This window comes from Paenibacillus maysiensis (genome assembly GCF_000520815.1).
Classification (GTDB): domain Bacteria; phylum Bacillota; class Bacilli; order Paenibacillales; family Paenibacillaceae; genus Paenibacillus; species Paenibacillus maysiensis.
The window spans coordinates 1-42,292 of sequence record NZ_ASRY01000013.1; the positions used below are offsets into that span (position 1 = coordinate 1).

The following is a 42,292-nucleotide window of genomic DNA, read 5'->3' on the forward strand; positions in this document are numbered from 1 at the left end:
GTGCGGGTATACGTCACGTCCACCGGCCGCACGGAGACGCTGCCGCTGGAGCAATACATTGTCGGCGTAGTAGCCGCCGAAATGCCGCCCAGCTTTGAGGGCGAGGCGTTGAAGGCGCAGGCCATTGCCGCGCGTACCTTCATTGCCCGGCGTTTGGTGGCTGATGACACCAGCGGCGCTCCGGCGGGAGCAGATGTGACCGATACGGTTAAGCACCAAGCTTACATTTCCAAAGCCAAACTTAATAGAGAGTGGGGGCATTCTGGAAAATCCGCAGAACTGGCCAAAATCCGGCAGGCTGTACGCGACACCAAGGATACGATCATGGTATATGAGGGCAAACCGATTACCGCTTCCTTTTTTTCTACCAGTAATGGTTATACTGAAAATTCAGAGGATGTATGGGCCAAGGCTGTGCCCTATTTACGGAGCGTATCAAGTCCATGGGACAAGCAGTTGGCCCCCCGTTATACAGAGACCGTCACACTGAGCCGTCAGAATGTGTTTGATAGATTGGGATTGAGCCGTACGGCGATAGCCGCTTCTACTGGAGGAGGGAGTATGCCGGAAATTCGGGTACTTTCCAAGACAAAAGGGCATCGGATCAAGCAGATCGAAGTAGGAGGCACTGTTTTTATAGGACCGGAAATCCGAAAAAAGCTGGGGCTACGTTCTGCTGAATTTACGTGGAGGGCGGAAGGGGATCAGATCGCCATTACAACCTACGGCTACGGACATGGAGTTGGTATGAGCCAATGGGGAGCTAACGGAATGGCCAAGGAAGGACATACCGCCACTCAAATTCTCCTTCACTATTATACGGGCGTTTCCTTTGCCCAAGCCTCTCGTATTCTAAGTTAGTAAATTTTTCAAAACTTTGAAGTATAAAAGAGTTGCACCCGGTAACACTGGTTACTGAGGTGATGAGCAAATGAGTGAACAAAATAAAAACCAGAACCAAAATCATGAAGAAACACCCAAAACCTTTCAGGGTGGAAGGGCTTCACGGCCGTCTTCGTGGAAAAAGCTGTTGTCCAAAAGGTGGGCATACCCGGCAGCCTACATTGCCGCAGCTGCCATTATACTAACTTTAGTGTGGGTCTATCAGGATGCCAGCCAGAAGTCTTTCAAACCTGACCCAACTAATTCATCGGTACAGAATACAACAACGATCAATACCGATGTTACAGGGCAACAGCCTGAAAGCATGGAAGTCGTTGCCCAGTCGGAAAATCTCGCATGGCCGGTGGTGGATGCTGCCGCAGTACAGGTCGTAAAGCCATTCTTTGACGAAAACGCGACAGCTGACGAACAGGCGGCTGCGATGGTAGAGTACGATAAAACCTTTACCGCCAACACCGGGATTGATATTTCTCGGGCCGACGATCAGGCGTTTGAAGTGAGAGCCGCCCTGAGTGGCAAAGTATCTCGTGTGGAACAACATCCGCTGGTAGGTAATGTCGTAGAAATCACGCATGATAATAATCTCAAAACTGTGTATCAAAGCTTGAGTGATCTGAAAGTAAAAGAAGGCGATCAAGTGAAACAAAACGATGTGATTGCTTCAGCGGGTCGTAACGAGCTTGAAAAGGATTTGAAAACACATCTGCATTTTGAAGTGTACCAGGATGACAAGCCGGTGAATCCAGCAGGTCTGCTTCCTAAGAAATAAATTTGGTCATGGCTTTGCATACAAAGCGGGGAATCCATATTCCCTGCTTTTTTCTTGTGTAGTTTTTGTGCATAAGGTAAACATAAGTTGCTTTTGCCAAATAAATAGGCCTTCCGAAGCATGTCTTCCCGCCAAACCGCGAATATATAGGCACGCTCCTCATATAATGTACCAAACTATCCACAGTAGGGAGGCGGGAGCGTGCACGATTACATCAAGGAACGGACCATCAAAATCGGTCGCTGTATCGTGGAAACAAGGAATACGGTCCGTACGATTGCCAAGGAATTTGGTGTCTCCAAGAGCACGGTGCATAAAGATCTGACCGAACGGCTGCCTGAAATCAACCCGGACCTTGCAGATCAGGTGAAGCACATTCTCGAATACCATAAATCCATCCGCCATTTGCGGGGAGGGGAAGCAACGAAAATCAAGTACAAAAAAACGAGCGGCAAAAGAAGGGAGATCCTCGTTTCAGGCAAGTCTTAAAAATATATAGTGAATTGGCTGGCAAAGCCATTGAATCAACCCCCTGAAGTATGATATGTTAAAAGATGGTACAAGATCGAAAAATGACATGTAACCGTAGGTTTATACATATATTTGCCGCTTCTTGTCGAATCTCAGCTTTTTAAAATATCACTTTGGGGGCCTTTTTAATATGTTCAGTAATGATATCGGTATCGACCTCGGTACGGCCAACGTGCTTATCCACGTCAAAGGGAAGGGGGTTGTTCTTGACGAACCTTCCGTTGTTGCAATAGAAAGCGATACAAAAAGAGTTCTGGCTGTCGGAGAGGAAGCGCGCCGTATGGTTGGACGTACTCCCGGTAATATCATAGCCATCCGTCCACTACGCGACGGTGTCATCGCCGATTTTGAAGTGACCGAAGCGATGCTAAAATATTTTATCAATCGGGTAGGGGGAAAAAGCTGGTACAGCCACCCTCGTATTCTGATTTGTGCGCCGACGAACATCACCTCAGTGGAACAAAAAGCGATTCGTGAAGCGGCGGAGCGTAGCGGGGCCAGAGAAGTATTTTTGGAGGAAGAGCCAAAAGCAGCTGCCATCGGGGCAGGAATGGATATTTTTGAGCCTAGTGGCAATATGGTGGTGGATATTGGTGGTGGAACAACAGACGTTGCGGTCCTCTCTATGGGGGATGTAGTAACGGCTTCTTCCATTAAAATGGCAGGAGACAAGTTTGATTCCGCCATCATGAAATATGTGAAAACAAAGTACAAGCTTTTGATCGGGGAACGTACGGCGGAAGATATTAAAATCGCCATCGGTACCGTGCATCCGAGCGGACGACAGGCAGAAATGGACATCCGGGGGCGGGATATGGTATCCGGATTGCCTAAAACGTTAAGTATTTCTGCGGCTGAAGTGCAGGATGCGCTCAGAGATCCTGTATCAGCGATTGTGGCTGCGGCCAAGTTTGTGTTGGAGCAGACCCCACCGGAACTGTCCGCAGACATCATTGATCGTGGTGTTATTTTGACTGGCGGCGGCGCGTTGCTAAGCGGTTTGGACGAGCTGCTTGCCGAGGAACTGCGTGTTCCGGTACTGGTTGCTGAAGATCCGATGCATTGTGTCGTCAAGGGCACAGGAATTATGCTGGATAATTTAGATCATGTCGTTAAGAAAAAGTTCTAATCTGCCGATAGTGATTATAAGAGACTCGTGTGCGGTCAGGCAGGCTATCTAGGTTTTGGCTTCCATGCCTCCGTACGAGCAGATGTTTGACCAGGAGAGTACAGGATTGGGGTGCACGATACATGTTGAGAGGTTTATATACTGCGGCCGCCGGAATGACAACGCAACAACGACGCCATGACACCGTGACGCAAAATATTGCCAATATGAACACACCGGGATACAAGCAGGAAAATAGTGTTCAGCGTTCTTTTCCCGAAATGCTTATTTCGATGACCGGGGGCAATCCGAATAATCCGGACCGTACGGTCGGCAAGCTCAATACTGGCGTTTTTGCTGAGGAAAGCCTCTCCCCTTACATTCAGGGGGCATTGAAGGATAGCGGACAAGCTACGGATTTCGCAATACAGTCCAATATTAACGTGAACGACCCGGCAACCGGTCAGCCTATGGCTTTTGATCAGGCGGGGAAATTCATCAATGCTAACGGTGAAGTCACCTATCGTCCGGAAGCGTTTTTTACGGTTCGGGACAATAACGGTAATGTACGCTATACACGTGATGGGCATTTTCAGGTAAATGGAACGGGTGCGTTGCTCTCGTCGACTGGTTCAGCAGTGCTGGATACGAATGGCAGGCCGATTCGATTGACGGGGGCTGTTTCAGCGCTTAAAGTAAATGAGCGAGGCGAATTGGTGGACAAAAACTCCAATCAGACATTGGGAACGACGCTCGGAATCAGTGTCATTGACCGTCCATACCAGCTCGTTCGTGAAGGGAACGGGAATTTTCGTCTGAATGATACGGACGGAGCCACAGCCAGAACGATGACTGCGAATGATGTGGTATCTGTCCGTCAGGGCTATCTGGAAGTATCCAATGTAGACGCTTCGCAGTCGATGGTGGATATGATGGCTGCGTTAAGAGCGTACGAAGCGAATCAGAAGGTCATTCAATTTTATGATAAAAGCTTGGACAAGGCCGTTAATGAAGTAGGCCGTGTATAACAGGGGGTAAGTGATGAACAACTCCATGATCGGCGCAATGGTGTCTATGGCCAGTGTGCAGCAGCGCTTGGATTTGATTGCCGATAATATCGCCAATGTCAATACGGTTGGTTATAAGAGTAAACAGGGTTCTTTTGAAGATGTGCTGGCCAATGTGCAGCAGCAGCCTTCAACGTATCTCCAAAATGGACGAGCTATGCCGCTTGGCTATAATCTGGGCTACGGTGTGAAAGTAGCCTCGGCTATGAAAAATATGGAGCAGGGACCGCTTAAAGAGACGGGCCTTCCTACCGATCTTGCGATCCAGGGCAATGCTTTGTTCGAAGTTCAGGGGAATGGCCAGAAGGCTTGGACGCGTGACGGCAGCTTTCAGTTTGTTCCAGATCCGAATGACGGCGCAACGATGATCTTGACAACTTCCGAAGGCTATCAAGTACTGGATAACAATGATGTTCCTGTGACCGCTCCGGCTGGCTCCAAGGTAGCGATTAACCCGGACGGTGAATTGCTCATTCGCCGAAATGGAACGGGAGACCCGACAGTTGGTCAGCGGATCAAGCTGATGGATGTGCAGCGTCCAGAAGGATTGGAACAGCGGGCTGATAACCTGTTCGTGTTAGCGAATGGTGTGACAGAAGCGAATGTATTTGGTGCAGCAGGTGTGGCGGGCGCTGTTCCAACTGACGTATCTGTACGTTCCGGTTATCTAGAAGAGTCCAATGTGGATTTAGCGGGTGAAATGACGGACATGATGCAAGTTCAGCGGATGTATCAATTGGCGGCACGGGCGCTAACCTCTAGCGACACGATGATGAACCTGGCCAACAATCTGAGGGCATAGGGATTTGGTGATGAAAGAAGAACAACCCAATTCCCGTCCGGTGCCTGAGAAGGCGAAGTCCCGCTGGCGTACCGCCCGTTATTTCGTAATCCCGTTGCTGCTCCTTTTCTCGCTGTTGGGTGGTTTGATTGCAGGATATGTGATCGTAGGCAAGCAAGGACTGGCAGACGTATTTGAATGGAAGACCTGGCAGCATGTCATTGATCTTATATTTGCGCCTTAAGTTTACTTTAAAAGAGTGGGTGGTGGGGGAGAGGGTCGCTCCGCGAATGATTTGATCTTACGATCGCTGTTGCAACGGGATTTTCTTATTTTATAAGTTATTCAGATGTAAAAATCCCGTTGCAAAGGCGACCGCTTACGCTTCTTCAGATTCAAATCCTTCGCTCCGCTGGCTACCCGCCATCGAGCCCACTCTTGTTAAGGTAAACCACTCGCAATTTGTGTTGGGTAGCATATAAAAACAACAAAACCCTGTGCCAAGCGGCGCAGGGTTTTGTTATGCCCAAACGTAACTGGCCCAACGCAGCACGGCGTTGGAGGGCCAATGAAGGCCATCGCAGGGGCCTTCGGTGTTGTTTCGCCCTTCACGCCAAGCGAGTATTAATGAAGCGAGGCTTTATTTTTGAGCCAAAAGTAACTTGGCGGAGGGGATGGAATCGTTCTGAAGAAGCGTCAGCGTTCGCCTTTAACCCCGGATTTTACCCTTTAAATCTCCTGTACAATGAAAAAATCCGGGGTTAACAGCGATCGGAAGAATGATCCATCCCCGTAGCCCTCTCCCCCTTGACTCAAATTGAAGCTCCGCTTCACCCCATAATAGGAGCACCCAATATGGTACTTCCGCGTAATTTTCTTTTTACATCTGATAACTGTATAATGATGGGGAAGTTTAAACACTGCGGGGTAAGACCAAGCACGGGCAAAAGGGCCTCTTCGCGCCTCTGGTTGCATAACCGGCGGAAAAAGCCCCTTATCTCAACCTTCACTTCTGCAGTAAGTGAAGGATATCTAACATTGTTACCGCTTTGAGCTGTTTTTATGCAGCGCAGGCGGGGTAATATTATGCTTGCAGTGGCTCTATTTTGTGATAGGGCCTAAACCGTGCAAGCGGGAGGAGTTATTAAATTAAATGGACAAATTGCAATTGGATGTTAATCAAATTCAGGAGATTATTCCGCATCGACCGCCATTTTTGTTGGTGGACCGTATTATTGAACTGGAGGAAGGGAAAAGAGCAGTAGGTATTAAGAATGTCACGATGAGTGAGCCTCATTTCATTGGACATTTTCCGGGTTATCCCGTGATGCCGGGTGTGCTGATTACCGAAGCTTTGGCTCAGGTAGGGGCATTCGCACTGCTGCATCTGGAAAGCAATCGCGGCAAAATTGGTTTCTTGGCAGGGCTGGATGGCTTCCGTTTCCGTGGACAGGTGGTTCCTGGGGATACGCTGACGCTTGAAGTGGAAATTACCCGTTCCAAAGGCTCATTTGGCAAAGGGAAAGCTACGGCTAAAGTAGGCGAGACGGTAGTAGCTGAGGGCGAAATTATGTTTGCTTTATCAGACCCTCCCCAATAAATAAGCTCTACCGACATAAGCACGACGTCTGAACCGAGTGCATGTGTACATAGAAATCCTGTTTTGACAACCCAAAAAATGGAGAGGGGAAATTCCGTATGACGCAGTTGAGTAAAAAAGCAATAGAAGGCATTGAGAGCTGGCTGCAAGACCCTTATATTGATGAAGAAACCAAACAGGAGTTGCGCGCATTGGAAGGCAACGAGCAGGAGCTGGAGGATCGCTTTTATAAAGAGCTGGAATTCGGCACAGGTGGTCTGCGTGGAGTGATCGGAGCAGGTAGTAACCGGATGAACCGTTACGTCATTGGACGTGCGACTCAGGGACTGGCTCGTTATATTTTAGAGCAGCATGCGGGAAAAGAAGGGAAGCCTTCGGTTGTAATCGCGCATGACTCGCGTCATTTCTCCCCAGAGTTTGCTTTGGATGCGGCTTTGGTGCTGGCAGGCAACGGCATCGTTGCCAAGCTGTTCCCTTCCTTGCGCCCAACGCCACAGCTTTCTTTTAGCGTGCGTCATTTGGGAGCCAGCGGTGGTATTGTCGTAACAGCAAGCCATAACCCTCCTGAATATAATGGATACAAGGTATACAACGATGAAGGCGGTCAGCTTGTTCCTGATCAGGCCGAGCAGGTGATTGGTTATATCCATGAGGTTCCTTCTTTTGCTGATATTCACCGTCTGACACGTGAAGAAGCAGAGGCACAGGGCCTGCTGGTTTGGCTCGGAGAGCAAGAAGATGAAGCGTTTGTGGACACGGTAGCCAGTGTGAGTGTTAATCGTGAGCTGATTGCAGCCGGACCGGGCAAAAACTTCAAAGTTGTGTTTACACCTCTTCATGGCTCAGGCAACGTACCGGTTCGTCGCGTGTTGGAGAAAATCGGTTTTGAGCAGGTACATATTGTGCCTGAGCAAGAACAGCCAGATGCCGAATTTTCTACTGTCAAATCACCCAACCCGGAAGAACGCGATGCCTTCAAGCTGGCGATTGCGCTGGGTGGAAAAATTGGTGCGGACCTGTTGATCGGTACAGACCCCGACGCGGATCGCATGGGAGCAGTTGTGAAAAACCGTGACGGCGAGTATGTGGTATTGTCTGGTAATCAGTCTGGCGCGATCATGGTCTACTACTTGTTGAACCAGCTAAAAGAAACGGGTAAGCTTCCAAATAACGGAGCTGTCATTAAAACCATCGTAACGAGTGAAATGGGCGCAGTGATTGCTGAGCATTTTGGAGCAACGGTATTCAACACGCTTACGGGCTTTAAGTACATTGGTGAGAAAATGAATCAGTTCGACCAAACGGGTGATTATACCTACCTGTTTGGCTATGAGGAAAGCTACGGCTACCTGGCAGGCAATTATGCCCGTGACAAGGATGCGGTCTTGGGGGCTATGCTGATCGCTGAAGCAGCTGCTTATTACAGTACCCAAGGCAAGACGCTGTATGATGTTTTACAGGAGCTGTACAAGCAGTTTGGCTACTTCCTGGAGAAGCTGGAGTCCCGCACGCTCAAGGGCAAGGATGGAGTGGCGCAGATTCAGGGCAAAATGACGGATTGGCGCACTACTCCGCCTCTGGAAATTGCAGGTGTGAAGGTGGAAAAAGTGCTGGATTACTCACAGGGTTTGGACGGACTTCCACAAGAGAATGTGCTTAAATTCTTACTGGAAGACGGCTCGTGGTTCTGCTTGCGTCCTTCCGGTACTGAGCCTAAAATTAAAGTGTACTTTGCGGTACGCGGTTCCTCACTGGCAGATGCCGAGCAAAGAATCAGCCGTCTGGTGGAAGCTGTTATGGCACGCGTAGACGCTTGAGACAAATCCATTTATAATAGAATAGGATTAGGGCAATTAGATACGAATTAAGAAATCGGTGACCTCTCACGGCAAAGGGCAGTACGCCGTGGGGGTCATTTCTGTGTTGCAGAATAATCTGGAAGAGGCTTTGGGAAAATAAGCTTATTCCGGCAACGGAGGATTTTGCAAAATCCAATGAGTGGCCTACCAAGGACTGAGCAAGGGCAAGGTGGGCAGCATTGAATTTTGCAAAATCCCGAATATTAAGGAGGTTCTTTGGTGTATCAGAAATGGCAGTATTGGAATACGGCTTCTCGAAAATGGTTATGGATTCTGGTTGCACTTGGCTTGCTGGCTTCCATTCCTGTAATTGCCGATCGTGTGAAGACAGAATCATCAAGTAAAAAAGTAGAGCTCGTATTCGACTATCGGGATTTGACAGAGGCAGCTTCGTATCAGGCTCACCCGCAGGATTACCTGAATGAGCAGCTTGACCGCTTAAAGCAGGCCGGTGTGAACAGTATGGCAATGTATGAAAGCACACTGGATGATTTCCGCAAAGCAGGCCATGTTGTAACCTATACGACTCAGAATATTGCTGATATGGAAAAACGGGTATCACCCGTAAACGAGAACTTTACGTACGTTGTTTTCACTGATCAGGAAAACGCTGCGGCTTTGAAGCCGTTAATTGAACGTACTTTTACCAGTCTAGACATTAACGTCAAACCATGGACTTATCAGGGCCATGAAGGGCTCGTTGTAGAAACTTCTCCAGAGGATGCGTATCTCAAGCCCATGCAGCCTGATCCAATTGCTATGAAACAGCTTCGGAATAAAGGGTTTTTTATCGTTCCGCGGATGAGCGACAGCCTTCCTTACAATCAGGAATTGACAGAAGAGACGTTGGCTTCCTTTCAGGAGAATGGCGTAAAACGTATTTTGTTTGAAGGAGATTCTGTCAAAGGGTTTACAGATAATGAGAAAAAGCATAGCTTGGCAGCATTTGCTGAATTGCTGAACAAATACAATATTGGCCTGGCCGCTATTGAAAATTTGAAAAAACCGCAGGCAGGCTTCAACAAGCTGGCTTACGATATAAAATATAACGTTGTGCGCTTGTACTCACTGAGCGACAAAGATTCAACGCTTGATGTGGAGACGCTGGCTGATCGTTTTGCATTGGCGACCAAGGACCGCAACATTCGCATGTTGTATCTTAATACTGCTCCAACCCGCAGTGTGGCTGAGGCCAAAGTGAAGGATTCTGTAGACAACTTGATCCACAGTTTGGACAAACCGGGCAATGCTGTTCAACGGATGGAGAAAAAGGGATTTGAGCTTGGACAGGCTGAACCATTTCAAGTGGTTGATTCATCCTACCAACGTTACCTGAAATTGGTGGTTGTACTGGGTGCACTGGCTTTATTCTCCATTATGGTGTCGTATTTTGTCCCAGCGTTGACCTTGTTAGCGTTTGGATTGGGATTGGTTGGCTCAGCAGGTCTTTACGTTCTGAACACCAGCTTGATGGAGCAAGGCTTGGCACTGCTCGCAGCGATTAGCGGACCCACGGTTGCAATGGTCATTGCTGTGCGTACGATTAGAATCAAACGTGAACAGGAGCCTGAGCTTTCAATAGGTCGTCGTCTCGTTCAAACACTTGTATTGTACGTTCAGACAGCAGTTTTGTCGCTGGCTGCTGTACCGTTTGTTATTGCGCTGTTGAACAGTATTGCGTACAGTCTAGTGCTGAACCAATTTAGAGGCGTAAGCTTGCTTCACATTCTGCCGATTTTTTTGGCGGCGATATATATTTTCTTTTATCGGGGCGTTTCTATACGCGAAGAAATTTCAAAGCTGTTGCGCACCCCGATTACTGTACTCTGGGTCATCGTACTGGCTGTGATCGGAGCCGCAGGAGTGTACTATTTGAGCCGTACCGGGAATGCGGGTACCGTGTCGAACACAGAGCTGGTTTTCCGAAATTTCCTTGAGAATGCATTTGGTGTACGTCCGCGTAATAAGGAATTCTTGATGGCACACCCACTGTTTATTGCAGGTGCGTTCCTTGCGTTGAAATATCGCAAAGCGATCTATTTGCTGATTATCGCTGCTATTGGTCAGGCCTCTATGGTCGATACCTTTGCTCATATTCATTCTCCAGCGGCACTCTCGCTTAGTCGTGGGCTGTTAGGATTGGGATTGGGTCTGATTCTGGGAATTATCGCAATTGTCGTGTGGCAAGTGCTGGAAGGATGTTGGAAGAAATGGTCACCACAGCTCAAACGATAATAATCTCGGGTTATTACGGCTTTCGCAATAGTGGAGACGAGGCAGTGCTCAAGTCGATTTTGACAGCATTAGAGGTGGAAAGCCGTCAGGCGGGTATTACGGTTAAACCTGTTGTGCTGTCTTCAGACCCCGCTTGGACACAGAAGATGTACGGGGTAGAAGCCGTACCACGTATGAGTCTGAGAGAAATTCGGAGAGCGATTAAAAACAGCGACGGGTTAATCAGCGGCGGCGGAAGTTTGCTTCAGGACGCAACAAGTCTCAAAAGCATTCCTTATTATCTAGCGATTCTCAAACTGGCTCAGTGGGCCGGAAAGCCGACGTTTGTGTATGCTCAGGGCATTGGTCCGGTGCAACGGAAGATATTTTACCCTATGATCCGGTCTGTGTTCCAGCGCTGCGAATATGTATCTGTAAGAGATGAACAGTCTGCGGCGCTACTGGGCACCATGAAATTAAAACACCCTGTTGTTGAGGTCGTTCCCGATCCAGTAATGGGGCTTCCATTGCCCTCCAATTCCGAAGGTTTGCAAGGAGCGGCTGTCGAAGGGGAAAATGAACTTCCGATTGTTGGTGTGTCGGTACGTTACTGGGACAAGGAGCGTCGTGAATTAACGGCGATCGCTGACGGTTTGAAAAAATTAGCTGCTGGGCGCCGTGTACATTTACGCTTTTTTCCTTTCCATCTGCCAGACGATGAGCAGGCTTCAAGGATGGTAATGGATTTGTTAGGGGATATTAGGGAAACGGGCAGCCGTGTTAGTATATGTGAGCAGGTTACCGATCCTCAGCAGATGTTGCTGGAAGTTAGTCGTTGTAGTTTGATGATCGGGATGAGATTGCACAGTCTGATTTATGCAGCATCCCATCAGGTGCCCCCGTTGGGGATATCCTATGATCCGAAAATTGACCATTTCCTCGGCCGCGTCGGTAGCCAGCCTGTAGGCACCACAGAAGCGCTGAATGGTCAAAAGCTAGCTGATGAGGCTATACGATTGCTGGATCAGCGGAGCCAATGGATCGAGAGCCAGGGAGCGGCAATTGCTTTGTTGAAGAGCGAGGCCCGTTTGCCGGCACGGCATATCATTAATTACTTGTGTCGCAAAGGATGATGGATACAGTGACAGTCGATAAGGTTACGAATGTGCCTACCGTCCCGATTTTCGGTGTTCCGGTATCAAGGCTTAATATGAAAGATACATTAAATGTATTAATTCAAGCAGTGGAGTCTCGCCGACCCCATCAAGTGATCACTGCCAATCCGATTATGGTTATGGCAGCGTTGGAAGACCCTATGTACATGTCAGTGATGAAGCAGGCGGAGCTCATCGTCCCGGATGGGACTGGCGTGGTTTGGGCCGCAAATTATGTAGGACATCCAGTACCAGAACGTGTGGCGGGTTTTGACTTGTTACATGAATTACTTGCAGCTGGAGAAAACTATCATTGGAAAGTTTATTTGCTCGGATCGACATCTGAGGTGATTCAAGCGACGGCCCAGCGGGTACATGAGCTTTATCCCGGAATTACGGTTTGCGGCAAGCATGACGGATTTTTCGGACCGGTAGAGGATGAAGCGGTGATTGCAGCTATTCGTGAAGCAAAGCCTGACTTGCTGTTTGTAGCACGTGGAGCTGACACGCAGGAGCCCTGGATTGGTAAATATAAAGAACAATTGGGTGTTCCCGTGATGATGGGGGTGGGCGGCAGCTTCGATATTATATCCGGTAAAGCCAAACGTGCGCCTAAATTGTTTCAGAAGCTCAGAGCTGAGTGGCTGTATAGGCTATTGAAAGAGCCGAGTCGGTACAAAAGAATGCTTGCGCTGCCGAAATTCGCCGTGAAAGTGATGCGTGAAAAAGAAAACGTCACAAAAGTGTGATAAATAGCTTGAATCTGCCTTCAAAACCCGCTAATTTGCCAGAATATGAGGCTTGGTATTTATTTTCGATCAGAGTATAATTCAATGCGGTTACATCTGAAAAGGGATTGCTTTAAAATTGGGGGTCGAATGATCAAATGTTATTGATCTATATTATTGGTTTCATCATGGCACTGGGACTTGCGCTCTTATTGACACCGCTCGTCAAGAAATTTGCTGTGAAGGTTGGAGCCGTTGATGTGCCGAATGCCCGAAAGGTACATACCCGAATTATGCCGCGTCTTGGCGGTCTGGGGATTTTCCTGGCATTTCTTTTGTCCTTATTGGCGATTTTACCTTTTGTGCCTGAAGGAATGCTGTCCTCACGGGATATTAATTTTATCGCAGCCTTTCTGATTGGTGGAACGCTGATTACACTGATTGGTGCTCTTGATGATCGTTTTGATCTTAATGCAAAATTGAAATTTTTGGCTCAAATTGCCGTTGCGTGTATGGTTGTATTTGCTTTTGATATTCGTGTTGATTTTGTGAATGTGCCTTTTCAGGATGCATACTCTTCTTTGGAAAGCTGGATCTCCATCCCGCTTACGATTTTCTGGATTGTAGGTGTAACGAATGCCATCAATTTGATTGACGGTTTGGATGGACTAGCTGCTGGTGTTTCGGGAATCGCAATCGGAACAATTTTTGTAATGTCTCTTCTGATGGGCAACTATATGGTTGCTATGCTTTGCCTGGTGCTGCTCGGTAGCATTATCGGATTTCTGTTTTTTAACTTTCATCCTGCAAAAATATTTATGGGTGATACAGGATCTCTATTTTTGGGCTTCTGTCTGGCGATGCTGTCGATGCTTGGTTTCAAGCAAATTGCTATCGTATCGTTTATTACGCCATTGATCATTATCGGCGTGCCTTTGTCAGATACATTCTTTGCGATCATTCGTCGCAAGTTGCAGAAAAAACCGATTTTCTCACCAGACAAAGGTCATTTACATCATTGCCTGCGTGAATTGGGCTTTAGCCACAGACAGACCGTATTGATTATTTACTGTATAGCCGCATTCTTTGGCATATTAGCCGTTATCCAATCATCTGCTGCGCTTTATGAAGCGAACTGGGTTACCTTTGTCGTGATATGTATTATGATGTTCTTCTTACAGATCGGCGCCGAGGTTATTGGTCTTGTCGGCAAAACCAAACGTCCGGTGATTAACACCCTGATTCGGTTGCTGGCTAAGCCAGACTCCCAGACTCGGTCGAAATTATAATTTTTTATTTTAAAAGTAAGCCTTCAAGCTTGGCGGTATACCGCGGGTTTGAGGGCTTTTTTGTTCTTCGCTATGAAAAATTCCCCTCCTTTTTTGCGTATTTACTAATTTTTTGTATGTTCGCTACCGATAAAAAAGGTATCGAATGATTACGTGCCCCAAGGTGCGACAGAATCAAAGGAGGACAATGATTTGAAACGATTGCTATCCATGTTGCTGACGGTTGGTCTCATCATTGGCTTGGTGCCGACGGCCCTGGTAGGTACGGCTCATGCTGCGACGGGAACTTATTTTATTTTTCCAAATGAAAAATATGATGCGGATTCGGCCAGAGTGGTGAACACCGACCGTGTTACAGTTAATGGTACGATTAATGGAGTGAACGGAAGCACTATTTCCTATAGTGTATTCCAGCTCTCTAAAAATGGAACGACCTACACCGAGGTTAATAAAAATGAAAGCCAAAAGGGCGGAATTACGGTCGCCGGCTCCACGCTTAAAATTACAGACATTAAACTCTTTCCTGGTTTGAACCGAATTACGTTCCAAAGCAGCCAAAATTCGGCTGATATGAAGGATTCTATTTATATTGAGTATCAGGACGGACCCAAGCTCTACGATTTGTCTGCAACGTTAAATGGCGAAACAGAGCAATTGATTGAGAACCAAACAACTGTTTTGACTGATGCAAAGAATAGTGGTACGGATGACGTTAAAGTAGTTATTCAAGGTACAGCGCCCAATGCTGACAATGTAACGCTGACGTCTGCAAAAAGTAGTAACACATATACTGTTAATAGCTACACAGGCTATAAATTAACAGGTAGTGTCGTACTCAGCCCTGGTAAAAACGTAGTGACTATCAAAGTAGGTAATGGCACTCAGGCCCTTACGGTTACACGTGAAATCACAATTTATACAGGAAAACCTGAATTTTCTGATTTGAATTTAAATAAGGATGGCAACGTGTCTACGGATCTGACCACTTCACCAGACTTTACGGTGGCAGACACCAGCGGAATTGTTTTAAAAGGTAAAGTGTTAGTCCCAGGGGGGGCTTCCGATCCGAAAGTGGCTACCATTAATGCACGGTTTATTGATGTAAGCAACAACGGTAGCGCTGTTGGTAGTACCAGCGGTGTAGATGCTACGATTGATACGGCTAATGTGACAACTTCAAATGGCTATAGAGTGTATCCATTTCAGGTGAATGTACCTACAGATGCTGTCATTGATCATGTAACTGGAGCGTTTCTGGGGTTAACTTTTGATGATAGTAGTACACCTCCAGCGGCATATCCTGTGCAATTTACATTGCGCAGCAGCACACAACCTTACATTGATGATGTTAACTACCTTTCCGATTTTAATGTTCAATTGTTGAACAGAATCAATGGGTCTGGATCAGATCAAACTGCAGCTATAGCAGAAGCCCAAAAGTTGTCCGGTAATTCTATGAAGAATAAAACCACAGATGCGCCGTCTGTTCCAGTAGGTTTGGAATTTATCGTGGTTAACGGGGCTCCAACTTCGATTAGTGAGCTTTCCGGCGTAACTGTACACACGGTAGGTTCACCACAAGATGTGGTTAGGACGATTAATGGTAAGTCAACACAGGTGAAGAAAATTGTTGCTTACATTGACTCCCTGCCAAAAGAGGGCACAAACGCACTGAATTTTTACCTGAATGGAGACTCGACCAAATTGATCAAAGCAACAGTGAATCTGTTGCAGGGTCCATTCATGAAATACGATACGATTTATGACGGACAACAAATTCCGTTGAATACATCTAGCGCAAACTTGAATACCTATAAATTAACCCAATTGGGCAACTTTAAAGGTAAACTGCTCGACGTAAGTAATGCATCAGATATTCATTACACAGGCAGTAACCGAAATGTATTCCTGTATGTAAATAATGTATTGGTTGATCTGGATGGCACAGGAGTGGACTTTAAACTCGCTTCATCCTCCGAGGATGCGGCAGCTAATGCACTGGCGAATGGGAATAATGAAATCAAGTTTGTATACAAACCGGGTATTGAGTACGCCAATACAGTAAAAGTAAACTTTACACAAACGAATATACCGGTAATTCCTGTTGCAAACACGCAAGGTATTATTCCGTTTACTCCAGTTAGCGGACTAAGCAGTGCGCCGAAATACAGCGAAATTGCACCAAAATCCAAAGATGCTAATTTCAAAAAAGTGGATGACACGAATTACACTACATCCCTGAAAAACATCAATGTGTTTGGTACCTTTAGCATTGCTGATTTGGGAACTGCAAACCAGGTACCGAGTGCGTTAAGTGATATCACCAATAAAGACCAATATATTCTGGAGATTAAAGGATCTGACGGCAGTGAGGTCAACTGGACTCTGAATAATCAGTTCTACTCAGCCGAAGATGCCAAGACAGTGTATAATTCCGGTTCTACTACGGATAAATTCAACAGCAAAGATTTAAAGGATCTGCTGGTTTATTATCATCCAGATAAGAAGTATTTCAGCTTTGTACTGAAAAACCAAACGATTCCACAAGATGGAACAGCAGTAGCCTACAATATTACCTTGTACAACAGTGGTAAAAGCGGACCATTTGCAACGTTCCGATTGCAAGTATCCGGCCAATCCACATCTTTTGATATTTTGCGTCCACTCCCTGAAAAGAGAATCGTGAATCAAAACTTTGTGCAAGTTGTAGTGAACGCAGGTAATGCAGATAGTGTTATGGTGGGTAAGGAAACAGCCGTTCAAGAGGGGTTTGACTCTGACTATGATGGCACCATTGATTATCCTTCAACATACAAAGCCATCGTTACAGGGCTGAAACCTAATAAAGACAATAAAATTGATGTAGTGGTTACGGTAGGTAAGGACAAACAAAAACAAACCATTACCGTAAAATATGTGCCTACTAATATTCCTGGCGAGCAGTTTATGGAAGCCATGAAGACATCACATAAAGTGTTTGATGGTAATCTTACACTTGCTTTTGCCAAGGGAACGAGCCTGATTCGTCGGGACTATGACCAGCCTCAGCAATTCAAAAATCAGGTCTTCTCCGGACACACTTTGTATTTTGCGATAGCGAACAGCGAAGATGGTGTCGTGGACCGACATGAGTTTGAAACTGAAAAGGCATTATCGGACATGCAGAGCTTGATCGCAGATGGAAGTAAATATTTTAATAGAGATTTTCCAGATCGTTATACCAAATCAAGTCCTGTATTTTGGATTGACTCAGGTGTAGCGGATGATATCAAAACAGATGCGTATGATCCTGTTACTTACGGTGCTGATCCATACCAACTGGCCAATAAGTCACAAAACGACAGTAGCAAGATCAAAAACTTCTACTGGCGTGACCCAGCCAATGAACTGGTACCTTCCAAGCGTGCTACATTAACGCTGACGTATGATAGCAGTATCGCTCAGGATGCAGGGAAACAAATGACGGTGTTCTATTTTGATTCTGATCTCAAAGACTGGCAGAACATTGGCGGTGTTGTAGATCCGAAGAAACATACCATTAAAGTACCGTTTGATCGTTTCGGCTACTATGTAGCTGCCAAGGTTGGAGAAACGTATAGTGATGTTATTAAACACAAATACGCGAGAGACTATATCGAGGCCATTTTGGCTAAGGGTGTCATGAATCCGATGGATCCAATTAACAGCTTTGGACCTGACAGCTACATTAAAAGAGGCGAATTTACTACGATGATGGTAAAAGGCTTGCAAATTCCACTTAACTACAGTGGTGCGAAGCATTTTGATGACGTGTCAGTTTCAAATGCGATATCAGCAGATGCCCTTTATGATTATCGCTATATCGAAACGGCTGCACGCGCCGGTATTGTAAAAGGTTCGCAACCGAGAATCTTTATGCCGGAAGATGTCATCACACGTCAAGATGCTGCGGTCATCATTGCCAAAGCATTGAATTTGAAGCTGGAAACAGATCATGACAAGATCATGAAGAATCTGTCTAAAACCTTTAAAGATGCGGACAAGATTGATTACTATGCGCAAGCATCTGTGTTGGCTATTGCCAAGAAGGGCTTTATCACAGGTTCACCTGTTGATGCCAGCGATCCCAAAAAAGGATATATGTTTAATCCTACATCCTTGACCTTGCGTGGTGATGCAGCCATTATTGTAGCTAAAGTTATGGCTGATAAAAAGCTACTTCCTAAGATCTAGGTCCTTAAAAAACTGAATTTATCGAACATCCCTCCATGTGAAATTGGAATTCCCTTTCATATACATGAGAGGGATGTTTTTTAGAAATCAGCTATTTGACTGGAATTAAGGGCCTATGCCATAATAACAATGAGCAACTAACTAATGGGTAAGTTTACAGCGTTTTGTTCTTGAACTACCATAAATGTGTTTAAATTAACTACTTTTTTTGAGTATTTATCTCAAAATGTGTTTATTATTTTTTAATATGTTTTTTTTGTGCACTTATCTGAAACTTTACGCTTATTTCGTCGTAGTAGAGGATTAGTGTGCTTAAATATTACATAGAGAAATGAGTGGGGAGTGATGAGATGTCTCAGTTTTCAATACGCCGTCCTGTAACAGTATTTATGTTAATTATTGCTTTGCTAATCGGGGGCGGTATTTTTGCGTTAAGGCTTCCTGTCGAGCAGATGCCGGATATGAAGCTGCCATACGCTGCGGTGGTGACCAGTATTCCAAATGCAACGCCTACAGAGGTTGAGGAATTGGTTACCAAACCTATTGAAAAAAGTTTAGCTTCTATTGAGAACGTGGATACGATTACGTCCGAGTCCTCAGAAGGATCATCTATGGTCATGATTCAATTTAACTGGGGCGTAGATATGAACCAGGCGACCCTCGACATGCGGGATAAAGTTGATGGGGTTAGGGGTTCTCTTCCGGATGCAGCAAATTCGCCACGTGTCCTTAAAGTCGATCTCAACGCAACGCCAGTTATTACTCTCTCTCTTACAGGTGACCAGGATATTAACAAACTGAAGCCTATTGCTGAAGATATTATTGAGCCGCGGCTTGAAAGAATTTCCGGAGTAGCTGCAGCCAACATGTCAGGTGGGCAAGCTCGGCTTGTGAAGATTACTGTAGATCAGGCCAAACTTCAAAGCTATGGCATTACGCTAGATCAAATCAGCCAAGCGCTATCGGCTAATAATGTAGCTGGCTCTGCTGGTTCTGTATATCGTGGTAGTACACAAATCCAGCTTCGGGTTCAAGGTGAATATAAAGCTGTTTCAGAAATGGGTGAAACGCCAATCCCTGTAGGAAAGGGAAGCGTAAAATTAAAGGACATCGCGACAGTTGAAGATTCCTTGGATGATGTTACAACCATTTCTACCTATAACGGAAAGCCAAGTATCAATATTTCTGTTACTAAAGCTACAGGGGGAAATACCCTTTCAATCGCCGATTCTGTAAAGGATAGTTTGGATTCGATACGGAAGGAATTGCCTCCGGGAACTCAATTGGAGATGGTAACAGATGCATCCAAACCCATTAGCGACTCCGTACACTCATTAGTAGAGCATGCTATATTGGGACTTATTATTGCAGCCATTGTGTTGCTGTTATTTTTGAATAGTATACGTTCTACCATTATTGCTACTATCGTTATTCCAATTTCTTTCGTAGCAACGTTTATGATGATGTATTTCACCGGACAAACCATTAATATTATTTCACTCAGCGGTTTGCTTCTGGGGTTAGGATCCTTTGTCGACTTTGCCGTTGTTATTATTGAGAATATTTTTAGGCAGAGACATGAAGGGAAAAGTATGCTACAAGGGGCTATTGATGGTTCCAAGCAAGTGGGCAATGCGGTTATGGCATCTGCACTTGCACAGATTGTAGTATTTTTACCAGTTGTTTTTGTTGACGGAATTGCGGGAGTTCTATTTAAACCGTTGGCGTTAACTGTTATTTTTTCTCATATTGCAGCCTTGGTCGTATCTCTTCTGATTGTGCCGATGCTCGGCTCGCGTTGGTTACCTACTGTACCAGATGAATCCATATACTCATCAGGTACTTATAAGGGTGTTAACCCTATTGTGTGGTTTAATATTGGCTTCGAGAAATTTAAGGGTGGGTATCGCCGTGTATTGAAGTGGGGAATTAACCATAGAAAATCTGTTTTAATCATTACTTTATTAATGTTTGTGGCAGCTGGGGCTCTAATTCCTTTCGTTAAGGCCGAATTTATCCCAGCATCGGATACTGGGGAATTCACAGTTAACGTGAAACTTCCTAATGGAACAGTCTTGGAAGAAACGGAAAAGGTTGTTCAAGATATAGAAAAAGAAATTTTGAAAGTTCCGGATCTAGATAAAATGACAGTGACTGTTGGTTCTGGCGGTCTTTCCAGCTATACAGGGGTAGCTCCAACCAACTCAGCAGATCTAAGCGTAACACTGAAGGATGGGCATCAGGCAACAGATGTTATAGTTGATGGCCTTCGTAAAAAATTTGATAGTATTCCTGATGCAGAGATTACACTGGTGTCTGCAACAGGCCTTTCGAGTGGAGCAGCTGTTAACATTAATCTAAAAGGTGACGATATTGACGTCCTGAGAGAACTCTCGGACAATCTCGTTGCGGACGTGAAAAAAATACCGGGTACGGTCAATGTGAAAAGTAGCTTGAGTGCGGTTCGCGAAGAATATGAGATTACCGTTAATCGGGAGCTTGCTAGTCGGTATGGCTTATCAGCGACCCAAATCTTGTCTGCAGTGAATACTTCTTTTAATGGATCAGTCGCCACAAGCTATCGCACAGGTGAAGATCAGATTGATGTGAAGATATCGTTGCCAGAGCAAAACCGCCATGATTTATCCTATTTGAATGCCTTACGCATTACCACTCCACAAGGAATTGATGTACCTTTGTCCTCAGTAGCAAGTATAGATAAGCGTGCCGTTCCCGACACTGTTAGTCGTCAAGATCAGACGCGTCAAGTGCAAATTACTGCTGACATAGACGGAACAGGGGACATCGTTACCATTAACCAAAAAATAGATGCTCTTTTGAAGAGTACTCACTTCCCTGAAGGCTACAGTGCAGATACGAGTGGTGGACAAAATGAACAAATGCTGGAGTCTTTTATGAACTTAGCGATAGCTATTTTGCTATCTGTCGTGCTCATTTATATGGTTATGGCAGGACAGTTCGAATCGATGCTTACACCGTTTGTTATTATGTTTTCCGTTCCACCTACGGTAATTGGTGTGCTTATCGGTTTAGCTGTAACCGGGGCGAGTCTCAGTGTTTCAGCTTTGACAGGTTACATCATGCTCGTCGGTTTGGTCGTCAACAATGCTATTGTTATGATTGATTTCATTATTCAGCTTCGAAAAGAAGGCGAAGATCGAGATGAAGCTATTATTCATGGAGCGTCTGAGCGGTTGCGTCCGATTTTGATGACAACGCTGGCTACTGTACTAGCTTTGCTCCCAATGGCATTTGCTACAGGCAGTGGTAACGAGACACAAGCACCGATGGCAGTTGTTGTTGTATTCGGGTTATCCTTCGCAGCTGTTATTACATTGATTCTTATTCCGGTAGTCTACGTCATCATGGATAATATGATACAAAAACGTAAGAATCGGAAATTAAAAAGACAAGCGAAAAGAGAATTGAAAAAAGAAGCGAAACTACAAAAAAGTATTCATATATAAGGTGAGGTGGAGAAACATAATGAATAAAAAAAGTGCTCTGATTGCTACAACTTTGCTTTTATCAGTTGCATTAGCGGGTTGCGGTGGGGGGGAGGCCCCTGCCGCACCAACTGCGGCGCAGCAAGCCATTCCGGTCCAAGTGGCAAAGGTGGCCAAAGGCAGCATTAACGATTCAACAGGTATTATTGGAAGCTTTGCTCCCAAAGAGACGGCTCAGGTGTCTCCTAAAATTAGTGGTAAGATTCAAAGTATTAATCTTACAGTGGGGCAAAAAGTAAGCAAAGGCGACACACTATTTACTATAGACCAAAAGGATTTGCAGGACGCGATTAAGCAATCTCAGGAATCGTACCAAGTTGCCTTGGCCAATTTAAAGCAGGCTGAGTCTGGCGCAGCGCAATCTGTACAACAGGCAGAGTCTAGTGTGGATCAAGCCAAAAGCGCGCTTGTTCAGCAAGACAATACCATTACCCAAGCTCAGACCGCTCTGGTAGATGCTCAAAGTTCCGTGCGTGATGCTCAAAATACGCTTAATCGCAACCAACAGTTGTTTAGTGCGGGCGCTCTTTCTCAATCTGATTTAGAGCAGTCTCAAATAGCGCATAGAAGGGCTTTAACTGCGGTGGAGAATGCACAGATCACACTTCACAATGCCCAAACGTCCAAGGAAAGTGCACAAACAACATATAATAATGCTCTAAAATCATTGCGTCTTGCACAACAGAAAACGGGCATTGACGTAGCGCGTGCTTCTGTCAATCAAGCTAAGTCCAGTTTAGACACAGCACGTAGTCAACTGGTGGATGCTGTAGTCAAAGCTCCGATTTCCGGCACGATATCGGTAGTAACAGGAACCCAGGGGCAAATGGTTAGTGCACAATCAGCGGTTGCTACAATAGCGAATACCGATCCTATTATTGCTAAAGTTAACGTTTCTGAATCTGAGCTTCTTAAGCTACAGGTGGGTTCATCTGTGACTGTAGGTGTGGACTCGTTAGATAAGCGAATTGAAGCCAGAGTATCGGCCGTCAATCCGGTAATGGATAATGATCTCAAGGCATATCCTGTCGAGGTTTCGGTTCCTAATGGTTCAGGTGAATTAAAATCAGGGATGGTTGTAACTGTATACATGAAATCAGAAGCTCCTAAAAACATTTTGGTATCGCAGGATGCCATTACGGAGCAGGCAGGGAAAAAGTATGCCTATGTAGTGGAAGGAACTGTGGCTAAGCGGGTAGAAGTGCAAACAGGTCAGGAAAGTGCCAAACAGGTTGAAGTAACCAAGGGGCTTGCTGAGGGGCAAAATGTCGTCGTTAAGGGAGTAAGTCTCCTTACGGATGGTGCGAAGATTAATGTAGTCAAGTAATTTGTCTCGGCTATATGTACAGTAAATCACTGTTACTCCGTCATTCCTACTACTTAAAGTGTATTAGAGTATTAGATTTCAAGGGAATCTATAGACTTTATGTGCTTTATATATTCTATGGGTAATTCTTAACGAATATACTCCATTAAAGACCGACTTAAATGTACGAAAATAATCCTTGTACATTTAAGGTTGATAAGGTAAAAGTTGTAGGATGACGGAGGAACAGGTTCAATAGTATAATTATGACTGTGGAAAGCGGAATACATATTCAAAAAAAATAAATTTTTTTTTTGAAACGGACGCAACTTTTTGAACCCATGCTACGTCTAATTGGGTGAGTATGAAACAAAGGGGTACAAAAGCGTAAAGACATAATTCGCTAAAAAAATTCTTTACTGCATTGTTATCACATTGTATAATACTGGAGTACGTCATAAATGGACGCTTTCTTTCAACTAGATTCCAAGCTTCTGTGATATTGTCACAGATATCATTTTATAAGGGTTCTCATAAAGCTCGGAAAGGAGGTGTAACGACTGATGAGTGACAAGATCCGACAAAAAGACAAAAATAATATTTCTGGTTATATTCAAGGAGGAGAAAAAAAGGTTATGACAAAGTTTAATAAAAAAATGATCAACGTGCTGGCAACAGCAACATTGGTTGCTGGTGTTGCAGCTCCAATCGCAGCACTGACTGCACCAACTGCAGTTCATGCAGCTTCTAGCTATTCTGCTGTTAATACTCCTAGCATTGGTTCAAGTCAAACTACAAACACTACTTTGGGTAGAGTAAAAGTTAACGTAAGCCAAGCTTCTGTTGGTAAAGGTGAATCCTTCACTGTTACATTGCCTAAAGGCTTTGAATTTGCTACTGACCCTAAAGTTGTTCCTACTGCTATTGATTCTACTTATGGTTTGGGCGTTTACGTTGATCCAGGCGATAACAATGATGATGCTGCAGCTCGTGCAGAAACTGGATACGTTCCGGGTGAAGGTTTGACTGTAGAGAAGCTCACTGATAACTCTGCAAGAGTGACTTTCAACTTTACTAACTCTAAAGATAGCGTTGATCTTTATCTGAACTTTGGTAAAATTAATGTTAACGGACCTAGCAACGGACCTGTAAAAGCTACTTTTGATGCAGCTTCCGCAAGTGGTTTTACTAGCGGCGAAGCGACAATTGCAAACGTAGTTTCTTCCGGTCAAGTATCTTTGTCTGCTGCTGATACTGTTTCCAGTGAAGAAAACTTTACTGCAACTTTGAAAGTTAAAGAAGAAACTGCTGGTTCTTTGGGTACCAACAACATTAAATTGAAATTGCCTAGCGGTTTCAAATGGGACTCCGCTCCTAAGAAGCCAGCCACTATTTTGTATACTTCTAAGACAGACAAAGCAATTAAGCCAGAAGATGTGAATTATTCTACTGATGGCGATACGCTTACTTTGTCTTTGAAAAAAGTAAGTGATGACCAAACTTCTTTCCAATTGCCTGTAGGATTCTATGTGGATGATGAAAACAGTGCTAAAGAGGGCGATGTTACTGTTAGTATCACTGGTAATGCAACGACTGACGTTAGCTCCCTTGTAGTTGGTAGCTATGGTCAAATCGGTGGTGGCGTTTCCGTTGCTACTCCATCAACAATTCTTGCTGGTCATGATGAGCAAAAAATTGGTGATGTTACAATTAAAGAGACTGTTGCTGGTTCCTTTGTAAAAGGACGTACTGTAACTTTGCGTCTGCCTGAAGGTGCTCGTTGGCAGTCAACTTTTGAAAGTAATAACCCTGGAAGTAACTTCTCCGGTTCTATGGAGAACACTAACGGTTTGGGTGGAGCAGAGGTTTCCTATACTGACTCTGACAAACGTACTTTGAAATTGACTTTCAACAACGCTAACAGCACTAAAGATCCAGGTACTTTGAAACTGAAAAACGTTGAAGTTGCTACACAACCAGGTTTCTCTGGCGACCTGAACGTTGATGTTGCTGGTAGCCAAGGTCTGAGCGGTACTGTTAAGGTTGCAACTGTGAAGCAAGCTGTTACTTTGGCTGCTGCATCCAAACCAACCCTGACAATCGGTCTGGGCGAACAACAAATTGGCGACATCACAATTACTGAAGCAGCTAAAGAAGCTTTCGTTAAGAAAGACGGTAGCCGTGAAGTAATCTTGGAATTGCCAACAGGCGTACGCTTTGCTTCTACTCCAGATGTTAAAGTAACAGCTGGTGACGTTAAAGTGAAGAGCGTATCTACTGATACTTACGGCGATAGCAACAAAGGCCGTCTGAGCTTCTACATCGACAGCGAAAGTGCTACACCAAGTACAATCACAATCTCAGCTCCTAAGCTGACTGTTGACCGTACTGTAGCTCAAGGCGACATCGTTGCTAAGCTGAAAGGTAGCGCTGTTTCTTACACTGCATACAAAGGTGCAACTGACAACACTCAAAACTGGAAAGACAACAACACTGCTGCTGCTGAAGTAGCAATCGCAACTGTTGGAACTCCAGCTCCAGGTGCTACTAAATCCAAAGCTGTATTTACACTGGGAAGCACTGCTTACACAGTGAACGGCGAATCTAAAACAGCTGATGTAGCTGCTTATGCTGAAAACGGACGCACTTACTTGCCAGTACGTTATGCAGCTGAAGCTCTGGGTGTATCCCCACAAAACATCCTGTTTGACAAAGCAACTTCCACAGTTACCCTGATTAAAGGTGACCGCGTTGCTCAGATCAAACTGAACACTAACCTGTTGACTATCAATGGTTCTGTGGTTCGTATGGACGTTAAAGCTGTAACTAACAAAAACCGTACTGTACTGCCTATCTTCTGGGTGAGCAGAGCGCTGGATGCATCCATCAACTATGATGCAACTGCGAAAACAGTAACTGTTGAAAACAACAACTAATTTAAGAGCAACTCTTTTGAGTTAACTGAATTAGATGAGAAGAGGGTTCCTTTTGGAGCCCTTTTCTTTTATTAGTCATATTGACAAAGGAGAGAAATTATGAAACGTTTTGGAGTGGCGGTACTTTCCACATTGGTTCTTTCTTCTGCATTTGCCAATCTTGCGGGAGCTCAAGCAGGTGATATAAAAGTTATTATTAACGGTGTAACCCAGCAATATACGCAAGCTCCTGTTGTTAGTCAAAATACAACCTTGGTACCTCTTCGTGGAGTTTTCGAAAGCCTGGGAGCGCAAGTGGATTGGGATAGCAAAGCCAAAAGAGTAACGGCATCTAAAAATGAGGATACATTGACTTTGAATGTGGGTTCTAAGCTTGCATATAAAAACAGTGCTCCTGTACAACTGGATGTAGCTACTCAAATCCAGAAGGGTCAAGTACTCGTTCCTTTACGCTTTGTGAGCCAATCATTAGGCGCCAAAGTAAATTGGGATAAGACTACACGAACAGTGACCATTTCAAATCAAGTTGATGGAAGTACTACTGGTGAAAATAATAGTTTGTCCAGTAAGCCTTTCACAGCTCCTGTGACTAAAGTTACTTATGATACCTACTATAATGATTCTTTGACCTATGATGATGCAGTTAAACTTGCTATAGCTGATAGTACCACAGTTAAAACAGCAGAAACGAATATTGATCAATCTGGGAAAATTATGAAAGAAGCAGGTAAGAATATCGACTTTGTTCCTGCAGAAGCCGGTGATGAAGGACAAGATAAAGCTTTTAAAGGATATGCCCAAACCAACCTTAACTACGAGGCTGCAAAAAAGAATTTAGACATGACTAAGGAAGGTATTCAATACAACGTGAAGGATCTTTATAACAAGCTTCTTCAAAAGCAAAATGCCGTTAAGCTGGCTGCTATGAATATTGAAGATGCTGAGCGCAAGCTTAAAGTTGCACAAATTAAAAGAGATAATCAAATGTCGAGTGATTATGAGGTGACACAAGCAACCAATCAGTTGACTCAGAATCAAGCTGCTTTAGACAAGGCTAAAAAAGATCTGGATAGTGCATATGTATCTTTGAATCAAATGATTGGCTATAAACCAGAACAACGTTACGAATTGAAGGATAAGCCTGTCTATTCTGAGTTTAAAGATAATGTGGAAACTAAGGTGAGCCAAGTACTTACTAGCAGCACTGCTATTTGGTTAAGTGAACAAAAAGTAGATTTAGCTGAATTGAGCTTGAAGCTCTACAATTTTAGTACACCAGGAAACACACCATACGAGGCTGAACAGCTTAATGTAGAGAAGGCTCAGTATGCTACAGAGGGCACGAAGAGACAGCTTGAAGAAGCTGTAAGAACGCTTTACAACAACATTAAAGGATTGGAAAGTCAATATTCTCAAATTCAAGCTGGCTTGGTAAGCGCTAGAAGTGCAGCCGATATGGCTAAAAAGCAATTTGATGTTGGCTTGGCTACTGAGCTTCAGGTTTATGAGGCTAATCTGAAAGTGACTACTGCTGAACAGCAAGCTGAAGATCTGGTTACAAGTATTGATACATTGAAGATGGCTTATGAAAAACCATGGGTTTTACAAGGTGCAGCTTCTGGAGCAGGCCAATAATACTAGAATACAAAAGTATTTTCACAATGCATTAACGTGCTGTAGGAGGATTTACATGAAACCACGCTACAAAGTATCGCTGGCAGCAGTTTTGCTTGGAGGAGGGATAGTTGCAGGCTCCTTAATGAACAACTCGGTTAATGGAGCCTCCAGCTCTGGGCAACCAGGAACAGCTGACGATCCGGTTGTAACCAAAAGCTATGTTGATCAAAAAATTGCTCAGGCTCTCAAAGGTGGAACGACAACCAATACCAGTACTAGTAAGACAACTAGTTCAGCAGCCTCTTCTACCACAAACGCTACTTCTAACGCCACGACATCTGGAGCTTCTAGCTCAGGCAAAGCTTCCACAGCTGTGGAACAGACCGGGGAATTGAAGGTTGTTGATGTAAAACCTGGTCAAAAGCTGATTGCCAAAGCTGGATCGGAATTTATTTTACGTAACGGGTATGCTGTTGTTTATAGTATGGATGCCAGTGGAGCTATTGATATCACTTCCGGAACGGAAATTGTTCATAATCAAGCGGTTGAGAAAAATCATTTACTATCCTTTCCTAGAGAAGGAAGAGGTATTCAGGTAAAGGAAGGCCAGAAGTTTGGCCTGGTCGTCATGGTACGTGGCGGTTACACTCTCCAATAGGTTGTATACTGGAATGTTCTTTTTCGTAAATACTGCTTGGGATAGTAAATTGTTCTTGGCTAATCTGGCTCCAAACGCTGCACACTAACTTCATGAAAGAAAATACAATTGATGGAGGTGTGTACGATGGCGTCAAGAGGTCAGAGACGATTGATTCCCGAAAGCCGTGCCAGATTACATGATTTGAAGTATGAAATTGCTGCTGAGTTTGGGCTTCCTGTTTATAATCCCCAATATGCACATGTAATTCCTAGTGCAGACAGTGAGTTTGCTGCGGAGTTGGGCGAATTTAAAGGAAGCGCAAATGTGGAGTGGCGCGATTTGACTTCAAGACAGAATGGCTCTGTGGGCGGCGAAATTACCAAGCGATTGGTACAATCTGCCGAACGCAGCTTGTCTGAATTGGGTACCTTGTAAGCTGCAATAATTTTACTGATTTTGAGGTACAATTTTTTAAAAAAAGGCTATTTTCATTTTGGATCAGAAATTAGTTCTTATCCATTTGCCTTAGCTTCGCCTTTTGTAATTGGGCGATATGAATTGACACCTCGTTTTAAATAGGATATCATGGCATTTGAGGCTTGTACGCAACCTTTTCCTACCGGAAAAGGTTCATTTTTTGTTAATTAGGTATAGCAGTCATTTTCTGTCACATGTTGACGTGAGAGTGTCTGAATAATGCCATTGCCATGTCAGGATTTTATATAAATCCTCATGTATTTTAATTGTGGGAGGTTGAAATTCATGTCTGTAAAAGGTCGTCATTTGTTTACGTCTGAGTCCGTAACAGAAGGTCATCCGGATAAAATCTGTGATCAGATTTCTGACGCTGTATTGGACGCCTTTTTGGCTAATGACCCTAATGCACGGGTAGCGTGTGAAGTATCGGTAGCTACTGGTCTTGTTCTCGTCATTGGTGAAATCAGCTCCAAATCGGAATACGTGGATATTCCATCCATTGTACGCAATACGATTAAGGAAATTGGCTATACACGTGCGAAATACGGCTTTGATTATAATACTTGCGCTGTATTGACTTCTTTGAATGAACAATCGCCGGATATCGCTCAAGGGGTTAACGCTGCCCTGGAAAGCCGTGATCCTGCTGAAGTAGATAAAGAAACGGAAAACATTGGTGCAGGCGATCAAGGGCTGATGTTTGGTTTTGCCACGAATGAAACACCTGAGCTGATGCCGTTGCCAATCGCGATGTCTCACCGTATTGCACGTCGTTTGGCTGAAGTGCGCAAGGATGGTACACTAAAATACCTTCGCCCGGATGGTAAAACGCAAGTAACGGTAGAGTATGAAAATGGCAAACCAGTTCGTATTGATGCCATTGTAGTTTCTACACAGCATGCAGAAGATACTACATTAGAGCAAATTCAGGCAGATATCAAGGAAAAGGTTATTTTGCCAGTTGTTCCTGCGGAATTGCTGGACGAGCAAACCAAGTATTACATTAATCCTACAGGGCGCTTTGTTATTGGCGGACCTCAAGGGGATGCAGGTCTGACAGGCCGCAAAATTATTGTTGATACGTATGGCGGTTATGCACGTCATGGCGGGGGAGCATTCTCGGGTAAGGATCCGACCAAAGTAGACCGTTCCGCTGCTTACGCTGCCCGTTATGTAGCGAAAAACCTTGTTGCAGCCGGATTGGCAGATAAAGTAGAAATTCAGCTTGCCTATGCTATTGGTGTAGCTACGCCGGTTTCGATTAGCGTCGATACATACGGTACGGGTAAAGTAGGCGATGAGAAAATCGTTGAACTGATTCGTAACAATTTTGATCTTCGCCCAACAGGTATCATTCGAATGCTAAACCTGCGTCGTCCAATCTACAAGCAAACGGCTGCTTACGGTCACTTTGGCCGTACAGATCTGGATGTGCCATGGGAGAGCGTAGACAAAGCTGAAGCTCTGAGATCGCAAGCGGGTCTATAATTTCTCATATCTTATCAAATACAAGCTATAACCAAAAAAAGACTGTCTCATGATTTACATGAGCAGTCTTTTTTGATGTGTCTTACAAGTTAAGTTGAAAATTGCTGTGATGTATTGCTAACTTCTACTCCGTTGGGGGTGCAAGATTCAACAGCTTTTTGAGCAAATGACAGACCTTTTGCAGATCCTTACGCTGTTCCAAATATGAAAACAGAGCTTTTAAAAGACCTGTTTGGGGATTCGCCTTCAAAGCTTCTTCTTTTAATAAGGCGGCAATTTGCAGGTACTCCTGCTTTTCTTCCTTTGAACTCCATGAAGACAGCAGTATACTGTCTTCCAGAGAGTGGAGAAGGCCGTTAATCTGGCGGCCTTGATCAAAGGGATTGCTTAGAGTACTTTCAGGTAACCAGCCCTGCTTGCTCCAGAACAAATGAGGGGCGGATTCACCACTATTCAGGTTGGCTACCAAGGAATGGGATAAGAAGATGATGAATTGCGCAAGCTGCTCAACCGTTTCATCATTCATTCGATCCGCAAAGAAGCGAATGTATTCAAATACAACACTCTTGAGCACAAAGGTTATATCCCATGCGTGATCTTCAATCTCCGGTCCAAAAACGTCAATCATGCACTCACGTACCCATTTGTACAGCTTATATTCATGTTGCTCGAAGGCGCCATTGAGTTGCTCGTTTTGAAAAATAAGCATGGACGGCTCAGGAAGATCCATCATGAGATACACTTTGTTTTCAACGAGGTTTTTCAAATAGAGTACGATAAAATCGTGCAGCTTAGCTTCTTTAGTAAGGTCAGGCTTGCTGTAAAGTGCCCGAATGTCTTGTTCAATATTATTCTCCAGAATGATACACATTTCCAAAGGAAGCTCTTCTTTTCCTTGAAAATATTTATAAAAGGATGCCTTCGCCATCCCGCTTTCTTTGGCAATCTCTTCAACAGATGTTGAATAGTAGCCTTTTCTGGAGAATAGCCGAATGGCTGCCTGTAAAATATCATTTTTTTTGCTTTCCATACATATTTCCCCCTAGGGTTCAATCCGACAGTGTGTATTTCTCTGCATGCAACTACAAAGGTTGATCGTGTGTGATAACCGTGTGCTGCTGTTTTTTGAGTTGACGGCGCATTTTGTACTTGGCCATGATCATATACAATGACGGCACTACAAACAGGGTTAACAACGTCGAGAATAACAATCCGAAAATGACAGTAAACGCCAGTGGCTTAAAGAGCAGGCTACCCAGTAGGGCTAACGGAATCATACCTACAATTGCTGCCAGAGAAGTCAGTAAGATGGGTCTGAAACGGGCAGTGGCTGCTTGTATCACAGCTTCTTTCAGCTCCATTCCCTCATGCCGGGCATCCTCGATGAACTCGATTAACACAATTCCGTTTCGCACTACAATTCCCGCCAGTGCGATAATTCCCATGATGCTCATAAACCCGATAGGCATACCTGTCAGAAAAATACCGATAATTCCACCTGCTGCTGCCAGGTACACTGTCGTCATAATAATAATAGGAATGGAAAGAGAATAAAATTGCATGGTGATTAAGAGTAAAATGAGCAAGACCACAACAATTGCCAGCTGTCCTAAATCGCCGAAGATGGTGGATTGATCGGAGGTTTCTCCGCCCACCTCCCATTTGTAGCCCTCAGGGAACTTCATTTGTGCCAGTTTACTTTCAACATCTACCATCGCTTCGCTAGCCGTTCTTCCATTCAGATCGGCTTCTACCGTAATCGTCCGTTCCATATTGTAATGCTTGATTTGCTGAATAGCAAATGTAGGCTTGATCTGTACGAGCTGGTTTAATGGAATCTGCTCACCAGCAGTATTTATTACACTTAATTGTTGGAAAAGCGTGCTTGGCTCCTCGTCAATATGATTCAAATACAGTTTGATATCTACCAGACCGTTTCCCGTATCAAATTGGCTAACTTGGGCTCCTTCTTTTAATAGAAGAAGTGTACGGGTCAAATCAGTGTAGCTCACGAGGTACTGATCCATGGCCTGCTTGTTGACCTCAAGTTCCAGCGCATATCGCTCAATCCCTATATCATCCACGATTCCCGTTGTTCCATTTACTGTGGCGATCTGTTCCTTTGCTTTTTGGGCAAGGGTTTGCAGCTCATTCAGGTCCTGGCCTGAAATACGGATAGAGACGGGCTTACCCACAGGAATTCCCAGACGGGGAACATACATCGTAACCGTAACTCCAGGGTAGGACTTTTTAATGTGCTGTTCCCAGGCATCGACTGTCGTATTGAGATCAAATACATCCTCTTTGCCGACAACAGCGATCTGACCGACAATCTCGTTGTCGCTACTATCACCGCCGCCGCTGCTAATGTCACTAAACAACTGCGGAGCTGTTCCTCCAGCGCTGTAGGTTACGTTAGAGGTTTCGGGTTGTTTTCTTACCCAACCTGCAATGTCTTTGACTACCTGGTCTGTTTCCGCGATCGAAGTGCCCACAGGCATTTTTACATTTAATGCGACGTGAGGATCTTCCGATTCTGGAAACAATTCAACCCTTGTGAAAGCGACCAGTCCATATGCAGCCGTCCCGAGCATGAGTCCAATCATTGCGGTCAGCAAAGGACGCTGAATTACTTTGGGTATTAACTTTTGTGAATAGAGCTTATTTAAAGATTGAATCTGATGACCTAACAAGCCAGGTGGTTTAGGTTTTCCCTGAGGGCGACGAGCCTGTCTGCGTTTCTCATACCATTCTCGAAAAATAGGAATAATGGTGAGCGACATGATCATAGAGGCAAGCATAGTCAGGGAAACAATGGCTGGAATCGGTTTAATAAATGCACCTACATTCCCTGGAAGAAATAATAGTGGAGCGAAGGCTGAGATGGTAGCCAGTGTAGCAACTAAAATGGAAAGCATCACCTCTTTGGTGCCTTTTACTGCCGCAACGGAGGGAGATTCGCCTAATTCCGTAAGTCTGCGCTCGATATTGTCATTTACGACTACCGCGTCATCGACGAGTATACCAAGTACGATAATCAGGCCGACAACGGAAATTTGATTGAGTGTAATGCCGAACATGGGCAAAAAGATAATGGCGATCGAAACCGAAATAGGAATCGCCAGCGCGACAAAAGCAGAGGTTAGCAAATTCAAGCCCAGCATACAAACGAGAATAACGGCCGCAATCGCGAGAATCGTTTCACGTTTTAAATCGTCGAAGATATGAGTTACCTGATCTTTTTGTGCAAAAAGAGTTTCAAAGTGAACGCCAGCGGGGAGTGTCTTTTCCAGCTCTTTCAGCTTGGTATTAACCTTCTCGCTCATCGACGGGATATCGGTGCCTGTTTCTGCTCCAATGCTTAGTGTAATGGCTGGTTTACCATTTATGTAAGCAAAGTAGCCTGCTTTGGAATGTGCCAGCTCAGTCGTACCTACATCTCGTAGGTAAACAGGGTTCCCTTCCTTGGTGCGTGTCAGAATGACCTGATCTAACTCGTTGGCCTTTTCTGTTTCCCGGACAATGAGCTGATAGGTGCGCCCGTTGTATTCAATATCCCCGGTGGGGACCCGGTCAATCTGAGACTGGATCGCCTGCGCAACTTGCCCCCAGGACAGCTGGTATTGCTGAAGCTTCTGATTGTCGATATGGACTCGTACCTCTTGATCAGGAAGACCTCTGAATTTGACACTGGATACGCCAGATATGGTATTAAGCTGATCTTTCCAGCTTGTAGTCATATCATTGAGTTGATACAGCGGTGCGACAGAGTCAGCGATCAAGGCATAGGAGCCGATAAACGAGCTGGTCAGCTTATCATTCACAACAGGTGTTTCAGCGCCATCAGGGAGATCGGCTTGTGCATCCTGCACCTTTTTACGCATATTGTCCCAAACCGTTTGGGGATCAACTCCATCTTTGGATTCGATTAAAATAGAGGAGAATCCGTTACCAGAAGTCGAATTAATCGTTTTAACGCCTTCCACTTCCTTGATGCGTTTCTCCAACTCTTTGGTTACGGTTTGTTCTACTTTTTGTGGTGAAGCACCAGGGTAGACTGTTGTTACCATAGCATTCTGTATTGTGACATCCGGCATCTCCTGCTGCGGTAACTGGAAAAAACTGAAGATTCCGACTAAGATCAGCATGACAAAAAACAGCAACGTAATTTTTCGTTTTTTTACGATATACTCAATCATGGGCGTCCGCCTTCCCCCGACTGAATCGCATTTCCATCAAACAGGGTTTCTGCCCCTTTAATGACAATACGTTCGCCTTCACGAAGGCCGGATACAATTTGAAGCTGATTTTCTACGACCTGATTGCCAAGCTCCACTGGAGTTTTAACAGCTTTTCCTTGGACATCTTTGAAAATAAAAGGCTTGCTTCCTGTGTTAATGACCGCTTCGGCCGGAATGAGAATGCCGTTCTTGTCTGTTACCTGATGAGCAGCTTTAATGACCTGACCGGGTAACCAGTTTCTTTGCGGATTGGAAATGACAATCTCTACATTAACCCTACCTGTATTGGTACTCGTTGATGGATAAACGTTGGATACTGTGCCTTGACGGGTTTCCTCGTACAACATGACACTGACCTGTTGCCCCTTCTTCCAATCTCTGATTTCGCTGTCCGGTACCGGAAGCAGAACCTTGAGTCGATCAATGGAGCCTATGCGATAGACTGCTTGGCCAGAAGCGACTAAATCACCTGTATTCACGATCTTATCTAAAATGACGCCGTTCACAGGAGAGATTAGACGGGTGCGTGAAAGTGCAAGTTCTGCCTGACCCTTAGCGACGAGTGCCTTTTCGTAATTGGCACTGGCTTGTTTTTTGGAAGCGGCAGCCTGTTCACTGGCTGCAAGGGCTTTAGATCTTCCAGCAAGCGCATCCTGAAAGGAAGCCTGAGCGGATTGGTGGTCTTCTGTCGTTGCTCCTTCCAGCAGGAGGGAAAGGGAGTCTTTGGCCTGTTCCAGATCTTTCAGGGCTGCGGTAGCATTCAGGCGGGCATTTTCGTTATCCGACGCGGAAGCAGCGCCTGCCTCAAACAGCTTCTGTGTACGCTCGCTATCCGTCTTGGCCTTATTATAAGCGCTTTGTGCCTTATCTACAGTAGCTTGCGCTTGTTGCTTTTCTTGAGCACGTGCGCCTTTATTGACCTTGTTGACATTCGCGCGAGCACCTGTAATGCCGGCATCGGCGGATTGAATCGCAGAGGCAGCGGCCTGAAGGTTAGCCTGTGCGTTATCTATACCTGCCTGAGCCTCTTGAATCGAGGCTGCGGCCTGCTCAACCTGAAGCTTGTAGTCAGTGTCATCCAAACGAGCAATAACGGCGCCCTTCTGTACAGCAGTGCCGACAGAGAGAGATGCACTGGCTACAGTGCCTCCATTTTGAAAAGCCAGTGTGTTTTCCTCATAAGCCTGAAGCGTGCCTGACAAGTTATAGGCAGTATGGAGCGGAGAGGATTTGACGATTGCGGTACGCACAGCGACTGGCTGTGCAGCAGAGCTTAGAGAGGCATCCTCCTTCCCGGCAGAACATCCAGCGATCGCGATGCTCAGGGATAGGGTAAGTATGCTGATTGTTCGTTTTTTATTCATGATTATCGATCCTCCTGATGGGTTCATAACATTAGGCCTGAACTGGGTAGTATTATTTGAACTTATTAGTTCATGTGTATTATAGTGTGCTAATTATGCATTCGTCAATTTATAGTTTGTGTTGTATGAAATAGTTGATAGAATTTTCGTAACTTTTGCCTTTATAATAAGTCTATTAACATAAGAGGCTTTTTTTGTTTATTTGATAGAGTTTAGAGTACGTGATCGGAAAAGTCCGTTTGAATACAATGAAGATGGGAGAGTTATCATCCATATGTTTTTAGGTAATAGGAAACAAGGCAATGAGAAAGTAGATGGCAGAGGGATCGTTAAAAGATGGGCTGTTTTGACACTGGCGGGAGTATTGTGGGTTGGACCCGTTGCCGGAACAGGCGCTCTAATTCCGTTAAACGGCTGGATATCTGCGCCGATTGCGAGTGCAGCTTCCGGTTCAACTGTAAAGTTGGGGGAAGAAATTATTACTTCCGGTGCAACATTGATGAAATATCGTTTTAAAGGCTCCAAGGGAACAGCGTTAGCTGATATCGTCCGGGTAGACTTGCAAAATCCATACGTCAAGCTGGATGTTATGACCGGGAAAAATGGGCAGTTCACAACCCGTCAAAGCACAGGCGGTATGGCAAAAGAAACCGGAGCAGTCGCTGGTGTGAACGGAGATTATTTTAATACCTCCAGCGAGGGTGCCCCGATTGGTGGACAAGTATCGAAGGGGGTATTGATGTCTACTCCGTCCGATTTAACGGGGATGTATGCTTTTGCAGTAACCAAGGACGGTTCCCCAATGGTGGAGCAGTTCACCTTTGAAGGCACAGTAAAAGCCGGGGATGGATCAACTTTCCCCTTAGCGGGGATGAATAAGGCTTCGTATTCGCCTGAAACGAGCGGAAGCAGCTACAGCCATTCCAATGCAATGTATATTTATACATCTGCCTGGAAAGCAATTGAGCGGCCGAAAAACAGCTCAACAACGCCTACCGAGGTATTGGTGCAGAATGGTGTGGTTACGCAAATTTCCAACAATGCTACGTTGAATATGACTGTGCCGCAGGACGGCTATATTTTACGTACTCACGGCAAAGCGGCCGATTATGTCAAAGCCCACCTGACAGTAGGACAAACGATAGAAACCAGCTATCATCTTCGTGTCAAATCGACAGGGAGTGAGGTGGACCCTTCCAATCTCCAGATGATGATTGGCGGACACACCATATTGGTGAATGACGGTCAGAAAACTTCCTTTTCCCGCAGTACAACGAGCATAGGCGGGACGCGGGCGCGCACGGCTTTGGGATATTCCCGTGACAAGCGTTACGCTTATGTCATTGCCGTTGAGAAGAACGGGAACAGCGTTGGCGTATCCCTGAGTGAGCTGCAAACGCTGATGAAAGATATTGGTGTCTGGAAGGGTATGAATCTGGATGGCGGTGGCTCCACCACAATGGTGACCCGTGATTTAGGAGATACGACAGTGGGGCTTACGTTCAATACGGAATACGGTACGGAGCAACGGAGCGTCGTAAACGGTGTGGGTGTGTACACCAGTGCGCCTAAAGGGACGCTCAAAGGCTTCACGATTAAAGGCAATAAAACGCTGCTTATTGGTCAGACCGGAAGCTATTCTTTTAAAGGCTATGACACCTACTACAATCCGTTCGATACCTCAAATGTACAAGTGACATGGAAATCGAGCAACCCGTCCGTGATATCGGTGAGTGGCGGGGTTGTGAAGGGGTCGAAACCAGGAACAGCTACGTTGACGGCGTCCAGTGGCTCAGCTAGTGCTACGACCAAGGTTACTGTCTTGGGAGCAAATGAAATCTCATCACTTACCGCAGGCAGTGGGACAGGATCGCTTACGGCAGGTGCTAAAATCGAGGTACCGGTAACTGCAAAGACGAAAGATGGCCAGAGCGTCAGCATTTCGTCAGATGCGCTCAAATGGGAGTTCATCGGCTTTAAGGGAAGTGTTAAGGACAATCAGCTTACGGTAAATACGGTGGATGCGGGTGTGAAAACGGGCTATGCCATCGGTCGCTACGATGGTTTCAGCGCGGTCGTCTTCCTGTCTTCTGGCGGGGCTAGCACAAACAACTGGGAGAACTTCGAAAATGTTTCGTATCCGGTTGATTTTACTTCGAATGTGGAAGGCGTTACCGGCACAGCGGCTGTTGTACAAGGAGATGGCGACCATGCCAATTCTAAAGTGCTTGAGCTGAACTACGACATGACGAACGGTAGTGGTAAAATGTATGCCTATGCCCAACTGAACGGTACAACCGGCAAAACGCTTGAACAAGCGGCTACATCCATCTCGATTGATGTTAGAGGAGATAAGAGTCTGAACTGGTTGCGCGCCGAGCTGGAAGATGCCCAGGGCAAAACGGCATATATTGACCTTGCCAAAGTGATCGACTGGAATGGCTGGAAAACCATTAACGCAGACATGAGCAGTTTGAATATTTCATATCCGGCGAAGCTCAAGCGCCTGTATGTAGTCAATGTGGCCGAAGGTCAGGATGAGCGTGCTAAAACGGGCAATGTCGCTTTTGATAATATTTCTTTTAATACACCGGGAACGGTCGGAACCGAAGGACTCAAAAAAGGAACGGCTCAAATGACAATCGGACAAAAGTCAATGACCGTGAACGGGACGTCAACGACGATTGATGCTGCTCCGATGACTCGTGACGGCTCAACGTATGTGCCGATCAAGTACGTGCTGGATGCTTTTGGCGGGCAAGCCAAGTGGAACGCAGGCGATCAGCGGATTACGATTATGCGTGGCGGTGTGCTGATGGATTTAACAGTAGGCAAGAAAGAAGTCGTCCTGAACGGCAAACGTCAGAGCACGGATGTAGCACCCATTGTGTTAGATGGTAGGACTTTAGTCCCGTTAAGACTCGTGTCTGAGCAGTTAGGAATGACTGTAAAATGGGAACAAGAAACGAAGACCATCACCCTCCAGTCATGATATGGTATGATATATACTTGAAATGCTAGGATTGGAGTAGAACATTTGTGGACTTTCAAGCCGATATCATAGACCGAGTCATTAAGAATGCCATCCAGGTGATGGAGAACAGCAAATATCAGATGTTCGAAATTTTGGACACGGCCCGGACCGAGCTGGTCACGTTAAATCAGGAACTCCAGAGCGTCCTGAAGGAAACGGCGGAAACGATTGAAAAGGTGGACCAGCTGGAAATGAACTATCGGCGGTCCCGTATCCGGCTGACTGAGGTCAGCCGTGACTTTGTCCGCTATTCGGAAGAGGATATCAAGCAGGCTTACGAGAAAGCAACACAGCTTCAGCTCGATGTGATGATCTTTCGCGAGAAGGAAATGTATCTCAAGGCCAGAAGAGATGATCTTCAAAAGCGGGCTAAAAGTGTTGAGGACTCTGTCGAGCGGGCCGAAACCATCGGTTCGCAGATGGGCGTCGTGCTGGAATACTTGTCGGGTGAGTTGGGACAAGTGACGCGGATCATTGAATCGGCCAAAAACCGGCAATTTATTGGTCTGAAAATTATTTTAGCCCAGGAAGAGGAGCGTAAGCGGATATCCCGTGAAATTCATGACGGACCTGCACAGCTTCTTGCGCATCTAGTACTTAGGACGGAAATTGTGGAAAGAATGATCGCCAAGCAGGAATTCAAGATGGTTCAGGACGAAATAGTAGACTTGAAGAAACAGGTTCGCTCCAGTCTTGAGGAAATGCGAAAGGTTATTTTTAATTTGCGTCCTATGGCCCTGGATGACTTAGGACTTATTCCGACGCTCCGAAAATATGTACAGGATTTTGAGGAAAAAACGAAGATTAGAGCGCTTTTTGAAACAAGGGGCAAGGAACATCGTCTCTCTTCCGCGATGGAAGCAGCCATTTACCGTCTGATCCAAGAAGCTTTGACCAACGTTGCCAAGCATGCTTATCCTACCTATGTGCTTGTTGAGATTACCTATCAGGCGCAGCTTGTAAAAATCGTGGTGCAGGATAATGGTCTGGGCTTTAAGCCAGAGCTTTTTCAGCAGAAAAGCAAAGATCATGGACATTTTGGTCTGATTGGTATGCGGGAAAGGGTTGAACTGCTCGAGGGGAGAATGGAAATCGAATCAGCTGAGAATCAAGGCACCAAGATAGTGATTCATATCCCAACCAACGTGGAAAAGGGAAAGGAGTAACAACATGGAAAATCAGGAAATTAGTAACGCACCCATTAAAGTTCTCTTGGCGGACGATCATCAGTTGTTCCGTGAAGGGCTTAAACGTATTTTGAATATGGAGGACGACATTGAGGTCATCGGAGAATGTGGCGATGGTATTCAGGTGTTGGAATTCTGTAATGTAGAGAAGCCGGATATCGTTTTAATGGACATTAATATGCCTATTGAAAACGGTGTGGAGGCAACGGAGAAGCTGCGCGAGATGTTCCCGGATGTCAAAGTTATCATTTTGTCCATTCATGATGATGAAAGCTATGTATTCGAGACGTTGCGCAAGGGGGCTAATGGCTACCTGTTAAAGGATATGGAGGCCGAGTCCCTCATTAATGCGATTCGCTCTGTGCATGAAGGGTATGCGTTTATTCATCCGAAGGTAACGGGTAAGCTCATTCAGCAGCTCCGCCGGATGACGTATCTGAATGAAACCGGGGCTATGGCTGAAGGTCATACGAAGGAAGCTGGCGTGAAGTTCGTCGCAGGCGAAAATAACCCGCTGACCCGTCGTGAGGCTGAAGTGCTGCGCTTAATGGCTGAAGGCAAGAGCAACAAGATGATCGGTGAATATTTATTCATTAGTGAAAAAACGGTCAAAAACCATGTCAGCAGTATTTTGCAAAAAATGGAGGTTGATGACCGGACACAAGCGGTTATTAATTCCATCAAATACGGATGGGTTACGCTGTAAAGTGTAGTCTTTGAAACCCAGTACATAACCGTGACACCTCTTCCTGTTATACGGCATATATTGTCGCTATAGGAGGAGGTGGAACCTTCGTGATGGCTCATTTGGTTTGGATATCGCTTATATATGGTCTGGGAGCCGCAGTCGTGCATCTTATGTATATACGGCAGGCGGTTCAAGCCTATCGCAATGGCGACGATGTGCGCGCGTTATCTTCGGATCAACGGCCGACCCGTTATATTGTCATTACTTCTAATGACGGAGAACGTGTGGAGTGGGTGATGCGTTCATTGAGCATACTTGCCTGGTTACGTCGGAGGCCGCTGCATGTGACGGTACTGGATGATGAATCCGTGGATGATACACTGCCGATCCTTACACGGATGGTGCGTTACAGCCATATGGATGTTTCGGTCATTTCATATCGTTTTTCACCGGGAAACCCGGTTTTACCGAAGTTAGGCGGTGAAAATCAGGTTGTTATTGACCTCAGAACAGCCAACCCGTTGGTGGATGCTCCACTTGTTCGTTAATGACAAAGTATGGTGGACATTACGGTCGAAACCGGTTATAAATGTTTATAAGGAATTGCATATGCAAGATAAAAGGGATTTCACTGAAATCCGAATGATGTGAAGCACACTTCAGGCTATGGGCCATGGAAGTGTGCTTTTTTGCTTTTTTGTTGTTAGAAAGAGGAAAATAAACACATGAGAAGTGGAAGGGTACCAAATGAAAATTGCGGTATATGTGGTCAGGTATAGAGGGAAATGGGATATCCGCTTATCCGTGGATATTCGAGTAGATATGACATGGTGGTTGAAAGGGAACAAGGGACAGGAGAATGCTGTCGAAAAATGGGTGGTACTGGGGCGAGAGCTTCCGTTGTCTTGGGGCGTAAAGCTGTGTGAAGTGTTCAAGGGATCAACGGACATGAAGCGATGGACAAGGAGGCAATGGTGGCAATATGTTCTCGCACAGCTAAAGGATGAACTGATTTCAGAGTCTGGTGACGTAGAGCAACATTTAACCGGAGGGATCAATGCTATTTGCATTTGGGAGGGGCAACTGTTTCATCCAAGCAGCAGCATGATGTATGAGGGAGGGAGTGAGGAACGGAGTATAGCAGGAGTATCGTACCTCAGGCAAACAAGGCATTCCAACAGTGAAATTGAAAAATTGGATATGGAGCGCGTGGCACGACAAGCGGATGTGCTGGCTGATTTGCTGTCAGGACGCCAGTTGCTTGTTCTGGAAGCTGAAGCGTTGCTGGCTGAGGTGGCACCAGGATTGGAGCGCGTTTGGCGCTTGGCTGCGCAGCTCGCGTACCTACAAGGTCGACTTAGCTTTGCTGCTGGCCTTGCACCACATGCGCGTAGGCCCGCTACGAGTGATCTCCGCTGCAACCGTTGCGGCAGCGGGACGATGTACCGCACGAGCTGTGCATCGTGCGGGCGCGAGGCGTGCGCCTACTGCGAGACGTGTCTTGCGCTGGGGCGCAGCCGTGAGTGCTCGCTGCTGCTGCGCGGTGCAGCGAAACCCGCCGTGCCGCGCACG

At 45.4% G+C, this 42,292-nt stretch carries 28 protein-coding genes and 1 pseudogene; 26 read left to right on the top strand and 3 right to left on the bottom strand.

The genetic code is table 11. The features are described 5' to 3' along the window. The 21 genes from spoIID to metK all read left to right on the top strand — a co-directional run. On the top strand, positions 1-861 hold an 861-nt coding region (gene spoIID / locus L696_RS0100850), incomplete at its 5' end, for a stage II sporulation protein D (RefSeq protein ID WP_025681956.1). Positions 862-931: 70 nt separating this feature from the next. After that, entirely contained in the window at positions 932-1,672 is a 741-nt protein-coding gene (gene spoIIQ / locus L696_RS0100855; RefSeq protein ID WP_025681957.1) for a stage II sporulation protein SpoIIQ, read from the top strand. A 201-nt stretch (positions 1,673-1,873) separates the two neighbouring features. Further along, complete coding sequence (gene spoIIID, locus L696_RS0100860) at positions 1,874-2,161, top strand: sporulation transcriptional regulator SpoIIID (RefSeq protein WP_007432737.1); 288 nt, start codon at positions 1,874-1,876, stop codon at positions 2,159-2,161. A 172-nt stretch (positions 2,162-2,333) separates the two neighbouring features. Beyond that, positions 2,334-3,332 (top strand): rod shape-determining protein, encoded by a 999-nt coding sequence (gene mreB / locus L696_RS0100865; protein WP_025681958.1) that lies wholly within the window; start codon positions 2,334-2,336, stop codon positions 3,330-3,332. Between the two features lie 122 nt (positions 3,333-3,454). Then, the gene (locus L696_RS0100870; protein ID WP_025681959.1) at positions 3,455-4,339 is read left to right on the top strand and encodes a flagellar hook-basal body protein; all 885 of its coding nucleotides are present in this window, start codon (positions 3,455-3,457) and stop codon (positions 4,337-4,339) included. Positions 4,340-4,352: 13 nt separating this feature from the next. Next, the gene (locus L696_RS0100875) at positions 4,353-5,180 is read left to right on the top strand and encodes a flagellar hook-basal body protein (RefSeq protein ID WP_025681960.1); all 828 of its coding nucleotides are present in this window, start codon (positions 4,353-4,355) and stop codon (positions 5,178-5,180) included. A 10-nt stretch (positions 5,181-5,190) separates the two neighbouring features. Then, positions 5,191-5,403, top strand: a complete 213-nt coding sequence (locus tag L696_RS0100880; protein WP_025681961.1) for a DNA-directed RNA polymerase subunit beta — start codon at positions 5,191-5,193, stop codon at positions 5,401-5,403. A 909-nt stretch (positions 5,404-6,312) separates the two neighbouring features. Beyond that, the gene (gene fabZ / locus L696_RS0100885) at positions 6,313-6,759 is read left to right on the top strand and encodes a 3-hydroxyacyl-ACP dehydratase FabZ (protein ID WP_025681962.1); all 447 of its coding nucleotides are present in this window, start codon (positions 6,313-6,315) and stop codon (positions 6,757-6,759) included. A 98-nt stretch (positions 6,760-6,857) separates the two neighbouring features. Next, positions 6,858-8,576 carry a phospho-sugar mutase gene (locus L696_RS0100890; RefSeq protein ID WP_025681963.1) on the top strand — a complete coding sequence of 573 codons (1,719 nt, stop codon included), beginning with the start codon at positions 6,858-6,860 and terminating at the stop codon, positions 8,574-8,576. A gap of 261 nt (positions 8,577-8,837) precedes the next feature. Then, positions 8,838-10,853 carry a DUF5693 family protein gene (locus tag L696_RS0100895; RefSeq protein ID WP_025681964.1) on the top strand — a complete coding sequence of 672 codons (2,016 nt, stop codon included), beginning with the start codon at positions 8,838-8,840 and terminating at the stop codon, positions 10,851-10,853. After that, on the top strand, positions 10,829-11,965 hold the full coding sequence (gene csaB / locus L696_RS0100900) for a polysaccharide pyruvyl transferase CsaB (protein WP_025681965.1): 1,137 nt from the start codon (positions 10,829-10,831) through the stop codon (positions 11,963-11,965). Before L696_RS0100895 ends, csaB begins: the two co-directional genes overlap by 25 nt. Before the next feature lie 8 nt (positions 11,966-11,973). Further along, a complete protein-coding gene (locus L696_RS0100905; RefSeq protein ID WP_025681966.1) occupies positions 11,974-12,735 on the top strand; it encodes a WecB/TagA/CpsF family glycosyltransferase in 762 nt (253 codons plus the stop codon). A 137-nt stretch (positions 12,736-12,872) separates the two neighbouring features. Further along, positions 12,873-14,003, top strand: a complete 1,131-nt coding sequence (locus tag L696_RS0100910; protein ID WP_025681967.1) for a glycosyltransferase family 4 protein — start codon at positions 12,873-12,875, stop codon at positions 14,001-14,003. Between the two features lie 192 nt (positions 14,004-14,195). After that, positions 14,196-18,215 carry an S-layer homology domain-containing protein gene (locus tag L696_RS0100915; RefSeq protein ID WP_025681968.1) on the top strand — a complete coding sequence of 1,340 codons (4,020 nt, stop codon included), beginning with the start codon at positions 14,196-14,198 and terminating at the stop codon, positions 18,213-18,215. 350 nt (positions 18,216-18,565) lie between these two features. Then, positions 18,566-21,703: an efflux RND transporter permease subunit gene (locus L696_RS0100920; protein ID WP_025681969.1), complete on the top strand. Its 3,138-nt coding sequence runs from the start codon at positions 18,566-18,568 to the stop codon at positions 21,701-21,703. Positions 21,704-21,722: 19 nt separating this feature from the next. After that, positions 21,723-23,069, top strand: a complete 1,347-nt coding sequence (locus L696_RS0100925; protein ID WP_025681970.1) for an efflux RND transporter periplasmic adaptor subunit — start codon at positions 21,723-21,725, stop codon at positions 23,067-23,069. A 542-nt stretch (positions 23,070-23,611) separates the two neighbouring features. After that, positions 23,612-25,984 carry a copper amine oxidase N-terminal domain-containing protein gene (locus L696_RS0100930; protein WP_025681971.1) on the top strand — a complete coding sequence of 791 codons (2,373 nt, stop codon included), beginning with the start codon at positions 23,612-23,614 and terminating at the stop codon, positions 25,982-25,984. Positions 25,985-26,083: 99 nt separating this feature from the next. After that, complete coding sequence (locus L696_RS0100935) at positions 26,084-27,619, top strand: stalk domain-containing protein (protein WP_025681972.1); 1,536 nt, start codon at positions 26,084-26,086, stop codon at positions 27,617-27,619. A 55-nt stretch (positions 27,620-27,674) separates the two neighbouring features. Beyond that, on the top strand, positions 27,675-28,259 hold the full coding sequence (locus L696_RS0100940; protein ID WP_025681973.1) for a hypothetical protein: 585 nt from the start codon (positions 27,675-27,677) through the stop codon (positions 28,257-28,259). 126 nt (positions 28,260-28,385) lie between these two features. Further along, entirely contained in the window at positions 28,386-28,676 is a 291-nt protein-coding gene (locus L696_RS0100945; RefSeq protein WP_025681974.1) for an alpha/beta-type small acid-soluble spore protein, read from the top strand. A 327-nt stretch (positions 28,677-29,003) separates the two neighbouring features. Further along, complete coding sequence (metK, locus tag L696_RS0100950) at positions 29,004-30,206, top strand: methionine adenosyltransferase (RefSeq protein ID WP_025681975.1); 1,203 nt, start codon at positions 29,004-29,006, stop codon at positions 30,204-30,206. Between the two features lie 124 nt (positions 30,207-30,330). Here the strand turns inward: metK and L696_RS0100955 are convergent, their stop codons facing one another. The 3 genes from L696_RS0100955 to L696_RS0100965 are packed head-to-tail and all read right to left on the bottom strand — an operon-like array spanning position 30,331 to position 35,811. After that, complete coding sequence (locus L696_RS0100955) at positions 30,331-31,236, bottom strand: TetR/AcrR family transcriptional regulator (RefSeq protein ID WP_025681976.1); 906 nt, start codon at positions 31,234-31,236, stop codon at positions 30,331-30,333. A gap of 52 nt (positions 31,237-31,288) precedes the next feature. Further along, on the bottom strand, positions 31,289-34,405 hold the full coding sequence (locus L696_RS0100960; RefSeq protein WP_025681977.1) for an efflux RND transporter permease subunit: 3,117 nt from the start codon (positions 34,403-34,405) through the stop codon (positions 31,289-31,291). Next, positions 34,402-35,811 carry an efflux RND transporter periplasmic adaptor subunit gene (locus L696_RS0100965; protein WP_025681978.1) on the bottom strand — a complete coding sequence of 470 codons (1,410 nt, stop codon included), beginning with the start codon at positions 35,809-35,811 and terminating at the stop codon, positions 34,402-34,404. Before L696_RS0100965 ends, L696_RS0100960 begins: the two co-directional genes overlap by 4 nt. Positions 35,812-36,085: 274 nt before the next feature. On the opposite strand from L696_RS0100965, the gene L696_RS0100970 reads away from it, so the two are divergent. The 5 genes and pseudogenes from L696_RS0100970 to L696_RS0100990 all read left to right on the top strand — a co-directional run. After that, complete coding sequence (locus L696_RS0100970; protein WP_025681979.1) at positions 36,086-38,803, top strand: stalk domain-containing protein; 2,718 nt, start codon at positions 36,086-36,088, stop codon at positions 38,801-38,803. 47 nt (positions 38,804-38,850) lie between these two features. Further along, complete coding sequence (locus tag L696_RS0100975) at positions 38,851-40,011, top strand: sensor histidine kinase (RefSeq protein ID WP_025681980.1); 1,161 nt, start codon at positions 38,851-38,853, stop codon at positions 40,009-40,011. 4 nt (positions 40,012-40,015) lie between these two features. After that, positions 40,016-40,738 (top strand): response regulator, encoded by a 723-nt coding sequence (locus L696_RS0100980; protein ID WP_007432713.1) that lies wholly within the window; start codon positions 40,016-40,018, stop codon positions 40,736-40,738. A 92-nt stretch (positions 40,739-40,830) separates the two neighbouring features. Further along, the gene (locus L696_RS0100985; protein WP_245233260.1) at positions 40,831-41,268 is read left to right on the top strand and encodes a hypothetical protein; all 438 of its coding nucleotides are present in this window, start codon (positions 40,831-40,833) and stop codon (positions 41,266-41,268) included. Between the two features lie 199 nt (positions 41,269-41,467). After that, a pseudogene (locus tag L696_RS0100990) lies at positions 41,468-42,292 on the top strand (DNA/RNA helicase); the annotation flags it as partial.

What these genes read in the sequence shown, in the direction of transcription:
- spoIIQ (WP_025681957.1), top strand. Translation starts at nt 932, where the DNA reads ATGAGTGAACAAAATAAAAACCAGAACCAAAATCATGAAGAAACACCC.
- mreB (WP_025681958.1), top strand. Translation starts at nt 2,334, where the DNA reads ATGTTCAGTAATGATATCGGTATCGACCTCGGTACGGCCAACGTGCTT.
- L696_RS0100870 (WP_025681959.1), top strand. Translation starts at nt 3,455, where the DNA reads ATGTTGAGAGGTTTATATACTGCGGCCGCCGGAATGACAACGCAACAA.
- L696_RS0100875 (WP_025681960.1), top strand. Translation starts at nt 4,353, where the DNA reads ATGAACAACTCCATGATCGGCGCAATGGTGTCTATGGCCAGTGTGCAG.
- L696_RS0100880 (WP_025681961.1), top strand. Translation starts at nt 5,191, where the DNA reads ATGAAAGAAGAACAACCCAATTCCCGTCCGGTGCCTGAGAAGGCGAAG.
- fabZ (WP_025681962.1), top strand. Translation starts at nt 6,313, where the DNA reads ATGGACAAATTGCAATTGGATGTTAATCAAATTCAGGAGATTATTCCG.
- L696_RS0100890 (WP_025681963.1), top strand. Translation starts at nt 6,858, where the DNA reads ATGACGCAGTTGAGTAAAAAAGCAATAGAAGGCATTGAGAGCTGGCTG.
- csaB (WP_025681965.1), top strand. Translation starts at nt 10,829, where the DNA reads ATGGTCACCACAGCTCAAACGATAATAATCTCGGGTTATTACGGCTTT.
- L696_RS0100910 (WP_025681967.1), top strand. Translation starts at nt 12,873, where the DNA reads ATGTTATTGATCTATATTATTGGTTTCATCATGGCACTGGGACTTGCG.
- L696_RS0100920 (WP_025681969.1), top strand. Translation starts at nt 18,566, where the DNA reads ATGTCTCAGTTTTCAATACGCCGTCCTGTAACAGTATTTATGTTAATT.
- L696_RS0100925 (WP_025681970.1), top strand. Translation starts at nt 21,723, where the DNA reads ATGAATAAAAAAAGTGCTCTGATTGCTACAACTTTGCTTTTATCAGTT.
- L696_RS0100930 (WP_025681971.1), top strand. Translation starts at nt 23,612, where the DNA reads ATGAGTGACAAGATCCGACAAAAAGACAAAAATAATATTTCTGGTTAT.
- L696_RS0100935 (WP_025681972.1), top strand. Translation starts at nt 26,084, where the DNA reads ATGAAACGTTTTGGAGTGGCGGTACTTTCCACATTGGTTCTTTCTTCT.
- L696_RS0100940 (WP_025681973.1), top strand. Translation starts at nt 27,675, where the DNA reads ATGAAACCACGCTACAAAGTATCGCTGGCAGCAGTTTTGCTTGGAGGA.
- L696_RS0100945 (WP_025681974.1), top strand. Translation starts at nt 28,386, where the DNA reads ATGGCGTCAAGAGGTCAGAGACGATTGATTCCCGAAAGCCGTGCCAGA.
- metK (WP_025681975.1), top strand. Translation starts at nt 29,004, where the DNA reads ATGTCTGTAAAAGGTCGTCATTTGTTTACGTCTGAGTCCGTAACAGAA.
- L696_RS0100955 (WP_025681976.1), bottom strand. Translation starts at nt 31,236, where the DNA reads ATGGAAAGCAAAAAAAATGATATTTTACAGGCAGCCATTCGGCTATTC.
- L696_RS0100960 (WP_025681977.1), bottom strand. Translation starts at nt 34,405, where the DNA reads ATGATTGAGTATATCGTAAAAAAACGAAAAATTACGTTGCTGTTTTTT.
- L696_RS0100965 (WP_025681978.1), bottom strand. Translation starts at nt 35,811, where the DNA reads ATGAATAAAAAACGAACAATCAGCATACTTACCCTATCCCTGAGCATC.
- L696_RS0100970 (WP_025681979.1), top strand. Translation starts at nt 36,086, where the DNA reads ATGTTTTTAGGTAATAGGAAACAAGGCAATGAGAAAGTAGATGGCAGA.
- L696_RS0100980 (WP_007432713.1), top strand. Translation starts at nt 40,016, where the DNA reads ATGGAAAATCAGGAAATTAGTAACGCACCCATTAAAGTTCTCTTGGCG.
- L696_RS0100985 (WP_245233260.1), top strand. Translation starts at nt 40,831, where the DNA reads ATGGCTCATTTGGTTTGGATATCGCTTATATATGGTCTGGGAGCCGCA.